Raw genomic sequence first — 56,510 nt, forward strand, 5'->3', positions numbered from 1 at the left:
TAGCGCCGGTTCGGGTCAGCATCTTCGACAAGTACAACCCGTTCACGCTCAAGGGTTCGGCCCCGTCCGGCTTGAGCGAGTTGATGTTCGAGTCTCTGCTCACCAGCACCTTTGACCAGCCCACGACCTCGTATGGCCTGCTCGCTGAAGACGTGTCCGTCGCCGAGGATGGCCTGTCGACCACCTTCAAGCTCAACCCTTTGGCCCGGTTCCACAATGGGGATCCGGTGCTGGCGCTGGATGTCAAAAGCTCCTTCGATCGCCTGATGAGCAAGGAGGCATCGCCCGTGTTCCAGTCCGCCTTTGGCGACATCAAGGATGTGACCGTGCTGGACCAGCGCACGGTGCGTTTCAACTTCAGGCGACGCAACGCCGAGTTGCCGCTGGTGGCCGGCTCAGTCCCCGTGTTCAGCCACAAATGGGGCATGGAAGGCGGCAAGCTGAAACCGTTTGATCAGGTGATCATGGACATGCCGATTGCCTCCGGCCCCTACCGCATCGGCCGCGTCAATTTCGGCAAGGACATCACCTACCAGCGTGATCCCAACTACTGGGCGCAGCAGCTCAATGTGCGCAAAGGCCAGTACAACTTCGACCGCATCACCTTCAAAATCTACAAGGACAACACCGCTCGCCTGGAGGCATTCAAGGCCGGTGAGTTCGAGTTCATCCAGTCCAACATCGCGCGCGAGTGGGCTCGGTCTTACACAGGCGCCAAGTTCAAGAGTGGCGAGTTCGTCAAGGTGGAGCTGCAGCACCGCAATGCCGGTGGCCTGCAATCGTGGTTGTTCAACACGCGCCTGCCCAAGTTCAAGGATGCCCGTGTGCGCGAGGCCATCGGCCTGGCCATGGACTACGAATGGATGAACCGGCAACTCTTCTACAACTCCTACACCCGGGTGCGGGGCTACTTTGTGGGCGGCGACTTCGAAGCCAAGGGCTTGCCGGGCGCCGATGAGCTGGCTTTGCTGGAACCTCTGCGCCGCCAGTTGCGGCCCCAGGTGTTCACCCAAGCCGTGCCGCAGCCGCCCACCACCACACCGCCCAACAGCCTGCGGGCCAATTTACTCAGGGCGCGCGCGTTGCTGGCCGACGCTGGCTGGACCTACCGTGACGGGGCCCTGCGCAACGCCAAGGGCGCGCCTTTTCAGATCGAAATTCTGGACGATACCGGGCAGGGTGCTTCCATGAGCCGCATCGTCACGCCCTTCATCCAGAATCTGGGCAAGCTGGGCATTGAGGCGCAATTCAAGCTCATCGATTTTTCGCTGTTCCAGAAGCGCCTGGACAGTTTCGATTTCGAGATGACCAGTTTGAACATGCCGGGCAGCCTGTCGCCTGGGGCGGAGTTGATCGATCGCTTTGGCAGCCAGGCCGCCACCACGCCAGGGTCCAACAACTTTGTGGGTATCAAGGATCCCGCCGTCGATGCCTTGCTCGACAAGGTGGTCACCGCCCGCGACCGGCAGCAGCAAGTGGCCGCCTTGCGCGCGCTCGACCGAGTCCTGCGCTTTGAGCACTACAACGTGCCCGCCTGGTACTCGGGCGTGCACCGCGTGGCCTACCGCGCACACCGATTTGCCCAGCCTGATGTCAAGCCCCTGTATTACAGGGCCGAGGATTGGGCCTTGTCCACCTGGTGGGCCCTGCAGGGGAAATGACGCATGTGGGCCTACATCCTCAAACGCTTGTTGCTCATCATCCCCACCTTGCTGGGCGTGCTGACCCTCACCTTCGCGGTGATCCAGTTCGTGCCGGGCGGGCCGGTCGAGCAGATGGTCTCGCAGCTTAAAAATCGGGGCGAGGGCGGTGAGAGCGCCATCTCCCAAGGTGCCGGTTACCGGGGGCGCCAGGGCGTGGACCCAGCCCAGGTCGAAGAGATCAAAAAGCTCTATGGCTTTGACAAGCCTGTTCATGAACGCTACCTGACCATGCTCGGGTCTTTCGCGCGCTTTGACCTGGGCAAGAGCTTTTTCCACCACAAGGACGTGTGGCAGTTGGTCAAGGAAAAGCTCCCCGTCTCGATCACCTTGGGTCTGTGGACCTTTGTGCTCAGCTACCTCATCTCGGTCCCTTTGGGCATCGCCAAGGCGGTGCGGGCCGGCAGCCGCTTCGACATGGTCACGAGCCTGATCGTGCTGGTGGGCTACGCCATCCCGGGGTTCGTGCTCGGCGTGGCACTGCTGGTGCTGTTTGGCGGCGGCAGCTTCCTGGCCTGGTTTCCCTTGCGCGGCCTGACCTCCTCGGGCTGGGAAGACCTCAGCCTGGCGGGCAAGGTGCTGGACTATCTTTGGCACATCGCCTTGCCGGTCACGGCCAGCGTGCTGGGCAGCTTCGCCGTCATCACCATGCTCACCAAGAATGCCTTTCTTGAAGAGATCCGCAAGCAGTACGTGTTGACCGCCCGGGCCAAAGGATTGAACGAGCGTCAGGTCTTGTGGAAACACGTGTTCCGCAACGCGCTCATCCCCATCATCACCGGCTTCCCGGCGGCGTTCATCACCTCATTCTTTGCCGGCTCACTGTTGATCGAAACGCTGTTTTCGCTTGATGGCCTGGGCCTGCTGGGCTATGAATCGGTGATCCGCCGCGACTACCCCGTGGTGCTGGGCACTTTGTACCTGTTCACGCTGATCGGCCTGGTCACCAAGCTCATCAGCGACCTTTGCTATGTGTGGGTCGACCCCCGCGTGAAGTTCGACTGATGGCCACCACCTCCGCAATCACCTCGGCGCCACCGGTGTCGCTGTCGCCGTCGCAGCGTGCCTGGCGGCGCTTCAAGCAGCATCGCCTGGGCTACTGGAGTTTCCTGATCTTCGCGGCCTTGCTCGTTCTGTGCCTGTTTGCCGACCTGCTTTCGAACGACAAGCCGCTGGTGGCCCGCTACAACGGTAAGTGGTATGTGCCGATCGTTCACAACGTCCCAGAGACCGAGTTCGGTGGCGATTTCGAAACCCCCACCGATTTCCTCGATCCTTTCATCGTGGCGCAGTTCAAGAAGACGCCAGGCAACTTCGCCATCTACCCGCTCAACCGCTACCACCACAACACGATCAACTACTTTGCGAAATCGCCCAACCCGTCCGAGCCATCCCGCGATAACTGGCTGGGCACCGACGACCGCGGCCGGGACATCGTGGCCCGCCTGCTTTATGGCTTTCGGGTCTCCATCGGATTTGCGCTGGCCTTGACGGCCATCGGCGTGGTGGTGGGCGTGGCGGCCGGCGCGGTTCAAGGCTTCTATGGCGGCAAGACCGACCTGGTCTTCCAGCGCTTCATCGAGATCTGGGGCTCGATGCCCGAGCTTTACCTGCTCATCATCTTCGCCGCCATGTTCAATCCCAGCCTGGGATTGCTGCTGGTGCTGCTCAGCCTGTTCGGCTGGATGGGGTTGTCCGACTACGTGCGGGCCGAGTTTCTGCGCAATCGGCAGCTGGACTACGTGCGTTCTGCGCGGGCCCTGGGCCTGAGCAACTGGCAGATCATCTGGCGGCATGTGTTGCCCAACAGCATGACGCCGGTGGTCACCTTTCTGCCATTCCGCATGAGCGCGGCCATCCTGGCGTTGACATCCCTGGATTTCCTCGGTCTGGGCGTGCCGCCTGACACCCCGAGCCTGGGGGAGTTGCTGGCCCAGGGCAAGAACAACCTCGATGCATGGTGGATCTCCTTGTCAACCTTCCTGGTGCTGGTGGTCACGCTGTTGCTGCTCACCTTCATGGGCGATGCCTTGCGTGATGCGCTGGATCCGCGCAAGGAGCTGGAGTCATGAGCGGCACCCCACCGATTTTATCGGTGCGCGACCTGCGCATCCGCTTTGGCAGCAAGACCGTGGTGCAAGGCGTCAGTTTTGAGTTGCGGCCTGGTGAAAAGCTGGCGCTGGTGGGCGAATCGGGTTCCGGCAAAACGATCACCGCGCTCAGCCTGCTGAAGCTGGTTCCTCAAGCGCATGTCGAAGGCTCCGCCGTGCTGGATGTGAGCCCCGAGGGCCCTCGCGAACTGCTGGGTCTTTCCGAGCATCAACTGCGAGGCGTGCGTGGCCGCGACGTGGCCGTGATCTTCCAGGAGCCCATGACGGCGCTCAACCCGCTCTTCACCATTGGCGACCAGATCGCTGAAGTGATCGAGCTGCACGAAGGCCTGTCTCGCAACCAGGCCTGGCAGCGCGCAGTGGCTTTGCTGGCCAGCACCGGCATCCCTGAGCCCGATCGCCGGGCCAGCGCTTATCCCCATCAACTGTCAGGTGGACAACGCCAGCGCGCCATGATCGCCATGGCGCTGGCCTGCCAGCCCAAGCTGTTGTTGGCCGACGAGCCCACCACGGCCTTGGACGTGACCTTGCGCCAACAGATCCTGGGCTTGCTCGATGGCTTGCAGCGCAGCCACCAGATGGCCGTGCTCATGATCACCCACGACCTCAACCTGGTGCGCAACTTCGCCGACCGCGTCGCCGTGATGGAAAAAGGGTTGCTGGTGGAGCAGGGCACGGTCGACGAAGTGTTCGGCAACCCGCAACATGCCTACACCCGCAAACTGCTCGACAGCCGGCCGCACCGCGAGGTGGTTGAGGCTGACCCCCGCGCGATGCAGCAACAGCCCGTGCTTCAAGCCAGGCAGCTGCGCGTGGGCTACCGCGTGCCCAAACCAGGATTCAAAGGCTGGTTCAGCCATGGCGAGTATGTGGCCCTCAAATCGGCCGACCTGAGCCTTGCCCCTGGCCAAACTTTGGGCGTGATCGGCGAGTCGGGCTCCGGCAAGTCCACCTTGGCCTTGGCCGCACTGGGCCTGCAACCGTTCCAGGGCAACTTGCAGGTCAAGGGCCAGACCTGGGCCTTGAACGCACGGGCCGACAAACCCTTGAGGCGCGCCATCCAGGTGGTGTTCCAGGATCCCTTTTCTTCACTGTCACCCCGCATGACCGTGGAAGACCTGGTCACCGAAGGCCTCGCCATCCACCATCCTGAGTTAAGCCAGGCGCAGCGCCGAACGCAGGCCCTGGCCACACTGGCCGATGTGGGCCTGACCGAAGATCAATTCCCCCAACTGCTTGAGCGCTATCCCCATGAGTTCTCAGGCGGCCAGCGCCAGCGCCTGGCTTTAGCCCGGGCCCTGGTGGTCGATCCCCAAGCCCTGGTGCTGGACGAACCCACCAGCGCGCTCGACGTCACCATCCAGAAGCAGATCCTCTCGCTGCTGCAGCGTCTTCAACGCGAACGTGGCTTGAGCTACCTGCTCATCACGCACGATGTCGAAGTGGTGGCGGCCATGGCCCACCACATCATCGTCATGAAGGACGGCGACATCGTGGAGTCCGGTCCCGCGCTGGAATTGCTGGCGTCGCCCCGCCACGAATACACCCGCACCCTGTTGGCCTCGGCCCCGGTGCGCGAGGTGGTCAAGGGCTGAGTGCGGACAGCATCTCGCGGCCCAGGGCTTCGGCCACCTCGATCCCATCCACGCCAGCGGACATGATGCCGCCCGCGTAGCCTGCGCCTTCGCCAGCGGGGTACAGGCCCTTGACATTCAGGCTCTGAAAGTCCTTGCCACGCGTGATCCTCAGCGGTGACGAGGTGCGTGTTTCCACCCCGGTTAACACCGCGTCGGGCATCGAAAAGCCTTTGATCTGCTTTTCGAAGGCGGGCAGGGCCTCGCGGATGGCGGCCAGGGCGTAATCCGGCAAGCTGCCCTTGCCCGGTTGGGCCAGGTCGGTCAGGTGCACACCGGGCTTGTACGAAGGCTGCACGCTGCCCAAGGCGGTGCTGGGCCGGCCCTTGATGAAATCGCCGACCAACTGGCCCGGTGCTTCGTAGTTGCCACCCCCTAGCTCGTAGGCGCGCGATTCCCAGAAACGTTGAAACGCCATGCCATCCAGTGGGCTCACAGGGCCTTCGGCCAGCCCATCCTGCCGATAGTCCTGCGGAGAGATGCCCACGACAATGCCCGCATTGGCGTTGCGCTCATTGCGCGAGTACTGGCTCATGCCATTGGTCACGACCCGGCCCGGCTCCGACGTGGCCGCCACCACCGTGCCCCCCGGGCACATGCAAAAGCTGTATACCGCGCGACCATTGCTGGCGTGGTGCACCAGCTTGTAATCGGCCGCGCCCAGGATCTCGTTGCCCGCGTTCGGGCCAAAGCGAGCGCGGTCGATCAGGCCTTGCGGGTGCTCGATGCGGTAGCCGATCGAAAAAGGCTTGGCCTCCATGTAGACGCCGCGTTCGTGCAGCATGGTGAAGGTATCGCGCGCACTGTGGCCCAGCGCCAGCACCACGTGGTCAGATCGCAACTCTTCGCCAGATGCCAGAGTGACGCCCCGGATGTGCCCGTCCTCGATCCGCACGTCGGTCACCCGCTGCTGGAAGCGGATCTCGCCACCCAGCGCTTCGATGTCAGCGCGCATTTTCTCGACCATGCTCACCAGGCGGAAAGTCCCGATGTGCGGCTTGCTGACGAAAAGGATCTCCTCAGGCGCGCCCGCCTTCACAAACTCCTGAAGCACCTTGCGCGTCAGGTGGCGGGGATCGCTGATCTGGCTCCACAGCTTGCCGTCTGAAAAGGTGCCCGCGCCCCCTTCGCCAAACTGCACGTTCGACTCTGGATTCAGCACGCTTTGGCGCCACAAGCCCCAGGTGTCCTTGGTCCGTTCGCGCACTTCCTTGCCACGCTCCAGCACGATCGGCCGCAGGCCCATCTGGGCCAGGATCAGTGCGGCGAAGATGCCACAAGGGCCGAAGCCGATCACCAAGGGGCGAGGTCGTTCACCCCCGAAAAAGTCCACCGGCGCATGCCCCACGAAGTGGTAGCTGGTGTCGGGGGTGGGCCGCACATGCGGATCGCCGCTGAATCGCGTCAGCACCGCTGCCTCGTTGGCCAGTGTGCAGTCCACCGTGTAAATCAACACCACGGCGGATTTTTTGCGTGCGTCGTAGCTGCGCTTGAACACGGTGAACGCCGTCAGGTCGGCGTCATTGATACCCAATCGGGCCACGATCGCCGGACGCAGTGCGTCGTCGGCGTGGTTCAGGGGCAGTCGCAGTTCGGTGAGTCGCAGCATGGTCGCAGTCGGTGGGCCAGGGCAATTGGCCAGAACCGCGCATTTTAGGGGTTGGCGTTACTCCGCGCCGTTGCCCATGCCGCTCATGGCATGGCTGAAGCCGCCGTCCACGTAGGTGATCTCGGCCGTCACGCCAGCCGCCAGGTCGGACATCATGAAGGCGGCCACATTGCCCACGTCCTCAATGGTCACATTGCGTCGGGACGGTGCGCTTTGCTCGACCACGTCCAGAATCTGGCGAAAGCCCTTGATCCCTGATGCGGCCAGGGTTTTGATGGGCCCGGCGGAAATGCCGTTGACCCGGATGCCTTTGGGGCTGAGGCTGGCGGCGGTATAGCGCACGCTGGCTTCCAGAGAAGCCTTGGCCAGGCCCATGGTGTTGTAATTGGGCACAATTCGTTCCGACCCCAAATAAGTCAGCGTCAGCAATGCGGCGGTGCTGTTCAGGTAGGGCAGGGCCGCCTTGGCCATGGCCGGGAAGCTGTAGCTGGAGATGTCGTGCGCAATGCGGAACGATTCACGCGACAGACCTTCCAGAAAGTCGCCGGCAATGGCCTCTTTGGGCGCAAAACCGATGGAATGCACGAATCCATCGAAGGTGGGCCAGGTTTTCGACAAATCGGCAAACATCGCGGTGATCTGTTCGTCGCTGGCCACGTCGCAGTCGAATATCAGACTGGAGCCAAACTCCTTGGCAAACTCGGTGGTGCGCTCCTTGAAGCGTTCGCCCACATAGCTGAAAGCCAGCTCGGCCCCCTCGCGGTGACAGGCCTTGGCAATGCCGTAGGCGATGGAGCGGTTGGACAACAGTCCGGTGATCAGCAGACGTTTGCCGGCGAGAAAGCCCATGGAGTCTCCAGTGTTAGTGCTAAACCAGCGCGGATTCTGTCATGCCATGAAGGCGGAGCGGTAATTTCGGGCACAACCCTTGCTGACGGGTCTGCGTGAGGCTAGAATACCGGCTTCGCTGATTACGTCAGGTGGGCGGATGAATCCAGCCCATTTTTTTCGCTTGTCATTTTTTGATCGGCTTTGATTCTGCCCAAAAAGCAGGGTTTCAGGGTCGGTCCCAGATTGCGTATTGAGAGTTGATGAGTTTGGTCAAAGCTGTTGAAAGCACCGTGACTGGTTTGGGTTACGAGTTGGTGGAATGCGAGCGCACCCCGCAGGGGTTGCTGCGCGTGTACATCGACCGCCTGCCTGATGGTGTGTACGACTTGCCGGGCGAATACGTCACGGTGGAAGACTGTGAAAAGGTCAACCGCCAGCTTCAATATGCGCTGGAAGTGGTCAATGTCGATTACAGCCGCCTGGAGGTTTCATCTCCAGGGCTGGACCGCCCATTGACGACGCCCGCGCATTTCGAACGCTTCGCAGGCGTCGAGGTCGAGGTATCTTTGAAGGTTCCTTTCCAGGGCCGCAAGAACTACCGGGGTGTCCTTGAAGCCGTCGAGGTGCCTGAAGGTGAAGCCGCTCCTGAGGGTGGATCCTGGCAATTGGTGTTCAAGGTGGGCGAAGGCAAGAACGCAGTAGAGCAAGCATTGGGTTTCACGCTCGATGAAGTCCGCGCCGCACGGCTTGTGCCGGTGGTGGATTTCAAAGGGCGAGGCCGCCGGGTGGCAACCCCGGAGGCTGGTGAAGTAGCCGTGGATGAGGCGCAAGATCTCGGAGGTCAGAAGAAATGAACCGCGAATTGTTGATGTTGGTCGATGCGATTTCGCGCGAAAAAAGCGTGGAACGCGACATCGTGTTTGGAGCTGTTGAATCGGCACTGGCCTCGGCCACCAAGAAGCTGTACAGCGGCGAGGTGGACATCCGTGTCGCCGTTGACCGCGAAGACGGCAACTACGAAACCTTCCGTCGTTGGCACGTTGTGCCCAACGAGGCTGGCCTGCAGCTGCCCGACGCAGAAATCCTGCTGTTCGAAGCCCAGGAGCAAATCCCTGACATCGAAGTCGATGATTACATCGAGGAATCGATCGAATCCATGCCGATTGGCCGCATTGGTGCTCAAGCTGCCAAGCAGGTCATTTTGCAAAAGATCCGCGACGCCGAGCGCGAGCAACTGCTGAACGACTTCCTGTCGCGCGGTGACAAGATCTTCGTGGGCACCGTCAAGCGCATGGACAAGGGCGACGTGATCGTCGAGTCTGGCCGCGTCGAAGGCCGCCTCAAGCGCAGCGAGATGATCCCCAAGGAAAACCTCCGCACCGCCGATCGCGTGCGCGCCTACATCCTGGGTGTCGATTCCGCCGTGCGTGGCCCGCAGATCATGCTGTCGCGCAGCGCCCCCGATTTCATGATTGAGCTGTTCCGCCAGGAAGTGCCCGAGATCGAGCAAGGCCTGCTTGAGATCAAGAGCTGCGCCCGTGACGCCGGTTCCCGCGCCAAGATCGCGGTGCTGTCTCACGACAAGCGCGTTGATCCCATCGGCACTTGCGTGGGCGTGCGTGGTTCGCGCGTCACCGCCGTGACCAACGAATTGGCCGGCGAACGCGTCGACATCGTCTTGTGGTCTGAAGATCCGGCCCAATTTGTGATTGGTGCGCTGGCCCCGGCCAACGTGCAATCCATTTTCGTGGACGAAGAAAAGCACGCCATGGACGTGGCCGTGGACGAGGAAAACCTCGCCATCGCCATCGGCCGCGGTGGTCAGAACGTGCGCCTGGCGTCCGAGCTGACGGGCTGGCGCATCAACATCATGACCAAGGAAGAATCGGCGCAAAAGCAAGCCGTTGAAACCGACGTCATCCGCAAGCTCTTCGTCGACAAACTCGACGTGGACGAGGAAGTGGCCGAGATCCTGATCGCCGAAGGCTTCACCAGCCTTGAAGAAGTGGCTTACGTGCCGCTGCAGGAAATGTTGGAAATCGAATCGTTTGACGAAGACACGGTCAATGAGTTGCGCACCCGCGCAAAAGACTCACTGCTGACCATGGAAATCGCCAAGGAAGAAGAAGTCGAGACTTTGTCGGAAAATCTCAAGGGTCTGGATGGCCTGACCTCTGAGTTGATCACCAAATTGGCTGAAGCCGGTATTCACACCCGTGACGACCTGGCCGATCTGGCCGTCGACGAGCTGACCGAGATCACGGAAGTGGGCGATGAACAAGCCCGTGCCTTGATCATGAAAGCTCGTGAACACTGGTTTGCCTGATCACCCGTCCACCCTCGACTTCTCATTTAGCAAGTACATCGCAAGGATTAACACATGGCCGTGACCACCGTCACACAACTCGCCGCGGAGCTCAATCGTCCGGCAGCAACCCTGCTGGAGCAGCTGCATTCAGCGGGCGTGCCGAAAGCTTCGCACGAAGACGTGGTCACGGAGGCCGACAAAGAGCGCCTGCTGGACCACCTTCGCCATGCCCACGGCTCTGCCGCAGCTGATCGCAAGAAGATCACGCTGACGCGCAAGTCGACCACTGAAATCAAGCAGGCGGATGCCTCGGGCAAGGCCCGCACGATCCAGGTTGAAGTGCGCAAGAAGCGCACCTTCGTCAAGCGTGATGAAGTCGGTGGTGGTGAAGAGGCCGCACCTGAGATCGACGAAGCTGATTTGCAGCGTCGCGAGGAAGAGGCTCGCCAGGAAGCCGAAGCCCTGCGCGTGCAGGAAGAAGCCCTGACCGAGCAGCGTCGCCAGCGCGAAGAGCAAGAACGCGTTCAACGCGAAGCCGCCGAGGCCGCCCAGGCCAAGGCCGCCGAAGATGCTGCACGCGCTGTGCAGGACTCCGCCCAGTTGACGACACAGCAAGAAGCTGTGGCCCGCCGTGCTGCGCAAGAAGCCGCCGCACGTGCCGAGTCCGCGGCACTGACGGCGTCTTCCAAGAGCCGCAACCCCCGCAAGACCGCGGCGGTGGTGGCCGAAGTGGCCGCCGCGCCCGTGGTGGCGCTGGCTGAAGGTGGTGATGGTGCCGATGGCGCTTCTGATGAAGCGAACGCGACAACCGCGTCGACCGCAGCGACGACCGCGCCTGCTGCGGCCTCTGCCGTTGCGCCTGCCGCGCCTACTGCGCCGGCCAAGCCTTCTGGCGTGCGCGTGGTCAAGGCCGCGACGATCGAAGCCGAAGAAAAGCAACGCATTGCCGACCTGGCCGGCCGCCGCAAGGCTGCTGAAGACGAAGCTGCCGCGATCCGGGCCATGATGTCGGCACCCCGCAAGGTGCTGACTGCTCCCAAGCCCGTCGAGCCACCCAAGGCTGATGCCAGCAAAGAAGGCATCAAGGGCACCATTCACAAGCCCAAGGGCGCCCCAGGTGCGCCCGCCGCGCCGGGTGCCGCGGGTGCTGCCAAGCCTGGCGACAAAAAGTCGGTCAAGTCCGAGAAGCTCTCGTCGAGCTGGGCGGATGACGCCAAGAAACGTGCCGCCGCCGGCAACAAGGGTCCTGCCGGGCGTTCGCCTGGTGGTGCCAGTGGCTGGCGTGCGCCGGGTGGCCGTGGTGGCCGCCGTGGTGACAACCGCAGCAGCGATCACCAATCCAACTTCGTGGCCCCGAGCGAACCACAAGTCATCGAGGTTCACGTGCCTGAAACCATCAGCGTGGCCGATCTGGCACACAAGATGTCGGTCAAGGCCTCCGAGGTCATCAAACACTTGATGAAGCTGGGTCAGATGGTCACCATCAACCAGCAGTTGGATCAGGAAACCGCCATGATCCTCGTCGAGGAACTGGGCCACACCGCGGTCGCTGCCAAGCTGGACGATCCGGACGCCTTCCTCGAAGAAGAACACGCCGCTCAAACCGGCGAGTTGCTGCCTCGTGCTCCTGTGGTCACCGTCATGGGTCACGTCGACCACGGCAAGACCTCGCTGCTGGACTACATCCGCACCAGCCGTGTTGCGGCCGGTGAGGCTGGCGGTATCACGCAGCACATCGGTGCGTACCACGTTGACACGCCTCGCGGCATGATCACCTTCCTGGACACCCCAGGTCACGAGGCCTTCACGGCCATGCGAGCCCGTGGTGCCAAGGCCACCGACATCGTCATCCTGGTGGTGGCGGCGGACGACGGCGTGATGCCGCAGACCAAGGAAGCCATCCACCACGCCAAAGCGGCTGGGGTGCCCATCGTGGTCGCGATCAACAAGATCGACAAGCCCGACACCAACCTTGAACGCGTCAAGCAAGAGCTGGTCGGCGAGCAAGTGGTGCCTGAAGAGTACGGTGGCGATTCGCCCTTCGTGCAAGTGTCGGCCAAGACCGGTCAGGGCATCGATGCCTTGCTGGAACAAGTGCTGCTGCAAGCTGAAGTGCTGGAACTCACCGCACCCAAGGAAGCCATGGCCAAGGGCCTGGTCATCGAAGCGCGCCTGGACAAGGGCCGTGGCCCTGTTGCGACCGTGCTGATTCAAACCGGTACGCTCAAGCGTGGTGACGTGGTTCTGGCCGGTGCCAGCTATGGCCGCGTTCGCGCCATGCTGGACGAGAACGGCAAACCCATCAACGAGGCTGGCCCGTCCATCCCTGTTGAAATCCAGGGCCTGACCGAAGTCCCGTCGGCTGGCGACGAATTCATGGTGCTGGGCGACGAACGCCGTGCCCGTGAAATCGCCACCTTCCGCCAAGGCCGTTACCGCGACGTCAAGCTGTCCAAGCAACAAGCCGCCAAGCTCGAGAACATGTTCGAGAACATGGGCCAGGGCGAAGTGCAAACGCTGCCGCTCATCATCAAGGCCGACGTCCAAGGTTCGCAAGAAGCCCTGGGCACGTCCCTGCTCAAGCTGTCGACGCCCGAGATCAAGGTGCAGATCGTTCATGCCGCCGTGGGTGGCATCAGCGAGTCCGACGTCAATCTGGCCATCGCCTCCAAGGCGGTGCTGATTGGCTTCAACACCCGTGCAGATGCTGGCGCTCGCAAGCTGGCCGAGCACAACGGCGTGGACATCCGCTACTACAACATCATTTACGACGCCGTGGATGAAGTGAAGGCGGCGATGTCGGGCATGTTGGCGCCCGAGTTGCGCGAAGAAGTCATCGGTTCGGCCGAGATCCGTCAGGTGTTCATCGCCTCGAAGATCGGCACGATCGCGGGTTGCATGGTCTTGTCCGGCGTGGTCCGCCGCAGTGCGCGTCTGCGTCTGCTGCGCGAAAACGTGGTCATCTACACCGGCGAACTCGACGGCCTCAAGCGCTTCAAGGACGACGTCAAGGAAGTCAAGGAGGGCTTCGAGTGCGGCCTCAACCTCAAGGGCTACAACGACATCAAGGAAGGCGATGTCCTGGAGTTCTTCGAAATCAAGGAAGTTGCTCGCACCTTGTAAGGCATTCACGTGCCTTCGGGCCCGACCCGCGACCCCGCCTTCACCCGGCGGGGTTCGTGCTTGAGGGCCTGTGCTTCAGGAGTTCACCATGCGCCATAAAAAATCAGCTCCCAACCGCAGCCACCGCGTCTCTGATCAGATTCAGCGCGATGTGGCCGAGCTCATCCGCGACCTGAAGGATCCGCGCATCGGCATGATCACGATCAACCATGTTGAAGTGACGCCCGACTACGCCCACGCCAAGGTGTTTTTCTCGGTGTTGACCGGTGATCCGCAGGCCTGCGAATTGGCCTTGAACGAAGCCGCCGGCTTTGTCCGAAATGGCCTGTTCAAGCGCCTGCAGATCCACACCGTGCCCACCTTGCACTTTCACTTCGATCGCACCACCGAGCGTGCCGCCGAGCTCAGCGCCTTGATCACCAAGGCTGTGAAAGACAAGGCCAAGGACGCTGAGCCGGATGCCCCTCCAGAAGGCAAAGAGGCCCAGCCCGAATGAACACCCGGCCGCCGCGTCAACCGCGCCGCGCTCTGCACGGCGTCATCCTGCTGGACAAGCCCTTGGGCCTGTCGAGCAATGACGCCTTGCAGAAAGTGCGCCGCCTGATGCGCGCCGAGAAAGCCGGCCACACCGGCACACTCGATCCTCTCGCCACTGGCTTGCTGCCCCTGTGCTTCGGCGCTGCCACCAAGTTTTCGCAGGTGTCCCTGGATGCGGACAAATGCTACCGCGCCACGCTCAAACTCGGCCAGACCACCACCACGGGTGATGGCGAAGGACAGATCTTGCAAGAACGTCCGGTGCAAGTCGATGACGCGGCCATTGCCCGCGCCTGCACCGCCATGACCGGCGAGATCGACCAGGTGCCCCCCATGCATTCAGCCCTCAAGCACGAAGGCCGGGCCCTGTACGAGTACGCCCGCGAAGGCATCGAGATCGAGCGCCCCTCGCGCCGCATCACCATTCACGCCATTGACATCGTTGGCTGGCAAGGTGACAGCCTGACGGTGGACGTGCGTTGCAGCAAAGGCACCTACATCCGCACCTTGGCCGAGTCGATCGGCGAGCACCTGGGCTGTGGCGCCCACCTGCAAGGCCTGCGCCGCACGGCCAGCGGTGGCACGACGCTCGATGGCGCCGTGACCCTCGAAGCACTGCAAGCCATGACCGAAGCCGAGCGCGACACCCACCTCCAAGCCGCCGATGTGCTGTTGTCCGATTGGCCCGCCGTGGTCCTGGACGAAAGCGAAGCCGGCCGCTTCCTCACCGGCCTGCGCCGCCGCGTGAAGCTGGACGATGCGCCCCAAGTTCGGGTCTACGGACCCAACCCCTCGGCCGCCAACGGCCAGTTGCCCCGGGTGCTGCTGGGCAGTGCCCACATCAAGGCCGGTGAATTGATCCCGACCCGTTTACTCAGCCCTGCCGAAGTGCAAGGGCTGTTGACCCCAGTTCTTTGATTTCAGACCAGTGAGCCTCGCATGAGCAAACAAATCCGCAATATCGCCATCATCGCCCACGTTGACCATGGCAAAACCACCATGGTTGACCAACTGCTGCGCCAGTCGGGCACCTTCGCCGACCACGAAAAAGTGGTCGACACCGTGATGGACAACAACGCCATCGAACGCGAGCGGGGCATCACCATCCTGGCCAAGAACTGCGCCGTGAGCTGGGAAGGCACGCACATCAACATCGTCGACACCCCGGGCCACGCCGACTTCGGTGGTGAAGTGGAACGCGCGCTGTCCATGGTCGACGGCGTGGTGCTGCTGATCGACGCGCAAGAAGGCCCGATGCCGCAAACGCGCTTCGTGACCAAGAAGGCGCTGGCCCTGGGCCTCAAGCCCATCGTCGTGGTCAACAAGGTCGACAAGCCCGGTGCGAAGCCCGATGCCGTGGTCAACGCCGCTTTCGACCTGTTCGACAAGCTGGGTGCCACCGACGAGCAACTGGACTTTCCCGTGGTGTATGCCTCTGGCATCAATGGGTGGACTTCGCTGACCGAAGGCGCGCCTGGTGAGAAGTGGGGCGAAGACATGTCGGCCCTGTTCAACACTGTGCTCAAGCACGTGCCGGCTCAATCGGGCGACCCCGCAGCCCCTCTGCAACTGCAGATTTCGGCGCTGGACTTCTCGACCTTCGTGGGCCGCATCGGCGTGGGCCGCATCAGCCAGGGCACGATCAAGCCCGGCCAGGACGTGCTCGTGATGGAAGGCCCTGAAGGCCGGTCCATCAAGGGCCGCATCAACCAGGTGCTGACTTTCCAAGGCCTGGACCGTGTGCAAGTGACCGAAGCCGGTCCTGGCAACATCGTGCTGATCAACGGCATCGAAGACATCAACATTGGCGTGACGGTGACCGACCGTGAGAACCCACAGCCTCTGCCGATGCTCAAGATCGACGAGCCTACCCTGACCATGAATTTCTGCGTGAACAACTCGCCTTTGGCCGGTCGTGAAGGCAAGTACGTGACCAGCCGCCAGATCTGGGACCGCCTGCAGAAAGAGCTGCAACACAACGTGGCCCTGCGCGTCAAGGAAACCGATGAAGACGGTGTCTTTGAAGTCATGGGCCGTGGCGAACTGCACCTGACCATCCTGCTGGAAAACATGCGCCGTGAAGGCTACGAGCTGGCTGTCTCCAAGCCCCGCGTGGTGTTTCAGGAGATCAACGGCGAGAAGTGCGAGCCGATGGAGCTGGTGACCGTTGACGTCGAAGAGATCCACCAGGGTGGCGTGATGCAGGCCCTGGGTCTGCGCAAGGGTGACATGGTCAACATGGAGCCCGATGGCCATGGGCGTGTGCGTCTGGAATACCGCATCCCGGCCCGTGGCCTGATTGGCTTCAGCAACGAGTTCATGAACTTGACCCGTGGCTCTGGCCTGATCGCCTCCTTGTTTGACGGCTACGAGCCGCACAAGGGCGAGATTGGTGGCCGCAAGAACGGCGTGCTGATCTCCATGGACGAAGGTGAAATCTTCACTTACGCCCTGGGCAAGCTGGACGACCGTGGCCGCATGTTCGTCAAGCCGAACGACCCCGTGTACGAAGGCATGATCGTTGGTATCCACAGCCGTGACAACGACTTGGTCGTGAACGCGACGCGCACCAAGCAGCTGACCAACTTCCGTGTGTCTGGCAAGGAAGACGCGATCAAGATCACGCCTCCGATCGACCTGACGCTGGAATACGGCGTTGACTTCATCGACGACGACGAGCTGGTTGAAATCACGCCCAAGTCGATCCGTGTGCGCAAGCGATTCCTCAAGGAAAGCGATCGCAAGCGCAACCGCAACGCTTGAGTTCGTTCCGCTCTTGATTTGACGCGTTGAGAGGTCGTTCACCATGATTGAAGTCCGCATGGTGGGTTCGGTGGGCGTGATCCGCTTGAACCGGCCCAAGGCGCTCAACGCGCTCAATCTGGAGATGGTCAGGGCGCTGACCGAGGTGCTGCGACGTTGGGAACATGATCCCGCCGTCGTGGGCATCGTGCTGCGTGGCTCGGCCCGCCCTGGCGAGGACGCGGCCAATTTCTGTGCGGGCGGTGATATCCGCTTCATGCACAGCGCGGCCTTGTCGGGCGATTTGCGGCTCGACGACTTCTTCACCGAAGAATACGCACTCGACCACCTGTTGCACCGCTTTCACAAGCCCATCGTGGCCTGGATGGAAGGCATCGTGATGGGTGGCGGCATGGGCTTGGCGCAAGGCGCCCGCCTTCGCGTGGTGACCGAGCGCGCCCACCTGGCCATGCCCGAAACGCGCATTGGCCTGTTCCCCGATGTGGCCGGCGGCTACTTTTTATCGCGCTGCCCTGGCAGGGTGGGCGAGTACCTGGGGGTGTGCGGCAAAGGCATTGCCGCGGCCGAGGCCTTGGCCTGGGGTTTGGCGGATGCATACGCGCCCGCCCGCGAATTGGATCCCTGGCTTGAGTCGCTGGCACAGAGGCCGCCCAGCACCGATGCCGGCTTTCTGCGCCGTGCCCGGGCCATGCTGAACCTGGTGGACCAGTCGGGCGTGAAGCCCTCCGTGCTGTTGGCCGAGCGTGAGCGCATTGACCGACATTTCGCGCACCACACCGTGGCCGAGATCTTGTCGTCGCTGGCCACCGATGACAGCGAATGGGCGCGTCAGACCATTCACCACATGTCGGGCAACTCGCCCTTGATGATGTGCGTGACCTTGGAGCAGATCCGCCGCGCACGCGCCATGAGTTTGTCGCAGGTGTTTCGCATGGAGCGCGACATGGTGCGTCATTGCTTTGGCCTGCGCCGAGGCCGCGAGAGCGAAACCGTGGAAGGCATCCGGGCGCTGGCCGTTGACAAGGACCAGCAGCCCATGTGGAATCCCGCCAATACCTCCGAAGTGACCGCAGAAATGGTGCAGGCTTTCTTTCAAAGCCCCTGGCCGCAGTGGCTGCACCCGCTGCGTGACTTGAGCTGAAAATGAATCGCGAAATGAGCCCGCAACACAGCCCATGGCGCCTGTCGGTGGCCCCGATGATGGACTGGACGGACCGGCATTGTCGCTACTTCCACCGCCAGCTCAGCCAACACGCCCGCCTGTACACCGAGATGGTGACCACGGGTGCGCTGCTGCACGGCAATGTGCCCCGCCATCTGGACTTCAACACGGAAGAGCACCCTGTGGCCCTGCAACTGGGCGGCAGCGAACCTGCCGACCTGGCCGCCTGTGCCAAGCTGGCCCAGCAATGGGGTTACGATGAGGTCAACCTCAACTGCGGTTGCCCCAGCGAGCGCGTGCAACGCGGCGCTTTTGGCGCTTGCCTGATGGCCGAAGCGCCTTTGGTGGCCGATGGCGTCAAGGCCATGCTGGATGCCACGGGTGGCAATGCACGCATGCCGATCACGGTCAAGCACCGCATTGGCATCGACCAGGGCGAGAGCTACGACTTCGTTCGCGATTTCGTGGGCACGATCGCCGACACTGGCTGCGAGGTGTTCATGGTGCACGCCCGCAATGCCTGGTTGAAGGGCCTGAGTCCTAAAGAGAACCGCGAGGTGCCGCCACTGCGTTACGAGTTCGTGCACCGGCTCAAGCGCGATTTTCCAAACCTGACGATTGTGCTCAATGGGGGCATCACCGACAACGCACAGATTGCCGAGCAACTCAAACCGGGTTCGGTTTACGAGGGGGTGACACTGGATGGTGTCATGGTCGGCCGTGCTGCATACCACCAGCCCTGGATGATGGCCAACTGGGATGCCCTGTTCTATGGCGACGAATCCTTGGGCACCGACCGGCGCCGTGAAGACCTGGAAGCGGCCATGGTGGCTTACTGCGAGCGTGAAATCGCGCGCACCCAGGGCATGGAAGGCTCGGCGGTGCGCTGGCCCGCAGTGATCCGGCACATTCTGGGCCTGTACAACGGCTTGCCCGGTGCGCGCCGTTGGCGTCAGGTTTGGTCAGACCATCAACTCAAGGCCTTGCCGCCTTCCGAGGTGATGCGCCTTGCTCATCAGCGCGCATGAAAAAAGGCACCCGAAGGTGCCTTTTTGTTGTGCGAGGTGGAAACCTCTGACCGAGTGATCGATCAGGCGGTTTCGCCAACCACGGCAACGGTCACGTCCACCACCACATCGGTGTGCAAAGCCACCGACACGCTGTGTTCGCCAACGATCTTCAAAGGACCATTGGGCATGCGCACCTGGGCCTTGGCGACCTCATAGCCAGCCTTCTTCAGGCCTTCGGCGATGTCGGCGTTGGTGACCGAACCGAACAGGCGGCCGTCAACGCCAGCCTTTTGGCTCACGGTCACGGTTTTGCCGCTCAGGCGATCGCCCAGGGCTTGGGCTGCTGCGTGCTTCTCGGCTTGGGCCTTTTCGATCTCGGCGCGGCGAGCTTCGAATTCGGCGATGGCCTTTTCAGTGGCACGGCGGGCACGGCCCGAAGGGATCAGGAAATTACGGGCGTAGCCGTCTTTGACCTTGACCACGTCACCCAGGCTGCCCAGGTTGACGACTTTTTCGAGGAGGATGATTTGCATGTCGAAAACTCCTTAGACCTTGTGCTGGTCGCTGTAAGGCAGCATGGCCAGGAAGCGAGCGCGCTTGATGGCGGTTGTCAGCTGGCGTTGATAGATCGCGCGCGTGCCGGTCAGGCGAGCGGGGATGATCTTGCCGTTTTCGGCGATGAAGTCGCGCAGGGTGTCGACATCCTTGTAGTCGATCTGCTCAACACCGGTGACGGTGAAGCGGCAGAAGCGCTTGCGGCGGAACAGCAACGATTGGGTGTTGCGTTTACCTTTGCGGTCTTTGGAGAACTTGCCGTTCTTGGAACGAGGAGCGGGCATTTGATGACCTCTTTAAACAGTGTCGTTGAGTTCGGTGATGTGCAGCAGCACGCCGCGTCCGTTGCGAGGAGCTCCCAGGAAACCAGCCAGCCCGAAGGGCACGCCAATCTCGAATCGGGTCAATTGCTCGGCAATCGATCCGATGGCCACCGCCTTGATGTCCATGGCCACCTTGCGGGGCTGCTGGGCTTCGACGACATCCGATTCATGTTTCAGAACCAGGTCGAGGGCGGGTAATCCGGCCGGGGTGTATCTCAGCGCTTTGCGTTCGATGATCTGGGCTGTCAACAGCACACGGTTCATGAGAACGCGGACGCGATGCCTTGCGGCATCAATCAGGCAGCAGCTTGTTGCTCTTGGTGACTGGCCTTGCGGGCTTCATCACGCTCAACTTGCTTCATCATGATGGACGGGCCGGCCGGAGCCTTGTCGTTCACCACGGTCAGGTGACGCAGCACGGCGTCATTGAACTTGAAGCCGGTTTCGAGTTCAACCAAGGTTTCCTTGGTGGTCTCGATGTTCAGGCACAGGTAGTGCGCCTTGGCCAGCTTGACGATCTGGTAAGCCAGTTGACGGCGGCCCCAGTCTTCAACGCGGTGCACCTGGCCGCCGGTGGAAGTGATCAGGGTCTTGTAGCGCTCCAGCATGGCCGGAACTTGTTCGCTTTGATCCGGGTGGATCAGCAGCACGATTTCATAGTGACGCATAAATGCTCCTTATGGATTCCCCGCCTGGCGCCTTTGAATGGGTCACCAGGAAGGATGGAAGCCGTCGCGAAGCGTCAAACCCGCAAACGGCAAGGGCTGCTCAAATGTCTAAAACACATCCAAGCAACAAATGGGTAGCCCAAGATTATAGTGCGGATATTGACTTTTGCCAATATCCGCGCTGCAGGCCTACTGAGGGCTTACTTCTTCTGTGCCAGGCGCTGCCAGGTTTCAACCACCGTGTCGGGGTTGAGTGACATCGACACGATGCCTTCCTCGGCCAGCCAGTCGGCAAAGTCGGGGTGGTCACTGGGGCCTTGTCCGCAAATGCCAATGTATTTGCCTTGAGCTCGGCAAGCCGCGATGGCGCGCGAAATCATGGCCTTGACGGCTGGATCGCGCTCATCGAAGTCTTGCGCCAGCACTTCCAGGCCGGAATCACGGTCCAGGCCCAGGGTGAGCTGGGTCAGGTCGTTCGAGCCGATGGACATGCCGTCGAAGAATTCCAGGAACTGGTCAGCCAAGATGGCGTTGCTGGGCACCTCGCACATCATGATGACCTTGAGGCCGTCCTTGCCGCCTTGCGATTCGCGCACCAGGCCGTGGTCGGCCAGCATGGTGGTGACCTTCTCGGCCTGCTTCAGGGTGCGCACGAAAGGCACCATAATTTCGACGTTGGTCAGGCCCATGTCGACGCGCACGCGCTTGAGGGCTTCGCATTCCATGGCAAAGGCCTCGCCGAACTCGGCGCTGATGTAGCGCGAGGCGCCACGGAAGCCCAGCATGGGGTTTTCTTCTTCAGGCTCGTAGCGCGAGCCGCCGATGAGCTTTTTGTACTCGTTGGACTTGAAATCGGACAGGCGCACGATGACGGGCTTGGGCCAGAAGGCGGCGGCGATGGTGGCGATGCCTTCGGCCAGCTTGTCGACGTAAAAGGCTCGTGGGCTGGCGTGGCCACGGGCAACGGACTCGACGGCCTTTTTCAGGTCGTTGTCGACATTGGGGTAGTCGAGGATGGCCTTGGGGTGCACGCCGATGTTGTTGTTGATGATGAATTCGAGCCGCGCCAGGCCCACGCCGCTGTTGGGCATCTGGGCGAAGTCAAAAGCCAGTTGCGGGTTGCCCACGTTCATCATGATCTTGATGCCGACGTGGGGCATTTCGCCGCGCGTGACTTCGGTGATCTCGGTTTCCAGCAGGCCGTCGTAGATGTGGCCAGTGTCGCCTTCGGAGCAGGCCACGGTGACCAGGGCGCCGTCCTTCAGTTTTTCGGTCGCGTTGCCGCAGCCAACCACGGCGGGGATGCCCAGTTCACGCGCGATGATGGCGGCGTGGCAGGTGCGCCCGCCCCGGTTGGTGACGATGGCGCTGGCGCGTTTCATGACTGGTTCCCAATTGGGATCGGTCATGTCGGTGACGAGCACGTCACCGGGTTGGACGGTGTCCATGTCGGCCAACGAGTGCACCACGCGCACGGGGCCAGTACCGATCTTCTGGCCAATGGCGCGGCCTTCGGCCAGCACGGTGCCGGTGCTCTTGAGCTTGTAGCGCTGCTCGGTCTTGCCTTGCTGCTGGCTCTTCACGGTCTCAGGCCGGGCCTGCAGGATGTAGATCTTGCCGTCGGTGCCGTCCTTGCCCCACTCGATGTCCATGGGGCGGCCGTAGTGCTGCTCGATGACGAGCGCGTACTTGCCCAGCTCGGTCACGTCTTCGTTGCTCAGGCTGTAGCGGTTGCGCAGTTCGTGCGTGGTGTCCACCGTGCGCACAAGCTTGCCGGAGGCTGCTTTTTCCTCGGGCGTGGCGAACTCCATCTTGATCAGCTTGGAGCCCAGGTTGCGGCGGATCACGGCCTGCTTGCCAGCTTTCAGCGCGGGCTTGTGCACGTAGAACTCGTCAGGGTTCACGGCGCCTTGCACCACGGTCTCGCCCAGGCCATAGCTGGAGGTGATGAAGACGACGTCTTCGAAGCCCGATTCGGTGTCGATGGTGAACATGACGCCAGCGGCACCCAGGTCAGAGCGCACCATGCGCTGCACACCGGCCGACAGGGCCACCACGTCGTGGGCGAAGCCCTTGTGCACGCGGTAGGAGATGGCGCGGTCGTTGTACAGCGAGGCGAACACTTCCTTCATCTTGTGCAGGATGTCTTCGATGCCGACGACGTTCAGGAAGGTCTCTTGCTGGCCGGCAAACGAGGCGTCGGGCAGGTCTTCGGCGGTGGCCGACGAGCGCACGGCGAAGGAGGCCTGCAGGTTGTCGCCAGCCAGCGTGACGAAGGCGTCGCGGATGGCTTTTTCCAGATCAGCCGGGAAAGGTTGTGCCTCGACCCAGCCGCGGATTTCGGCACCGGCTTCGGCCAGGGCCCGGACGTCTTCGGTGTCCAGGGCAGCCAGGCGTTGGCTGATGCGCTCGGTCAGGCCGTTGTGTTTGAGGAATTCACGGAAGGCGTGGGCCGTGGTGGCGAAGCCGGTGGGCACGCGAACGCCATCGGGCAGTTGCGAAATCATCTCGCCCAGGCTGGCGTTTTTGCCGCCAACGGACTCGACATCGGTCATGCGCAGTTGTTCAAAGGGCACGACCAGGGCGGTCGGCTCAAAGAGGGTAGACATAGACAAAGCTCCAAGATAAAAAAATGGGTCTGTGGCAAGTCCGCCCGGGGCCGTGTAATTGTATTTATGGGGCCCTTCAGGCGATCTGCGCACCAAGTTGATCGGATTGTAGGGGGCAGCCTATGATCCTGCCTTGTTCAAGCTCTTTCCCGGCGTTACCCATGTCTGACCGCAGCGTTTTTTTCGTGTCCGATGGCACCGGCATCACTGCCGAAACCCTGGGCAACTCCATCCTGGCCCAGTTCGCGGTCAAGCCGCGCCATGTGCGCCGGCCCTTCATCGACACGGTGGACAAGGCTTTTCAGGTGGTGAGAGAGATCAACGCCGCTGGTGAGCGCGAGGGCAAGCGCGCCGTGGTGTTCACCACTTTGGCCAATGACGATGTGCTCAACATCCTCAAGGCGTGCAACGGCAAGGTCTTTGACATGATCAAGACTTTTGTGGAGCCGCTCGAGGAAGAGTTCGGCCTGAAGTCCAACCACCGGGTGGGCCGCTTCAGCGACGCCAGCCAGGACCGCGAGTACAACGACCGCATCGACGCCATCAATTTCACGCTGGAGCATGACGACGGCCAGTCTGGGCGCAGCCTGGAGACGTCGGACGTGGTGCTGGTGGGTGTGAGCCGCAGCGGCAAGACGCCGACTTCTTTGTATTTGGCGATGCAACATGGCATCAAGGCGGCCAACGTGCCCTTGATCCCCGAGGATTTCGAGCGCGGCTTCTTGCCCGCCATGCTCAAGCCTCACAAGAAGAAGTGCTTCGGCCTGACCATCGACCCAGTGCGTTTGTCCCAAATCCGCAATGAACGCCGGCCCGGCAGCAAGTACGCCAGCCTGGAGAACTGCCGATTGGAGGTCAGCCAGGCCGAGGCCATGATGCGGCGCGAGGGCATTGCCTGGCTGTCGTCCACCCATAAATCGATCGAAGAGATCGCCACCACCATCCTGCGCGACCTGCGCCCTGACCGACTGATCTATTGATGCCTGAATTTGAAGAATCTCGGCCCTTCACCGAGAGCAATGCCTTGAAGCCTTTCATCAGCACCGACGAGGATTCGATGTCGATGCAGTTCGACATGAGTCTGATCCAGAGCCGCATGAGGCTGGATGACCCCATCGCGCTGGACCTGCAGTACACGCGGGCGATGATGGCGTTTTTGATGCTGAACCCCGAGCCGGCCAAGGTGCTGATGATCGGCCTGGGTGGTGGTTCGCTGGCCAAGTATTGCCATGTACACCTGCCGCAGGCCGACATCACCGTGGTGGAGATCAATCCCCACGTCATTGAGGTGCGGGATGCCTTCAAGGTGCCACCCGACAGCGATCGCTTCCGTGTGGTGTGCGACGACGGGGCGGCCTTTGTGGCGAAGACGAAGCAGGGCACCTATGACCTGATCATGGTGGATGGCTTCAACTATGAAGGCCAGCCCGAAACGCTGATCAGCCTGGATTTCTACAAGGCCTGCCGCAAGGCTTTGACCGCCTCGGGCATCCTGGTGGTCAACCTGTCGGACGTTGAGCCCGAATGCACCCGCCTGGTCGGGCGCATCTGGCAGATCTTTGGCGAGCCGGTGATGGCCTTGGACATCGAGTGTGGCGGCAACCGCATCGTGGTGGCCAGCACGGAAGAAGTGTTCCGCGCTTGTGCAGGCAGCTTTGGACGGCGTTGGGCCGAGCTGTCGGTGGCGCACAAGGAAACGCTGCGCTTCACCACGGCATCGATCGAGTATGAACTTGAGCCTTGGCAAGGCGCAAAAAAAGCGGCCAAGGTGGTCAAGCCCAAAAAGCGCGGTCGGTGATCCACCCCTGAGGGTCACACTCACCCTGTTTCGGGGGTGAGCAGGGTATGTGCGGGTCGCGTCGCGTTGCACGGTCTTCATAAAGTGTGTGGATTGAATCCACACCAAAGAGGACAGGCCATGTCGATCCATTCTTCTGCTGCCGCGCCGCGCGCTGCTTCCTTCAACGCTCGTTGGCTGGGTGCCGCCGTGCTGTCCCTGGTCGCGGGCCTGTCCCAGGCCCAGGTGCATGGCCCCAATCCCACGGTGGCATCGCTGGAAGCCGCCGCCGGGCCTTATGCGGTGGCCAATTCGGCGGTGAGTGCGCCCAGTGGCTACGGGGCGGGCACCGTTTTTTATCCCACGGTCCGCACCGAAGGCCAGTTTGGCCTGGTGGTGCTGGCGCCCGGTTTCCTGGCGGTGCAGGGCTACTACAAGTGGTTGGCGGAACGCGTGGCCTCGCATGGCTTCGTCGTGGTGACGGTCAACTTCAACAGTGTTTTCGACCAACCTGATGCACGCGCCACACAGATGGCCAAGGCGCTTCAGCAGGTGGTGGCCTTGAGCAAGACATCGACCTCGCCTTACTCGGGTGTGATCGACACGGCTCGTCAGGCGGCCATGGGCCATTCCATGGGCGGCGGCGGCGCCTTGGCCGCGGCGCGCGGCAACCCGGCGCTGAAGGCCACGGTGGCGCTGGCCCCGTGGCACGGCACCAAAGATTGGTCGATGCTCCAGGTGCCGACGCTGATCGTCTCGGACGAAAAAGACTTCATCGCCACCAACAGCGAGCACTCCAATCCCTTTTACGCCAGCTTCAATGCCGCGCTACCCAGCGCCAAGATCGAGCTGGCGGGCGCCGACCACTTGTGCGGCATCCAGATCAGCGCCGAGAAGTGCAAGACCGCGCTGGCCAAGTACTCGATCGCGTGGCTCAAGCGCTTTGTCGATGGCGATGCCCGCTACACGCCATTCGTGAAGAACAAAACCGCGGAGATGTCGGCTTTCGACACCCGCGGTCAGTACTGATCAGGCGTAATCGCTGACCGGCACGCAAGAGCAGAACAGGTTGCGGTCGCCGTAGACGTTGTCCACGCGGCCCACCGGCACCCAGTATTTTTGCTGGCGCAGACTGGCCACCGGGTAGGCGGCCTGCTCGCGGCTGTAGCCGTGCGTCCACTCGCCCTTGAGCAATGAAGCGGCCGTGTGCGGCGCATTCTTCAAGGGATTGTCGTCTTGCGGCCATTGGCCTTGCTCGACCTGTCGGATCTCTTCGCGGATGGCAATCATCGCGTCGCAGAAGCGGTCCAGCTCAAACTGCGATTCGCTCTCGGTGGGCTCGACCATCAAGGTGCCCGCCACGGGAAAGCTCAGTGTGGGCGCGTGGAAGCCATAGTCGATCAGGCGCTTGGCCACGTCCTCGGCGCTGACGCCGCTGCTGTCCTTCAGAGGGCGCAGGTCCAGGATGCACTCGTGGGCCACGCCGCCGCCCTTGATGGCCGCGTTGCCGCCGCTGAAGTGGATGTCGTAGTGGTCGGCCAGGCGGGCGGCCACGTAGTTGGCGTTGAGGATGGCGATCTCGGTGGCGTCCTTCAGGCCATCGGGGCCCATCATGCGCACGTACATCCAGCTGATGGGCAGCACCGCGGCGTTGCCCAAGGGCGCGGCGCTCACGGCACCCACTTGGCTGTCGGTGCCGATGCCGGCGGCGCGGTGGGCGGGCAGGTAGGGCACCAGGTCTTCGACCACGCAGACGGGGCCGACGCCGGGGCCGCCACCGCCGTGGGGGATGCAGAAGGTCTTGTGCAGGTTGAGGTGGCTCACGTCGCCGCCGAACTCGCCGGGCGCGGCCAGGCCGACCAGGGCGTTCATGTTGGCGCCGTCCACGTAGACGCGGCCGCCGTGCTGGTGCACCAGGGCGCACAGCTCTTTCACACGGGTCTCGAACACGCCGTAGGTGGAGGGGTAGGTGATCATCACGGCGGCCAGGTTGGCGCTGTGCTGCTCGCACTTGGCGCGCAGGTCGTCCAGGTCGACGTTGCCATCAGCATCGCACTTGGTGACGACCACCTTCATGCCGACCATTTGCGCGCTGGCGGGGTTGGTGCCGTGGGCGCTTTCAGGGATCAGGCAGATGTCGCGGTGGCCTTCGCCACGGGCATCGTGGTAGGCCTTGATGACCAAGAGGCCGGCGTATTCGCCTTGCGAGCCGGCGTTGGGCTGCAGGCTGATGCCCGCGTAGCCGGTGGCCTGGCACAGCCAGGCGCGCAGTTGCTCGTCGAGCAGCGCATAGCCCTTGAGCTGGTCTTGCGGGGCGAAGGGGTGGATGTTGGCGAACTCGGGCCAGGTGATGGGGATCATCTCGCTGGTGGCGTTCAGCTTCATGGTGCATGAACCCAGGGGGATCATGGTGCGGTCCAGGGCCAGGTCCTTGTCGGCGAGCGAACGCAGGTAGCGCAGCATCTCGGTCTCGGAGTGGTGCGTGTTGAAGACCGGGTGCGTCATGAAGCTGCTGGTGCGGCGCAATGCCTGCGGGATGGTCAATGCCACGCCCGATTCAAAAGCAGCGAACGAAGGCAGGGCCTTGCTGCCGGCGAACACGGCCCACAGGTCGATGATGTCGTCGCGCGTGGCAGTCTCGTCCAGCGAGATCGTCAGGCTGTCAACGCTGGCGATGCGCAGATTGATGCCAGCCTTTTGCGCGGCGGCGACCATGGCGTCGCGGTCGCCTTCAGCCAGCACTTGCACCGTGTCGAAATAGGTGGTGTGAACCACCGTGCGGCCCAACGCCTTCAAGCCTTCGGCCAGGATGGCGGTGTAGCTGGCCACGCGCAGGGCGATGCGCTTCAAGCCTTCGGGGCCGTGGTAAACCGCGTACATGCTGGCCACGACGGCCGGCAGCACCTGCGCCGTGCAGATGTTGGACGTGGCCTTTTCGCGGCGGATGTGCTGTTCGCGCGTTTGCAGGGCCAAGCGGTAGGCGGGGTTGCCGTGCGTGTCGACGCTGACGCCGACCAGGCGGCCAGGCATCGAGCGCTTGTAGTCGTCGCGCGTGGCCATGTAGGCGGCGTGCGGGCCGCCGTTGCCCATGGGCATGCCGAAGCGCTGCGTGTTGCCCACGGCGATGTCGGCGCCCAATTCACCGGGCGACACAAGCAGGGTCAAGGCCAGCAGGTCGGCGGCCACGATGGCCAGCGCGCCCTTGGCGTGCAGCGCATCGATCAGGGGCTTGAGGTCGCGCACCTGACCGTTCACGCCGGGGTACTGCATCAGCGCGGCGAAGCAATCGTTGCCGGTCAGGTGCTCGGCCAGTTTGGCGGCGTGCACCAGGTCGACCGTGATGCCCAGCGGCTTGGCGCGGGTCTGGATCACTTCCAGCGTTTGCGGCAGCACGTCGTGGCAGACCACGAAGCGCGTGCTCTTGGACTTGCCGGCACGGGCCGCCAAGGTCATGGCTTCAGCGGCCGAGGTGGCCTCGTCCAACATCGACGAGTTGGCAATCGCCATGCCGGTGAGGTCGCACACCATGGTCTGGAAGTTGACCAGCGCCTCCATGCGGCCCTGTGAGATCTCGGCCTGGTAAGGTGTGTAAGCCGTGTACCAGGCGGGGTTCTCGAGGATGTTGCGCAGGATCACGCCTGGTGTCAGCGTGCCGTGGTAGCCCTGGCCAATGAAGTTGCGCATCAGGCGGTTCTGGCTGGCGATGCGTTTCAGGTCGGCCAGCGCCTGCGCTTCGCTCAAGGCGGCTGGCAGTTCCATGGGCGCGGGGCGCTTGATGGAGGCGGGCACGATGCCGTCGATCAAAGCCTGCCGCGAGGCCACGCCCACCCTGCTCAGCATGTGCGCCTGCTCGGCATCCCGGGGGCCCAGGTGTCGGGCTTGGAACTCACGGGCGTTTTCCAGTTCAGCGAGGGTGGGGGTGTGGGTCAGCATGGTCGGGCTTGGCAATCAGGGGTACAGCAGGGCGGGGCGAAAAGGGGTCAGGCGTTCTTGACCAGGTCGTCGTAAGCGGTCTTGTCCAGCAAAGCGTCCAGTTCGGACGGGTTGGCCAGCTTGACCTTGAAGAACCAGCCGGCGCCCAGCGGGTCGGTGTTGGCCAGCGAAGGGTCGTCGCACAAGGCTTCGTTGACTTCGGTGATCTCGCCGGTCACGGGCATGTAGACGTCGGCGGCGGCCTTGACGGACTCGACCACCCCGGCCACGTCATGCGGCTTGAACGTGGCGCCGACGGCGGGCAGGTCCACGTAGACCACGTCGCCCAGGGCGTCTTGCGCGTGCACGGTGATGCCGACGGTGGCGGTGCCGTCAGCTTCGATCTGCAGCCATTCGTGTTCGGGGGTGTACTTGATGGTCATGGGGTTTCTCCTGTGCGGCTCAGCCGCGGTAGTAGCGATTGGGAACGAAGGGCAGGGTGGTCACGGTCATGGGCACGCGCTTGTCACGCACCAGGGCGAACACCGGCGTGCCGACGGCCGCGTGGGTGGATGACACGTAGGCCAGTGCGATCGGCTGGTTGATGCTGGGGCCGGGCGAACCGCTGGTGACAATGCCCAGGGGCGTGCCGTCCTCGGCGATGATTTGCGCACCTTCGCGCACGGGCACACGCTCGCTGCCGATCAGGCCGACGCGCTTGCGTTGCACGCCGTGCGCCAGTTGCTCGTCGATCACGCGGGCACCGGGGTAGCCGCCCGCGCGCGTGCCACCGGCTCGGCGCACCTTCTGGATGGCCCAGGTCAGCGCGCCTTCCACGGGTGATGTGTCGGTGTTGATGTCGTGGCCGTAGAGGCACAGGCCGGCTTCCAGGCGCAGGCTGTCGCGCGCGCCCAGGCCGATGGGTTTGACTTCGGGCTGGGCCAGCAGTGCACGGGCCAATGCTTCGGCCTGCGCGGCGGGCACCGAGATCTCGAAGCCGTCTTCACCGGTGTAGCCGGAGCGTGTGACGAAGCAATCGGCGCCATTCAACACGAAGTGGCCGCCAGTCATGAAGGTGAGCTTCTGCACGTCGGCGTTCAGACGCGCCAGGGCGGTCACGGCTTGCGGGCCTTGCAGCGCCAGCAGGGCCTGGTCGGGCAGGGGCTGCACGGTGCAGCGCTGGCCAATGTGCGCTTGCAGGTGGGCGATGTCCTGCACCTTGCAGGCGGCATTGACGATCACGAAGATGTCGTCTTCGCGGCGCGTGACCATCAGGTCGTCCAGGATGCCGCCGGTGTCGTTGGTGAACAGGGCATAGCGCTGCTTGAACACGGGCAGATCGACGATGTCGACGGGCACCAGGGTTTCAAGCGCCCTGTCGGCATCCGAGCCCTTCAGAAGCAACTGGCCCATGTGCGAAACATCGAACAAGCCGGCGGCGGCACGCGTGTGCTTGTGCTCGGTCATCAGGCCGGTGGGGTATTGCACCGGCATGTCGTAGCCCCCGAAGGGCACCATCTTGGCGCCGAGTTCGATGTGCAGGGCGTGGAGGGGCGTTTTGAGCAGGTCTGCAGACATGAGCGTGCCTGACCGCCAGGCCAGGAAGAGGGCATTGACATGGTTCCAGGGGACGCCATGCTTGTTAAGCAAAACGCCTTCCCGGTGCTGCCCTCGCTGTCCGCTTTACCTGAGAGATTGACCCATCGCCACGGCATGACCATGGCGGCGCGGGCTTGCCCCTTCGGTGGGTTGGCTCGAAGGCCAACCTCTCTCCAGTGAGGATCACCTTGCAAGCAAGGTGTTGCCAGTCCTTTTGCCTGAGCGTTCGGATGGCAAACCACCCTGCGCCTTCGGCGACCCGTTTTACCCGTGTTGACACGCGCAGCAGGGTTCTCTCCTAGCAGCGGGGATTGTATGCGAGGAAGTGCCGGGCGTGGTTCACTTGAAACACGTGAGCGAAGGGACTTTGGGGACTTGGCACGATGTTTGTGTGCAGGTGCTAAAACCTTGTTTCTGCCCTTCAACCACACCCAATAAATCCCACACGGCATGGTCACCAAGGCACCCGCGCGCAAGAGCGCCACCCCTCCCACCCCCGTCAAAACCACCGCCGCCAAACGCAATGCACCCCTGCTGCGCGACATCCGCCTGTTGGGCCGGATCCTGGGCGATGTGATCCGCGAGCAAGATGGGCGCGAGGCCTACGAACTGATCGAGCGGATCCGCCAGTTGGCCGTGGCCTACCGCGCCCGCCGCGACGACGTGGCCGGCAAAGACCTGGACCGCCTGCTCAAAAACCTGTCGGCCGACCAGAGTGTGTCGGTGATTCGCGCTTTCAGCTACTTTTCGCACCTGGCCAACATGGCCGAAGACCGCCACCAGGTGCGCCAGCGCGAGCACACCGCCAAGGTGGCCACACCCGGCTCGTTGGCGGCGTGCTTTCAACGTCTGGCCGACGAAGGCGTGCGCGCCGACGACATCGCCGCCTTGCTCAAGCGCGCCTACCTGTCGCCCGTGCTGACTGCCCACCCGACCGAGGTGCAGCGCAAGTCCATCCTCGATGCCGAGCGTGCCGTGGCCGAACTGATCGCCCGCCTGGACATGGCCGACGAGGAAGAGCGCCAGGAGATCGAGCCCGCCTTGCGCGCTCGCGTGACCCAGCTCTGGCAGACGCGCATGCTGCGTTTCACCAAGCTGACCGTCGCCGACGAGATTGAAAATGCGCTGAGCTATTACCAAAGCACTTTCCTGCGCGAGATCCCGCGCCTCTATGCGCAACTGGAGCGCGCTTTGCCGGGCCGAGAAGTGGCGTCCTTTCTGCGCATGGGCCAATGGATTGGGGGCGACCGCGATGGCAATCCCAATGTCAGTGCCCAGACACTGCAACTGGCCATGTCGCGCCAGGCCGAAGTAGCCTTGCGCCACTACCTCACCGAGGTGCACCAGTTGGGCGCCGAGCTGTCGATGTCAGGGCGCCTGGTGGGCATCACGCCGCACATGGCGGTGCTGACCGACCGTTCTCCTGACTTGAACCCGCACCGCGCGGATGAGCCCTACCGCCGGGCTCTCACCGGCGTCTATGCGCGCCTGGCCGCTACGCTGGAAGAGCTGACCGGCACCAAGGCCTTGCGCCACGCCGTCGCGCCCCAAAACCCCTACGCCAGCGCCGACGAGTTCCTGGCCGACCTGCGCACGGTGGACACCTCCTTGCGTACCCACCACGCCGCCGTGCTGGCCGATCTGCGCGTCAGGCCTTTGATCCGCGCGGTGCAGGTCTTCGGCTTCCATCTCGCCACGCTGGATTTGCGCCAAAGCTCGGACCAGCACGAACTGGTCATCGCCGAACTGCTGGCTACGGCCAAGGTCGAACCCCAATACGCCAAGCTGGATGAAGATGCCAAGCAAGCCTTGTTGCGCCAGTTGCTGTGCGAGGCGCGCCCCTTGCGAGTGCAAGGCGCCAACTACAGCGACCTGGCCAAGGGCGAGCTGGCCATCTTCGAAGCGGCCGCCACCGCCCGCCGCCGCTACGGCCCGCAGGCCCTGATCCACTACATCATCTCGCACACCGAAACCGTGAGCGACCTGCTGGAAGTGCTGCTGCTCCAAAAGGAATGCGGTCTGATGCGTGGCACCTTGGACGATGCCGATTCACAGGCCGAATTGATCGTCGTGCCCCTGTTCGAAACCATCGCCGACCTGCGTCACGCCACCGACATCATGCGCGGCTTCTACGCTGTCCCCGGCATCGCCGATCTCGTCAAGCGATCAGGCGGTGAGCAGGACATCATGCTGGGCTACAGCGACAGCAACAAGGATGGTGGCTTCTTCACCAGCAACTGGGAGCTGTACCGCGCCGAGATCTCTTTGGTTGCTTTGTTCAAGGACTTGCGCACCAGTCACGGCATCGGCCTGCGCCTGTTCCATGGCCGCGGCGGCACGGTGGGACGGGGCGGTGGCCCAACGCACCAGGCCATCCTGGCGCAACCGCCCGGCACCGTGAACGGCCAGATTCGCCTGACGGAACAGGGCGAGGTGATCGCCTCCAAATACGCGCATCCCGAAATCGGGCGGCGCAACCTGGAGACCCTGGTCTCGGCCATGCTGGAAGCCAGCTTGATCCAACCAAGCAAACCCGTGCCCAGCGCATTTTTGCAAACCGCCGATGCCATCTCGCAGGCCAGCATGGCGGCCTACCGCAAGCTGGTCTACGAAACCCCAGGCTTCACCGATTACTTCTTCGCCGCCACGCCCATCCGCGAGATCGCCGAGCTCAACATCGGTTCGCGCCCGGCCTCGCGCAAGTCCACCCGCCGCATCGAAGACTTGCGCGCGATTCCCTGGGGATTCTCTTGGGGACAATGCCGCGTGGCCTTGCCGGGTTGGTTCGGCATGGGCTCGGCCATCGAAGCTTTCCTGAGCGCGCCAGGCACGGAGCGCAAGGCTCAGCTGGCCTTGCTGCAGCGCATGCACAAGCAATGGCCTTTCTTCGGCACCTTGCTGTCGAACATGGACATGGTGCTGGCCAAGAGCGATCTGGCCATCGCCGAGCGTTACGTCGCCCTGGTCGAGGATAAAAAACTGGGCAAGAAGATCATGTCGGCGATCCGTGCCGAATGGGATCTGACCAACCAGGCCCTGAACCTGATCACCGGTGCCAAGGCTCGCCTGGCAGCCCAGCCCGAACTGGCGGATTTTTTGGCCTACCGCTTTCCGTATGTGGATCCGCTCAACCACTTGCAGGTGGAACTGATGCGCCGCCACCGCAAGGCACAAGACACGCGCGCCTCGGAGGTGGAAGGCGAGACTGTGGCCGAGCGTGTGCAGCGGGGCATTCACCTGTCGATCAACGGCGTGGCGGCCGGGCTGCGCAACACGGGCTGAGCTTGAAAAAAGCCCGGGTCTCACGGCCCGGGCTTCATTTCCATCACTTCATCAACAGGTTGGGCAACCACAGCGACAAGGGCGGCCAGTAGGTGACCAGCACCAGGAAGCCCAGCATCGTCAACAGCCATGGCCACACCGCGATGGTCAGCTCGGTGATGCCCATCTTGGTGACCCCAGATGCCACGTACAGGTTCAAGCCCACCGGTGGGTGGCACATGCCCACTTCCATGTTCACGATGATCAGGATGCCAAAGTGCACCGGGTCAATGCCCAGCTTCATGGCCACCGGGAACAGGATGGGCGCCATGATCAACACGATCGACGATGGCTCCATGAAGTTACCGGCCAGCAGCAGCAGGATGTTGACCACCGCCAGGAAGGCGATCGGGCCCAGGCCCATGGCGATCAGCCAGTCGGCCAGGTGCTGCGGGATGTTTTCATTGGCCAGCACGAACGAGAACAGAACCGCGTTGGTGATGATGTACAGCAGCATCGCGCTCATGTTGGCCGAGGCCAGCAACACCCGTGGCACGTCCTTCAGCTTCATGTCCTTGTAGATGAACACCGCGATGACGAAGGCATAGACGGCGGCCATGGCGGCGGCTTCGGTCGGTGTGAACAGGCCGGTGTAAATACCGCCCATCACCACCACGATCAGCAGCAATCCCCAGAAGGACTCGCGCAGGGCCTTGAGTCGTTGGGCCAGGCTGGCTTTGGGTTGCCGTGGGTAGTTGAACTTGCGGGCCCGCCACCAGGCCGTGAGGCCCAGGAAGAAGGCCAGCAAGATGCCTGGCACGACGCCGGCCATGAACAGGGCGCCGACCGATGTGTTGGTGGACACCGAGTACATCACCATCACGATGGAAGGCGGGATGAGGATGCCCAGTGCGCCAGACGTGGTGATGATCCCGGCGCCGAACCGGGGCGGGAACCCGGCTTTGGCCATCGCTGGCAGCAGGATCGAGCCAATGGCCACCACCGTGGCGGGCGATGAGCCCGACACCGCCGCGAACAAGGCGCAGGCCAGCACGCCGGCCAATCCCAAGCCACCATGCCAGTGCCCGACCATGGACGTGGCGAAATTGATCATGCGTTTGGCCACCCCCCCGTGCGTCAGGAAGTTGCCCGCCAGGATGAAGAACGGGATCGCCATGATCTCGAACTTCTCGATGCCGGTGAACAGCTTGAGGGCGACCGATTCCAGGGGCACTTGCGTGAACCCGAAAATGAAGCTGAGCACCGTCAGGCCCAGGGCGATGGAGATGGGCATGCCGGTGAGCATCAACATCACCAGCAGGCCAAGAATGATCAGGCCGTTCATGCGGAAGCTCCTTCGTCCAGGCCGTCCACGTGGCCATGGTCATGGTGAGGCAACTCACCGGTGTGTTGAAACGACCAGGCCACTTGCAGGAAGCGGAAGCACATCAATGACGAGCCCAGCGGAATGGCCATGTAGATGATCCAGGTGGGCCATTCCAGGTCGGGTGTGGTGGGGCCTTCGATCAGACCCTCCATGTTCAGACCGAATGCCTGATAGGCAGCGTGGTGCAGCCCGTTGTCCCAGACAAAGGTGGCACCCAGGGTAGCCACCACGCCGGTGAACAGGGCACCTGCCAGCAAACTGAACATCACGAAGAACTTGCGCTTGGGTGCTGACAGGCGGTTGATCATCACGTCGACCCCGACGTGGATGCCGGTGCGCACGCCATAAGCCGCGCCAAATTTGGCCATCCAGACGAAGAGGTAGATGCAGGCCTCTTGCGTCCAGGCCATGTTCAAGCTCAGCAGCCAATCCTGCACCCCAGGGATGTTGAAGGCAATGACGTAGCGGTGCACCACCGACGCGAAGATGATGAGGGTGGCGGCGGCCATGAAGGTCGATATCAGCCACTCCTCCAGGTGATCAAGCCATTTCATGGCGTTCTCCCTTTCGGTTCAGTCAGGTCATGAAAAAGCCCACACGGGGGTGGGCTCAGGAGGTGTCGTCCAAAGCTCAAAGCTTGCTTGGGTCGAAGCCGGTTTCCTTGTAAATGGCCCGCAGCGTTTCCTCGCCAATGCGCGAGGTCATCTGCTGGTGAACGGGCACCAAGGCTTTCTTCAGGGCCAGGCGCTCGGCCGGAGTCGGCGTGTAGATCTCGGTCTTGCCTGCGGCCTTGACCTTGGCCAAGGCTTCCTGGTTGTCGGCAAAGGCGTGGTCATTGGCCACCTTGGTCGCTTCGGTGATGGCCTGGGTCAGTTGGCCCCGGATATCGGTGGGCAGTCCGTCCCAGAACTTCTTGTTCACGACCACGGCATAACCCAGGTAACCGTGGTTGGTGACGCTGAGGTGTTTTTGCACTTCGTACATCTTCTGCGTGTAAAGGTTGGACGGTGGGTTCTCCGTGCCGTCGACCACGCCGGTCTGCAAGGCCTGGTAAGTCTCGGAGAAAGCGAGCACTTGGGGCAGGGCGCCCAAGGCGCGCATTTCAGCGTCCAGCACTTTGGAGGACTGGATCCGCATCTTGGTGCCCTTGTAGTCGGCGACGGCCTTCAAAGGCTTGTTGGCCGAGAACACCTTGAAGCCGTTGTCCCAGTAGGCCAGGCCAGTGATGCCCCGGGTTTCCAGCTTGGCCAGCAGGCCCTTGCCCACGGGGCCTTCGGTCACGCGGTGCAGGTCGGCGTAGTCGTCAAAGATGAAGGGCAGGTCAAAAACCTCGAACTCTTTCACACCCAGTGGCGCGAACTTGGACAGCGAAGGCGCCAGCATCTGCACGGATCCCAGTTGCAGGGCTTCCAGCTCTTCCTTGTCCTTGTACAACTGGCTGTTGGGGTAAACCTCTACCTTGACGCGGCCCTTGGTCAGCTCTTCCGCGCGCTTGGCGAAAAAAGTGGCGGCTTTGCCCTTGGGCGTGTCCATGGCCACCACGTGGCTGAACTTGATCACGATGGGGGCCTGCGCGAAGGCGCTGGGCACCAAGGCGATGGCGGCAGCGGCGGCCAGGAAGTGGCGGCGCAAGATCTTTCCGGCGAAGGACTGGGTCATGTTGGTCTCCTCAGGTATGGGGGCAAGTGGATTGTTCTCCCCTGCGTCGGCATGGGAAATTGTGGAGTTCCACATTCGTGCGTGCCGGATGGGCAGTACTTCCGGATGGCGGCATAGACTTCTGCTCATGAGCCCTCCCATTAGTGCGCCACCCCGTCCCACGCTGGCCGTGCCTCCAAGACCGCGGTGGCGCGTGTGGGGCTCTGTCGTGTCGGTGGTGCCGCACTTGTGGGCCTGGCCATTGGTGCTGTCGCTGCTGTTCGCGGGCGGCGTGATGGGGTGGCTGCGCTCGGTCGAACGAGCCGATCTGGACAGCCAGCGTGCTGAAATGATCTCTGATGCCTTGTCCTTGGAAGCCCAGGTCAGCAACCGACTGGACGCTGAAGCCAGCCGCCTTCGGACCTTGGCCGACGTGATCAATGGCCACAATGGCAAGGCCTTGTCCGCCGCGGGCTTTGCCCAGCACGCCCTGGTGTTGGATGGTTTGCGCCGTTTCTGGATCAGCGTGACCTGGCTGGACGCCAATGGCCGCATCGTGGTCCAGGTGCCCGATGACAGCATGCCCGCCCATTCGTCGGCGCGAAGCGGGGTTGAGGAGCGCGGGCTGGCTGGCCATTTGTCGGCGCCATTGCAAGACGGCAGCGGCAATCCCGCCGGCTTGCTGGTGGCGCGTTATCTGCCAGCCGAGGTCTTGCGCCAGAAGGTGCCTTGGTGGCTGGCACGCAAGTACGACATCCGCCTGGTCGATGAGCTGGGGGAGGTGATCGCCTCCACGATTGACGGCCCGCGCCTGGCCCGCCAGGCCTGGTACCGTGTGCCGGCGGGGCCATCTTTGCCGCAGGCTTTTCTGGAACTGTCGGCGCGCGAGACCATCAAGCCGTGGTGGCGGACCTTGCCCGTGGTCTTGATGACCGGCTTTGTCTTGCTGATCGGCGGTGCGAGCTGGATGCTGCGCCGCCAGATGCAAGGCGTGTCGCGCGCTGAGGAAGCCTGGCGCACCGAAGCCGCCTGGCGCACCGCCATGGAAAATTCTCTGGCCGTGGGCATCCGCGCACGCGATCTGGATGGGCGCCTGGTCTATGTCAACAAGACCATGGCCGACATGCTGGGCTACCAACCCGAGGAGCTGATCGGATCGATGCCCCCCATGCCTTACTGGCCCAGCAACGAGCTGGAGCAGGCCATGCAGCGGCATTTGCGCAACATGGCTGGCCAGGCCCCGCGTGAAGGCTATGAGTCACGCTGGCAATGCCGCGATGGGCAAATCCTGGAAGTGGTGGTGCTGGAGGCGCCCTTGGTGGACGCCAAGGGCCAGCACATCGGCTGGATGGCCTCGATCCTGAACGTGACCGAGCGCAAGCGCCTGGAAGAGCGTGAGCGCAAGCAGGCGGACACCATGGCCCACCACTCGCGCCTGACGATGCTGGGCGAAGTGGCTTCGACCCTGGCACACGAGTTGAACCAGCCTCTGTCGGCCATCGCCAGCTACAACGCGGGCGTGCTGAACGCGCTCAGCCGCGAGCCGGGCAGCGATCCGGCCTTGCTGATCGCCTTGAAGCGAATGGGTGAGCAGGCCTCGCACGCAGGCCGCATCGTCAAGCGCATACGCGAGTTCCTGACCCGGCGCGAGCCGCAGCGTGAGCCTTGCAACATCAACCAGGTGGTGGCCTCGGCCGTGGCCCTGCTCAGCCGCGAGATATCGCGCCACGGCATCACCGTGACGACCGAGCTGGACGCCAGCCTGCCGATGGTGATGGCGGACCCCATCCTCATTGAGCAGGTGGCCGCCAACCTGGTGCGCAATGCATGCGACGAGCTGGCCCATTCCGAGCAACCTCGTCGTGTTCACGTGCAGACTTTGCTGGGCGCGGGCGGGCGGTTCGCCAAGGTGGTGGTCACCGACAGCGGGCCAGGGCTGGGCGGCCGCAGCATCGATCAGCTGTGCCAGCCGTTTTATTCGACCAAATCCGATGGCATGGGCATGGGGCTGGCCATTTGCCGTTCAATCATCGAATTGCACTATGGTGGGCTGGATGCCGAAGAGGCCTCTGGTGGCGGCGCCAGCTTGTCGTTCACCGTGCCATGCCTGCGCCCTGAAGACCTGGAGGAGACCGCGTGATGAGACCCGATCAAGGCATTGTGTACCTGGTGGATGACGACACCGTGGTGCGAGACGCGTTGGCTTTCTTGCTCGGATCCCGGGGCCTGCTGGTATTCAGCTTCGACGGTGGGCCGGCGGTGTTGGCTTACTTGGCAGCCAGCCCACGGCCCATCCGAGGGGTGTTTCTGGTTGATGTGCGCATGGAGCCCATGTCGGGCCTGGTGCTGCACGAAGAGCTCCTCAGCCAAGGCATCCGCAACCCCTTGCTGTTCCTCAGCGGGCACGGCGACATCCCCATGGTGGTCGAATCGCTCAAGAAGGGTGCCTTCGATTTTCTGGAGAAGCCCTACGCCGACAACGCCTTGGTGGACCGCATCGAGCAAGCCCTGACCATCGAGCGCGCCATGCTGCTGGACGACGCCAGGCAGGCCGAAGGGCATGCGCGTCTGGCCAGTCTGAGTGAGCGCGAGCGCGAGGTCATGCCCCGGGTGGCGGCCGGCAAGCTCAACAAGGTCATCGCCGATGAGCTGCACATCGCGGTGCGCACGGTCGAGGTCCACCGGGCGCGGGTTTTCTCGAAATTGGGGGTGCGCACAGCGGCGGAGTTGGCCACTTGGTTGTCTAATTTCGGGGGTATTGACGCATCTGCGAAAATACAGAGATAAGGAACGGGATTTTCCCGAAGACGCTGATGAATTCGCCGCAAGACTCCAGCCACCCACAGGCCCCTGAATCGCAACAGGTGTCCCTGGTGGCCCAAGCCCGTGTGCCCACCGAGCACGGCACCTTCACCATGAAATTGTTCAAGGAACAGCCTTCTGGCCTTGAGCACGTTGCCCTGGTCATGGGCGAAATGGGGGGCACGACACTGGTCCGCGTTCACAGCGAATGCATGACCGGCGATGTGTTTGGCTCACTGCGCTGCGACTGCGGCCCGCAACTGCACTTTGCGCTTGATGAAATCGGCAAGCAAGGCAGTGGCGTGGTGCTCTACCTGCGCCAGGAAGGGCGTGGCATCGGCCTGATCAACAAGCTCAAGGCTTACGCTCTGCAGGATGAAGGGCTGGACACGGTCGAGGCCAATTTGCGGCTGGGCTTCCCGGCCGACTTGCGCAATTTTGAGGTCGCCGCGCAGATGCTGTCCCAGCTTGGCGTGGATGCCGTGCGCCTGATGACCAACAATCCGCGCAAGGTGGCCACACTTGAAAAGCATGGCGTCAAGGTGGTGGAGCGGGTGCCGGTGCGCAGCCTGTCGCAGTCAGAGAACCACCACTACCTGGCCACCAAGGCCCTCAAGCTGGGCCACCACATGGATTGGTTGCCAGAGTACATCCCGCCCAAATCCGACGACGAGGCTCCGCCGTCCTCAAAGCTTGGGTAGGTCCAGCGCCTGGGGCTCGTGCCCCCGGCTAACCAGCCAGTCGCGCAAAGCCAGGCCGGTGCTGGATGGCCAGTAGCGCGCCTTGGCGGGCGCAATGCGTTTGTAGTCCACCAGTTCATCGCCCAGGGTGATCACACCCGTGGCGGGCACGTGGTACGCGATGATGATCTGGTTCTGACGCGGGAAGGCGTAGTGGCCGATGAAGTGGGTGCCTTGCGCCTGCAGGCCCAGCTCCTCCATCACCTCGCGCTCGATGGCCTCTTCGGGGCTCGGATCGGTTTTCTCCAAAAACCCCGTGATCAGGGCGTAGAAGGGCACCGGCCAGGCCTTGTTGCGGGCCAGGATGATCTCGCCTTCGTGCTCAACCACGGCCGCCACCACGGGCACCGGGTTGTCCCAGTGGACATAGGTGCAACCGGGGCCCAGGCAGGAGAGCCGCATGACGGTGTCCAGCTCGCGCTCTTGCAAAGGTTGGGCGCATTGAGGGCAGAACTTGAAAGCCATGTTTTGTGGGCCTGACTAAGTGGGTGAATGAGTGGCCACCAAGGTAGCCATGTCCGCGGCCGAGCCGGTGTGGCCTTGTTCCGTCAGCCCGGCGATCACGCTGGCGCGGTTGCTGGCAGGCTGGTTCTGGCTCACCTTCCATTTGCCTTGCAGCCGCGTGATCGGGATCTCGATGCCCACGATGGCTTGCAGCAATCGGTCGGTGAACTCGCGGGGGGCATCCTCCACCGCCCAGGGCTGCGGCCGCGAAGCCTCGTGCTGCCTGGTCATGGATTCGAGTTGCGCCCGCACCCACTGCGGATCGTCTTTCACCACCAAGGGGCCGTGGGCATGCACTACAGCGTAGTTCCAGGTGGGCACAACCTTACCGCCATCGGGCTTGGTCGCGTACCAGGAGGGCGTGATGTAGGCGTCCGGCCCTTGAAAGATGACCAGCACTTCGGCCAAGGCGTGAGTGTTTTGCCAGACCGGGTTGGCGCGCGCCACATGCCCCACCAGCTTGCCAAAGGCCGAGCCATCGGCTTGCAAGTGCAGCGGAATGTGGTTGGCCGTCAATCCATCACTCGACAAGGTCACCAGGGTGGCCAGAGGGTGGGCGTGCATCAGGCCTTGCAGAACTTCCGGCCGCGACTCGTCAAAGTGCGAGGGTGAGTACAAAGGTGCACCTCAGGCCTGGGCGGCAATCAACTGCTGGTCCTTGGCGGCGGCGCGCGCGGCAGCCGGACGGGAGGTGACTCGCTCGATGTAAGCCTGGAGCACTGGCGTCTGGGGCACCAGCTGGAACATGGTGGTCCAGCGCAGGGCATTGGCCCAGAGCACGTCGGCGGCGCTGAATTGCTCACCCAGGATATACGGACCCCGGGCCAGTTGGTCCGTCACGGTTTTGAGCATCGTGTCGAAGTCGCCATAGGGGCAGGTCGAGGGCGGCGCAGGCGCATGCTTTTGAGCGCGGTCAACCACGGCGGGCTCGAAACTGGCGCCGTAAAACGCCAGCCAGCGCAGAAATGGCCCCCGCAGTGGCGAGCCGATCGGTGGTGCCAGCCCGGCCTCGGGGTAAAGCTCTGCCAGGTACTGGTAGACAGCGGCCTGCTCGGTGACCACCGCGTCGCCATGCTTGATGGCCGGCACCTTGCCCATCGGGTTGATGGCCAGGTAGGCCGCCTGGCGCTGCTCGCCCGCCTTGAGGTTGAGCACGAAGGTCTCGTAATCGGCGTTCAGTTCCTCCAGCAGCACCAGCACGCCGGCTGAGCGCGAGTTGGGGGAATGGTAGAAGGTGACATGCTTGTCCGTGCTCATGAAGGCCTCCATTCTTTGGGGTGTCAGCCATTCTGCACGAGCAGCAAAGCCAGCGCGATGATGGCTGGCAAAGCCTGCACGAAGAAGATCTTGCGGCTGACCGTCGCGGCGCCGAACACGCCCGCCACGATCACGCAGCCCAGGAAAAAGACCTTGATGTCGTGCCCGGCGGCGCCCAGCCACAGGCCCCACACCAACCCAGCCGCCAGAAAACCGTTGTACAGGCCCTGGTTGGCCGCCAGTGTCTTGGAGGCCGTGGCGAAATCCGGTTTCAGGCCAAAGGCCTTGCGCCCTAGTGGCTTGTCCCAGAAAAACATCTCGAGCACCAGGAAATAAAGGTGCAGCAAGGCGACCAAAGCGGTCAAAACAGTGGCGGCTGTGGCAATCATGGGGTCTCCTTGTGAGGTCTCTCGCAGTCATTGTCGTTGCTGAAAGCCCAATTTCCCCGACAATCCACCCCCATGACGTCTGAATTGCTCACCCCCACCACACCCGCCCCATCCGCGGCCGCGCCCAAGATTGGTTTTGTCAGCCTTGGCTGCCCGAAAGCGCTCACCGACTCCGAACTGATCCTGACCCAGCTGGCCGCCGAGGGTTACCGCACCTCGAAAACCTTCGATGGCGCCGATCTGGTGATCGTGAACACCTGCGGCTTCATTGACGACGCCGTGCGCGAAAGCCTGGACACCATCGGCGAGGCGCTGGCCGACAACGGCCGCGTCATCGTGACCGGTTGCCTGGGCGCCAAGGCCGGCGCCGATGGTGGCAATCTGGTCCGCCAGATGCACCCCAGTGTGCTGGCCGTGACCGGCCCCCACGCCACGCAAGAGGTGATGGACGCGGTGCACCTGCACGTGCCCAAGCCGCATGATCCCTTCCTGGACCTGGTGCCCGAGTCGCGTGGCATCGCCGGCATCAAGCTCACGCCCAAGCACTACGCTTATCTGAAGATCAGTGAAGGCTGCAATCACCGCTGTAGCTTCTGCATCATCCCCAGCATGCGCGGCGACCTGGTTTCGCGCCCGATTGGCGATGTGCTCAGTGAGGCCCGCGCGCTGTTCGAATCCGGCGTGAAAGAGCTGCTGGTCATCAGCCAGGACACCAGCGCCTATGGCGTGGACGTGAAATACCGCACCGGTTTCTGGGATGGCAAACCCGTCAAGACCCGCATGTACGACCTGGCCGAGCAATTGGCCACCTTGGCGCAAGAGCACGGCGCCTGGGTGCGCATGCACTACGTCTACCCTTATCCCCATGTGGACGAGATCCTGCCCATGATGGCGCAAGGCCTGATCCTGCCTTACCTGGATGTGCCTTTCCAGCACGCGCATCCCGATGTGCTCAAGCGCATGAAGCGCCCGGCCAATGGCGAGAAGAACCTTGAGCGTTTGTTGCGCTGGCGCGAGATCTGCCCCGAGATCGTGGTGCGCAGCACCTTCATCGCCGGCTTCCCTGGTGAGACGGAAGATGAGTTTGAATACCTGCTCGACTTCTTGCGCGAAGCCGAGATCGACCGTGCAGGTTGTTTTGCCTATTCACCCATCGAGGGCGCGCCTGCCAATGCGCTGCCCGGCGCCTTGCCCGACGAAGTGCGCGAAGAGCGCCGCGCCCGTTTCATGGCCGTGGCCGAGCAGGTGTCGATCGCCAAGCTGCAACGCCGCGTGGGTGCGACCATGCAGGTGCTGGTCGACAGCGCGCCCGCACTGGGCCGCAAGGGTGGGGTGGGGCGCTCGTACGCTGACGCACCTGAGATCGATGGCACCGTGCGCTTGTTGCCACCTGAAAAGGCCAGCAAGACCTTGAAGGTGGGTGAGTTCACCAAGGCGCGCATCGTGGCGGTGGAAGGGCATGATCTGATTGCCTTGCCGATTTGATGGAATGATGGTGATCTCACTTAGGATCGCCTGATGAGCAACAAGCGCCCCCCACGCCGCAGTACCCAACTGATTCACCACGCCTACAAGCCGCCTGCCGGCTTCAAATCCGTGGTGCCCGGCATCCACAAGGCCTCCACCGTCATCTTTGACAACACGGTGGCCCTGCGGGCTCGCCAGTGGAAAGACAAAACCGGCTACACGTATGGGCTGCACGGCACACCCAGCACTTTCACGCTGGAAGAGCGCCTGGCCACTTTGGAAGGGGGCCTGCAAACCCTGTTGGCTCCCAGCGGCCTGGCTGCGCTCGCCTTGGTCGACATGGCCTTGCTGCGCGCTGGCGACGAGGTGCTGATCCCCGACAACGCCTACGGCCCCAACAAAGACCTGGCACGCGGCGAGCTGGCCCAATGGGGCATCACCCACCAGTTCTACGACCCTTTGCGCGCTGACCAACTGGCCGCGCTCATCACCCCCAAAACCAAATTGATCTGGCTGGAAGCTGCCGGCTCCGTGACCCTGGAGTTCCCCGATCTGATTGGTTTGCTGCGCGTGGCGCGCCAGCACCCCCACGTGATCGTTGCGCTGGACAACACCTGGGGGGCCGGCTTGGCGTTTGACGCGTTTGCCTTCGAGCAGGGGGATGGCCAGGCCCGGGGTGTCGACATCTCTGTGCATGCCCTGACCAAATACCCTTCGGGCGGCGCCGACGTGCTGATGGGCTCGATCACCACGCGCGACGAGGCCTTGCACATCAAACTGAAAATGACGCACATGCGGATGGGTTTGGGCGTGGGTGGTAACGACGTCGAGGCCATTTTGCGTGGCCTGCCGACCTTGCCCTTGCGCTATGCCGCGCACGATGCCGCCACCCGGCAGATTGCGCTGTGGTGGCAGTCTCGGCCTGAAGTCTCGCAGGTGCTGCACCCGGCCTTGCCTGAATCGCCGGGCCATGCCCATTGGGCCCAGACCTGCAACGCGGCGGCCGGGCTGGTGTCCGTGGTGTTCGATGAACGCTACAGCCCGGCCCAGGTCGATGCCTTCATCGATGCCTTGATTTTGTTCAAGATCGGCTATTCATGGGGCGGGCCGGTGAGCCTGGCCGTGCCTTACCACCTGCCCAGCATGCGCACCGGGGCTGATGTGCCTCAGGGCACCCTGGTGCGCCTGGCCATCGGCCTGGAAGACCCGCAGGATTTGATCGACGACCTGGCGCAGGCACTGGTGGTGCTGCAGGCCAACTGAGCAGGGGCGTTCAGCTTTCCAGCTTGAACACATCCACCACTTCGGCCAATTGCGCCGCCTGCCGCTTCAGGCTTTCGGCAGCGGCGGCGCTTTCCTCCACCAGGGCAGCGTTCTGCTGAGTCACCTGGTCGAGTTGGGTCACCGAATGGCCCACCTGGTTGATGCCGATGGATTGTTCCGCTGTCGCATTTGAGATCTCGGACAGCAGATCGTTCACGCGCTTCACTTGCGCCACGATGTCTTCCATGCTCTTGCCCGCCGCATTGACTTGTTGGGCGCCCGTGTCAACTTTCTCGACGCTGGCGCCAATCAAGGCCTTGATCTCCTTGGCGGCGTTGGCCGACCTCTGCGCCAGTGTGCGAACCTCGCTGGCCACCACCGCGAAACCGCGCCCCTGATCGCCCGCGCGGGCCGCCTCAACCGCGGCGTTCAAGGCCAGGATGTTGGTCTGGAAAGCGATGCCATCGATCACCCCAATGATGTCCACAATCTTCTTGGACGAGTCCGCGATTGCATGCATGGTGCCTACCACCTGGCTGACCACGTCTCCGCCCTTGATGGCGGCCAGGGACGCCGCGTTCGACAACTGATTGGCCTGCTGTGCCATCTCTGCGTTGTTCTTCACGGTGCTGCTGAGCTGGTCCATTGAGGCCGCGGTCTGCTGCAAATTGCTGGCTTGTTCTTCGGTGCGTTGGCTCAGGTCGGCATTGCCCATGGCGATTTGGGCAGAGCCTGTCGCGATCGAGTTCGACGCATTGCGAACCTGCCCCACGATCCGGGCCAGGTTGCCCTGCATGACACCCAGCGATGCCAGCACGCTGCCCGGGTGCGCCTGTGCCGTGCCATCGATGGCGCCCAGGTCGCCAGCAGCCACGCGGTGAGCGGCTTCTCCCAGCGCGGCAGGTTCAGCGCCCAGGGCCCGTGTCAATCCGCGTGTGATCAGCACGCCGGCCAGGCCCGCAGCCGCAAAGGCCACCAAGCAAGCCACGGCCAGCAAATTGCGCTGCGTGGTGTAAGCATCTGCCGCCTCAACCGTGAGTTGCCGCGCGCGCGCTTCGGTGGATTTCAAATACGCGTCCGAGGCTTTGACCAAAGCCGCCAGCAAGGGCCGGCACTCGTCGTTCATCTTGGCGATGGCTTCATCCTTCTGGCCGTTCAAGGCCAAGTTCACGATTGCCAATGCCACCGGGCCATACGCGCCTTCGATGCGGTCGATTTCAGCAATCATGCCCCGGGCCTCTTCAGACACGTCGGGCGCTTTGGCCATCTCGTCGAGCTTGCCCAGCAGGGTCTTCACTTCCTCGTGAGATTGCAGGACGAGGGCTTTTTCAGTGGCCAGGTCATCCGGTTTGCTGACCAGCACCAGGTTGCGCGCCGCGATGGCACGCGAATCAACGGCGGCGCGGGCATGCGCCGCGAGATTGGAGCGCGCGTTGATGCCGTTGACGTACTGTGTGAATCGTTGGTTCGAATCGCTGAGTGCCTTGAGCGACAGCCCGGCCACGATGAGAACTAGTACCGCAAGTCCGCCGAAAGCGACCGTCAGCTTGGCGCGAACGGTCATCGGGCTGGTTTTCATGGAAATCATCCTTCGCTTAAAAGTATGCGAAGGTTAATGATTTCGGACGCTCTTAGGTGCGTTCCTAAGACAGTGAATGGTGCGCTATTTCACGCGATCATTGGATTTATTCGCGACCGCTGCGCCAACAACTCAGGGTCTGTTACAAGGGCAGGTTAGGTCGACGATGCTTGAGAATCATTCCTTGCCGCCCGACGAAACCTTGTGCCGCATCATCCGGCCCTTTTCCCGCTCCCATTCGCGGTCCTTGATGGTGTTGCGCTTGTCGTGCTCGGCCTTGCCCTTGGCCAGGGCGATCTCGGCTTTCACATAGCTGCCCTTGAAGTGCAGGTTCAGCGGCACGAGGGTGTAGCCCTTTTGCTCCGTCTTGCCCACCAGGCGCCGGATTTCCGAGCGGTGCATCAACAGCTTCTTGGTGCGGTCGGCCTCGGGCTTGACGTGCGTTGATGCCGAGCGCAGTGCATTGATGCGCAGGCCGATCAGGTGCAACTCGCCATTGCGGATCATGATGTGGCCGTCAGTCAACTGCACCTGGCCCGCGCGGATCGCCTTGACTTCCCAGCCTTCCAGGACCACACCCGCCTCGAAACGTTCTTCGATGTGGTAATTGAACAGGGCTTTTCTATTTTCGGCAATCGTCATGGTCAGAAGGATACAGCGTCCTTAAAATGGCGGCATTCTATGAAGCAAGTCAACAAGTCCGTCCTGCTCTGGTACTCGCCCGGCGAAATGTACGCGCTGGTCACTGCCGTCGAGGATTACGCCCAATTCCTGCCCTGGTGTGAGCGCGCTGAAGTGATCCAGCAGCACGACGATGGCGTCACTGCGCGGCTTCACATCGCATTTGCCGGTATCCGGCAGGCGTTCACCACGCGCAACACCAACATCGATGCCAGCGAAGTGCGCATGCATCTGGTGGATGGGCCTTTTTCCAAGCTCGAGGGCACCTGGAAGTTCACGCCATTGCACAAGCCCGGCTTGCCTCCCCCGGTGCCGGGGCAGACCCCGGCTGAACCCAGTGCCTGCAAGGTCGAGTTCTCGCTCAGCTATGCTTTTTCCAGCCGGCCGCTCGCCCTGGTGATCAGCCCGGTGTTCGACCGCATCGCCAACACGTTTGTCGATGCTTTTGTCAAACGGGCCGAGCAGGTCTATGGGCCTCGGTGAACAAACCACAACCCCGGTGATTCACATCGAGGTGGTGTTCAGCCCAGCGCCCCGTCAAATCGAGATGAGCACCTTGGCCTTGCCTTTGGGCAGTTGCGTCAAGGATGCTTTGCTGGCCGCCCACCTGTTGGGCCAGGCGCAACACCTGAGCGTGGGCATTTGGGGGCGCAAGGCGACCTTGGCCCATGTTCTGCAAGACAGGGATAGGGTGGAGGTGTACCGCGGCCTGATCGTCGATCCGAAAGAGGCTCGGCGCGTGCGCTACCGTGCCCATGGCGAAAAAACGACCAGAGGTGTCAAGCGGCCGAACAAGCGGCCGTTGAGCAACTCGTCAGGCTAGCAGCGCGAGGCGGCCTGCCTCACTTGCAATTGCTGGCAATGGCTTCCTGGGTGCGGCGCTGCTCTTCGGCGCGGCCCTTGTCGTCCAGGATCTCGCGCTCACCCTTGCTGTTGGTCCGGGCGATGCGGATGCCGTCGTTCAAGGTGCGCTGGTAGTTGCGGGCTTGGGTGCAGTTGTCTGCGCGCGACTTGGCGTTCTTTTCTTCTTCGGCTTTGCGCTGGGCTTCTTTTTCTTCTTCGGCCTTGCGGCGCTTCACGTCCAGCTCGGACTCGGGCGCCTTGGCCGCCACCGCGGGCTTGGCGGCCGATGCTGCTGCGTCCACCTCGGAGGCGGGCTTGGCCAACTGCACTGTCCTTGAGGCCGCGGGCCTTTGAAGGATGTTGCCCTCGGGGGTGCCGGCCGGAGGAGGGCGGTCGCTGTACTGTGTCGCGCCCGAGGCGTCTTTCCACTTCCACTGGGTGCCGGCCTGGGCAGGCGTGACCACCAGCGCCACACTGGCCAGAGTCAGGGACAGGAGCAAGGCGGAATGAGGGCGGGTGCTTTTCATGACGCGGAGTTTAGTCCGGCTTGGCGCTCGCAATGGCCGCGAAAACGCCCATTCGTCACGGTAAATCCCCGCTTCGACAGCCTACCTCCACTGCGCGTATAATCCGCTTTTGCGTCTGGAGCCTGTTCATGCGCCTGCTTGGTAAAGCACTCACATTCGACGATGTGCTGCTGGTGCCCGCGTTCTCACAAGTGTTACCCCGTGACACATCGCTGGCCACCCGTCTGTCCCGAAACATCACCCTGAATCTGCCCTTGGTGTCTGCCGCCATGGACACGGTCACAGAGGCCCGCCTGGCGATCGCGATCGCCCAGGAAGGCGGTATCGGGATCATCCACAAAAACCTCACGCCTCAGCAACAAGCTGCGGAAGTCTCACGCGTCAAGCGTTATGAGTCTGGCGTGTTGCGTGACCCGATCACGATCTCATCCGGCGTTCGCGTCCGTGATGTGATCGCGCTGTCACAGCAACATGGCATCTCGGGCTTCCCGGTGGTTGATGAAGGCCGCGTCGTGGGCATCGTCACGGGGCGCGACCTGCGCTTCGAGACCCGCCTTGACGTGCCGGTGCGCGAGATCATGACCCCGCGCGAGCGTCTGATCACCATCAAGGACGGCGCTTCGAAAGAAGAAGCCAAGGCCCTGATGCACCAGCACAAGCTGGAGCGCGTGGTCATTGTCAACGAGGCGTTCGAGCTCAAGGGCTTGTTTACCGTCAAGGACATCACCAAGCAGACCAACTTCCCCAACGCGGCGCGTGATTCACACGGCAAGCTGCGCGTGGGCGCCGCGGTTGGCGTGGGCGAGGGCACCGAAGAGCGCGTTGAGCTGCTGGTGCGTGCTGGCGTCGACGCCTTGGTGGTCGACACGGCCCACGGCCACAGTGCCGGCGTGATCGAGCGCGTGCGCTGGGTCAAGAAAAACTACCCACAGGTGGATGTCATCGGCGGCAACATCGCCACCGGCGCAGCTGCCTTGGCCCTGGTCGAAGCGGGCGCTGATGGCGTCAAGGTCGGCATCGGCCCAGGCTCCATCTGCACCACGCGGATCATCGCGGGGGTGGGCGTACCGCAAATCATGGCCATTGACAGTGTGGCCACGGCCTTGCAAGGCACCGGTGTGCCCTTGATCGGCGACGGCGGCATCCGCTATTCGGGCGACATCGCCAAGGCCATCGCAGCCGGTGCCAGCACCGTCATGATGGGCGGCATGTTCGCGGGCACGGAAGAAGCGCCCGGCGAAGTGATCCTGTACCAGGGCCGCAGCTACAAGAGCTACCGCGGCATGGGCTCGATTGGCGCCATGAAGGCCGGTTCGGCCGACCGCTATTTCCAGGAAAACGACGAAACCACCAACCCCAACGCGGACAAGCTGGTCCCCGAGGGCATTGAAGGCCGCGTGCCGTTCAAGGGCTCGATGATCAGCATCGTCACGCAGATGGCGGGTGGCTTGCGCGCCTCCATGGGCTACTGCGGTTGCGCCACCATCGAAGACATGCGCAACAAGGCCGAGTTCGTCGAGATCACGGCCGCGGGCATTCGCGAGAGTCACGTCCACGACGTGCAGATCACGAAGGAAGCGCCCAACTACCGCATGGAGTGATGGGCGCCCAAGGCCGCAGGGCGGCCATGCCCTTCATCATGGTGACGGTGCTGCTCGACATGATGTCGATCGGCATCATTGCCCCCGTGTTGCCCAAGCTCATCGGGTCCTTCATGGACTCGGGGGCCAGCACCTCGGTGGCCTATGGTGCGGCGCAGGCGGCCTTCGCCATTGCCCAGTTCTTCAGTGCGCCAGTGCTGGGGGCGCTGTCCGACCGCTATGGTCGGCGGCCCATCCTGCTGCTGGGCTTGCTGGGCATGGGCATCAACTTTTTTGTCACGGCCCTCGCCTCCGAGTTCTGGATGCTGCTGGCCGTGCGGGTGATGGGCGGTGCCGTGTGCGCCAACATCGCCGTGGCCAACGCCTATGTGGCCGACATCACGGTGCCCGAAGAGCGGGCCAAGAACTACGGCATGTTGGGCGCCATGTTCGGGCTGGGTTTCATCCTGGGGCCGGTGCTGGGCGGTGTGCTGGGCAATCAAGATCTGCACTGGCCGTTTTTGTTGGCCGGCAGCTTGTCGTTGCTCAACTGCCTCTACGGTTACTTCGTGCTGCCCGAGTCGTTGCCGCTGGACAAGCGCCGCTCATTCGAGCTCTCCAAGGCCAACCCATTCACCGCCTTGGCCCGTTTGCGCGACCTGAAGGGCGTCGAGACGCTGATGTGGATCATGGGCTTGTCGATCCTGGCGCAGTTCTGCCTGCACACCTCCTGGTTCCTGTACACCGAGTTCAAGTTCGGCTGGACGCCGATGGACAACGGCCTGTCGCTGTTGGCCGTGGGCGGCATGGCGGTGCTGGTGCAGGGCGGCCTGATGCGGGTGGTGCAAAAGTACATCCCGCTGCACAAGCTGGTCGTCTTGGGGCTGGTCTCGTCCACCATCGCGTTCGCCGGGTACGGCTTGGTGCCGCTGGGGTGGATGCTCTTCGTGATCGTGGCGGCCAATGTGTTTGGCTACATGGTTCAACCGGGCTTGCAAAGCCTGGTGTCCAACGCCGTTGACCCCACCCGGCAGGGTGAAAGCATGGGTGCGGTGTCGTCCATCAACAGCGTGGCGGCGGTGCTTGGGCCCCTGCTTGGCACGCCGCTGCTGGCGTTGGTATCCCACTATCCCCATGGCGACTGGCGCGTGGGGGCACCGTTCTACCTGTGTGCGGCCATCCAGGGCGTTGCGGCCGTCATCGGCCTGCGCTACTTCAGCCGCAATCACCGTGTGCCAGCCAGCCCCGCGACCGTGGTCTGATTGATTTCTCGAGATTTTCATCATGCATGACAAAGTTCTGATCCTTGACTTCGGCTCTCAAGTCACCCAGCTCATCGCGCGCCGCGTTCGCGAAGCCCACGTGTATTGCGAGATCCACCCCAATGATGTGTCGGATGAGTTCATCCGCGGCTTTGCGCCCAAGGCCATCATCCTGTCGGGCAGCCACGCCAGCACCTACGAAGACCACCAACTGCGCGCACCCCAAGCCGTGTGGGATTTGGGCGTGCCTGTGCTCGGCATCTGCTACGGCATGCAGACGATGGCCGTGCAATTGGGCGGCAAGGTGGAGTGGAGCGACCACCGCGAGTTCGGCTATGCCGAAGTCCGCGCCCTGGGCCATACCAAGCTGCTGGAGGGCATTGAAGACTTCAGCACTACCGAAGGCCACGGCATGCTCAAGGTGTGGATGAGCCACGGTGACAAGGTCACGGCCTTGCCCGAAGGCTTCACCCTGATGGCCTCGACCCCCAGCTGCCCCATCGCCGGCATGGCCAACGAAGCCAAGCGCTACTACGCCGTGCAGTTCCACCCCGAGGTGACGCACACGGTGCAGGGCCACGCGATGCTGACGCGTTTCGTGCGCGACATCGCTGGCTGCAAGGGTGACTGGATCATGGGCGATTACATCGCCGAAGCCGTGGCCAAGATCCGCGAGCAGGTCGGCGATGAAGAAGTCATCCTGGGCTTGAGCGGTGGTGTCGATTCCAGCGTGGCCGCCGCCTTGATCCACCGCGCCATTGGCGACCAATTGACCTGTGTGTTCGTGGACCACGGTTTGCTGCGTCTGAACGAAGGCAAGGCGGTGATGGAGATGTTCGCCGGCCGCCTGCATGCCAAGGTGGTTCATGTGGAGGCCACTGACCAGTTCATGGGCCACCTGAAAGGCGTGACCGACCCGGAAGCCAAGCGCAAGATCATCGGCCGCGAGTTCGTCGAGGTCTTCACGGCCGAGGCCGCCAAGCTCAAGGGCGAAGGCAACAAGGGCGCCAAGTGGCTGGCCCAGGGCACCATCTACCCGGATGTGGTCGAGTCAGGCGGCACGGCTAGCAAGAAGGCCACCATCAAGAGCCACCACAACGTGGGCGGCTTGCCCGAGAAGCTGGGCTTGAAGCTGCTGGAACCGCTGCGCGAGTTGTTCAAGGACGAGGTGCGCGCGCTGGGCGTGGCGCTGGGCCTGCCGGCCGACATGGTCTACCGCCATCCTTTCCCGGGACCTGGCCTGGGCGTTCGCATCCTGGGCGAGGTGCGCAAGGACTTCGCCGATCTTCTGCGCCGCGCTGACCACATCTTCATCGAAGAACTGCGCAACGCGATCGACCCGGCCACGGGCAAGACCTGGTACGAGTTGACCAGCCAGGCCTTCACCGTGTTCCTGCCGGTGAAGAGCGTGGGGGTGATGGGTGACGGCCGCACTTATGACTATGTGGTGGCGCTGCGTGCGGTGCAGACCAGCGACTTCATGACGGCTGATTGGGCGGAGTTGCCGTACAGCCTGTTGAAGAAGGTGTCGGGGCGCATCATCAATGAGGTGCGGGGTATCAACCGCGTGACTTATGACGTGTCGAGCAAGCCGCCTGCTACGATCGAGTGGGAATGATTTGAGAGCGCATCACGGCGTCTCAGAACATCCCAAAAGTTCATTTAAGCCCTTGATCTTCAAGGGCTTTTTTGTTTTTGACGTCCCATGAGGTTTCATGACATCCCGAGGTTTTTTGTCAATGATCTTTGATTGCTTACCGTCTTGATGCTCTGACAGTATTGCCGGGTGGGCCATCGTGGCGTTGGATGCCGGGACTCGCTCGCTTGACGCAGCGCAACCGGTCTTCACTCGGGCGGCCTACCATTCGTTGGATGGCATGGGAACGCGAGAGACATGACGTGGTCAAGCTCACGGTGAACGGACGGTCGGTCGAGTTGAAGGATGGCGCGAGCTTGCTCGATGCGGCCAGTGCCGCTGGCGTCCATATTGACACGCTTTGCTATCACCCGTGCTTGCCGGCGCGCGCCGTATGCCGCATGTGCCTGGTCGATGTCGAGGGACAAGGCCGCCCGCTGCCTGCATGCGTGACACCGACCAAAGATGGGGACGTTGTCGAGACAGACACCCAGTCCCTACAAGACGCCCGGACCATGAATGGGCAGTGGCCGTTGGCCCGCCATCCGAATGACTGCATGCGCTGTGAAGTCAATGGGTCTTGCCGTTTGCAGAATCTGGTCAACGAGAATCAATGGGCGGAGAGCTGGCCCCGCATCCCGTTGGGGCCAGCCGCGTGCCCTGCCCATGTGCTGAGCGATCACGCTTCACCCAGCATTTGGCGTGACGTTTCCAAATGCATCGAATGCGGCGCCGATCTCACCATCATGGAAGAGGGTGCCGAGCTCTTGGCGCGGCTCAAGGAAGGCCGGCGCCTGCCAATCTTCACATCATGTTGTCCGGGCTGGGTCAACTGGGTGGAGATCAACCGGCCGGACATCTTGCCCCACCTCAGCACGACCAAATCGCCCCAGCAGATGCATGGGGCCCTGACGAAGCGGGGACGCTTCGCGCACAAGCTTGGCGCCCAGTTCGCGCAAGGCCTCGCGGAGCCGTATGTCGTCAGCGTGATGCCCTGCACCGCCAAGAAGGACGAGGCGGTTCGTCCAGGCATGTCGGGAGACCTGGATCATGTGCTGACAACGCGAGAATTGGCCAGGATGATCCGGGCTCGAGGGATGGGCGGCTGCCTGGGTGGTGGCGGAGAGCCAAAGTCAATGGATCCGAAGATCCTGGAAGAGCGCATGCACGCCATCTACGCCATCGATCAACGCGCGCCACACCGTCGTTCACATGAGAACGAAGAGGTTCAGAAGTTGTACGCCGATGAACTCTCGGAACCAAGTTCTCTCGCCGCGTTGGCATTGCTCCATACGAGCTTTGCCGCGAGGGGTTCGCGGCGATTGCTGCTGATGCGGCTGCTGGACGCGGTTGACAGACGGGATGCGGAAGGCGTGGCCAGCTTGTTTCATCCGGACGCCTTGTGGTCGACGGGTTCTTCTTTCGGTGACGAGGCGCTGGTTGCAACGCGGCTGCCACCGCGAGGGTATGGTCCCCTCTATGCGCGCCACCGGATGGCGTCCGCCGCGGATGCGGACGATCTCACTGTCATCACGCCACAGGGCGAGCGCTGCGCATTTGAGATGGAGGTCGGCACCGTGGTTCAGGACGGCCGCACGACCAGTGTGATCCGGAGCCTGGCGCGGCAAGGCCGAGACCATGGCTGATCTCAATGGCATGCTGAATCAGGTCTTCCTAACGGCTGGTTTTGGCCTTGGACTTCTGCTTGGGTGCCGGGGGGGCGGTCAGGTGGGCGCCAAAGCCGCCCATGCCCTGAACCTGGCCAATCAGCCGCTGGGCGATCTGGCCGCAAACCAGGTCGCAAAGCTGGTAAGTGCGGGGGTCTGCGATTTGGTAGTAGACGCTGGTGCCTCTGGACTCGCGGGACACCAGCCCCAATTTCGCCAGCAAGGCCAGGTGTTTGGACACATTGGCCTGGCTGCAGCCCAGCAGCGAGGTGAGTTCACCCACGTTCAACGGGCCATCGCGCAAGGCGTTGAGCAATTTCAGGCGCAAGGGCTCCGACAGGGCGCGGAAGTAGTCCGCGACATGCTCCAGCGCTTGATCGTCCAAGGCTTCCATTTTTGTTCCAACCCGTTCCGTGCAACTGGTGGAAATCATAATCTCATCCTTGGTTGCGTTAATAGCTACATAGCTATATTATGATCAAATGATCAAGCAGGCAAGGAGCACGCAGTCATGAAGGCATCCCAAAACCGAACGCTCTCGCCAAGGGCCAGATTGGCCTGTCTGGCGGGGGGGCTGATGTGCGCCATGGGGGTGTCAACCTGGGCGGCTGCTCCCGGACCAGGGCTTGCGCTGAAAACGGTCACCGTGCAATCGGTGGTGGGACAGGGCGCTTATTCGGCCGAGGCCACGGTAGAAGCCGTGCGGGACACCCGGCTGTCCAGCCAGGTTGCCGGCCGCATCGTTGAACTGCCGGTCAAGGCGGGCGACCACGTCCAGGCGGGTCAGGTGTTGGTGCGCCTGGATCAGAGCGTTGCTGCTCAGCAGGTCAAGGGTAGCCAGGCCCAACTTGCTCAGGCTCAAGCCATGCTGGTGGCGGCCAAGGGCGACTACGAACGTGCGCAGCATCTCTACAAGAAGGAATACCTCAGCAAAGCCGCCCTGGACCACGCCGAGGCCCAATACAAGGCGGTTGAGGCGCAGGCCCGGGCCTTGAGTGCCCAGGCATCGGGCGCCTCGGTACAAGCGGCCTATTACACGGTTCGCGCACCCTATGCGGGATGGGTATCTCAGGTCAACGTGAGCGTGGGCGACATGGCCTCACCAGGTGTGCCCTTGCTGGCCCTGTTCGATCCGGCGGCCTTGCGGCTGACGGTGCAGGTGCCCGAATCGGTGGCTTCGCGGCTCGATGTGCTCAAGCCCGCCAGGATCGACCTGCCCAACGAGGCGGGTGGCGCGCGTCAGCAGGCGGGTGTGCGCACGACGGTGTTGCCGGCGCTGGACGCGGGCACCCACAGCGCCACCGTCAGAGTTGACATGGCAGCGCAATCGCTTCAGGTCGTGCCTGGTCAGTTCGCGAGGGTGAGTTTGCCGCTCAGGACCTCGGCTGAAGGTGGTGCAGGCGCGGGCAAGCTGATGGTGCCGAGCGCGTCCGTGGTGGAGCGAGGCGAATTGACCGGGGTCTACATCGTGACGGACAAGGGCGAGGCCCGGCTGCGCCAGGTCCGCATGGGCCGCTCGTCAGGCGGGCAAACCGAAGTGCTCTCGGGCTTGCAGGCGGGCGAGAAGGTGGCTGTCGATCCAGTGGCCGCGGCGCAGGCCGCTTCCCGCTGAGCTTGGCACTGAACGGGACATCGCCATGACCCACCCGAATCCCGATCCCGTCAACGGCACGCCAGCGCGAATGGGCGTGTCGGGCCGCATCGCCGCTTTCTTCCTGACGGCGCGCATCACGCCCTTGCTGGCGTTGGTGGCCTTGCTGCTGGGGCTGTTTGCCGTGATGGTGACGCCGCGCGAA

General features: G+C 62.8%; 50 protein-coding genes and 2 riboswitches (2 of these 52 cut by a window edge). Of the genes, 29 read left to right on the forward strand and 21 right to left on the reverse strand.

Annotation, left to right across the window (positions count from 1 at the left end):
• The 4 genes in view from LQ232_RS22005 to LQ232_RS22020 are tightly spaced (at most 3 nt apart) and all read left to right on the forward strand, a layout consistent with a single transcriptional unit that may run on beyond the window.
• Positions 1-1,661: the 3' portion of an extracellular solute-binding protein gene (locus LQ232_RS22005; protein ID WP_230182537.1), read on the forward strand. 160 nt of this gene lie to the left of the window's left edge; the window shows 1,661 of its 1,821 coding nt (coding positions 161-1,821); its start codon lies off the left edge, out of view; it ends in the stop codon at positions 1,659-1,661.
• 3 nt (positions 1,662-1,664) lie between these two features.
• Positions 1,665-2,705 (forward strand): microcin C ABC transporter permease YejB, encoded by a 1,041-nt coding sequence (locus tag LQ232_RS22010; protein ID WP_230182538.1) that lies wholly within the window; start codon positions 1,665-1,667, stop codon positions 2,703-2,705.
• A complete protein-coding gene (locus tag LQ232_RS22015) occupies positions 2,705-3,772 on the forward strand; it encodes an ABC transporter permease (protein ID WP_230182539.1) in 1,068 nt (355 codons plus the stop codon). The genes LQ232_RS22010 and LQ232_RS22015 overlap by 1 nt, the downstream gene beginning before the upstream one ends.
• Positions 3,769-5,406 carry an ABC transporter ATP-binding protein gene (locus LQ232_RS22020; RefSeq protein ID WP_230182540.1) on the forward strand — a complete coding sequence of 546 codons (1,638 nt, stop codon included), beginning with the start codon at positions 3,769-3,771 and terminating at the stop codon, positions 5,404-5,406. The genes LQ232_RS22015 and LQ232_RS22020 overlap by 4 nt, the downstream gene beginning before the upstream one ends.
• On the opposite strand, the gene LQ232_RS22025 is transcribed toward LQ232_RS22020, so the two are convergent.
• Together LQ232_RS22025 and fabI are read right to left on the reverse strand one after the other, a co-directional pair.
• The gene (locus tag LQ232_RS22025; RefSeq protein ID WP_230182541.1) at positions 5,396-7,054 is read right to left on the reverse strand and encodes an NAD(P)/FAD-dependent oxidoreductase; all 1,659 of its coding nucleotides are present in this window, start codon (positions 7,052-7,054) and stop codon (positions 5,396-5,398) included. The two genes, LQ232_RS22020 and LQ232_RS22025, sit on opposite strands and share 11 nt — an antisense overlap.
• 57 nt (positions 7,055-7,111) lie before the next feature.
• Positions 7,112-7,903, reverse strand: coding sequence for an enoyl-ACP reductase FabI (gene fabI / locus LQ232_RS22030; RefSeq protein WP_230182542.1), 792 nt, complete (start codon positions 7,901-7,903; stop codon positions 7,112-7,114).
• A gap of 242 nt (positions 7,904-8,145) precedes the next feature.
• Between fabI and rimP the strand changes: the two genes are divergently transcribed.
• From rimP to dusA, 8 genes are all read left to right on the forward strand, one after another.
• Entirely contained in the window at positions 8,146-8,739 is a 594-nt protein-coding gene (gene rimP / locus LQ232_RS22035) for a ribosome maturation factor RimP (protein ID WP_230182543.1), read from the forward strand.
• On the forward strand, positions 8,736-10,211 hold the full coding sequence (gene nusA, locus LQ232_RS22040; protein ID WP_230182544.1) for a transcription termination factor NusA: 1,476 nt from the start codon (positions 8,736-8,738) through the stop codon (positions 10,209-10,211). The genes rimP and nusA overlap by 4 nt, the downstream gene beginning before the upstream one ends.
• A gap of 54 nt (positions 10,212-10,265) precedes the next feature.
• Positions 10,266-13,316, forward strand: a complete 3,051-nt coding sequence (gene infB, locus LQ232_RS22045; protein WP_230182545.1) for a translation initiation factor IF-2 — start codon at positions 10,266-10,268, stop codon at positions 13,314-13,316.
• Positions 13,317-13,404: 88 nt separating this feature from the next.
• Positions 13,405-13,812 (forward strand): 30S ribosome-binding factor RbfA, encoded by a 408-nt coding sequence (gene rbfA, locus LQ232_RS22050; RefSeq protein ID WP_230182546.1) that lies wholly within the window; start codon positions 13,405-13,407, stop codon positions 13,810-13,812.
• Positions 13,809-14,771, forward strand: coding sequence for a tRNA pseudouridine(55) synthase TruB (gene truB / locus LQ232_RS22055; RefSeq protein ID WP_230182547.1), 963 nt, complete (start codon positions 13,809-13,811; stop codon positions 14,769-14,771). The genes rbfA and truB overlap by 4 nt, the downstream gene beginning before the upstream one ends.
• A 21-nt stretch (positions 14,772-14,792) precedes the next feature.
• Positions 14,793-16,616, forward strand: coding sequence for a translational GTPase TypA (typA, locus tag LQ232_RS22060; protein WP_230182548.1), 1,824 nt, complete (start codon positions 14,793-14,795; stop codon positions 16,614-16,616).
• Positions 16,617-16,659: 43 nt separating this feature from the next.
• On the forward strand, positions 16,660-17,757 hold the full coding sequence (locus LQ232_RS22065; protein ID WP_230182549.1) for an enoyl-CoA hydratase/isomerase family protein: 1,098 nt from the start codon (positions 16,660-16,662) through the stop codon (positions 17,755-17,757).
• 14 nt (positions 17,758-17,771) lie between these two features.
• Positions 17,772-18,806, forward strand: coding sequence for a tRNA dihydrouridine(20/20a) synthase DusA (gene dusA / locus LQ232_RS22070; protein ID WP_230182550.1), 1,035 nt, complete (start codon positions 17,772-17,774; stop codon positions 18,804-18,806).
• Positions 18,807-18,868: 62 nt separating this feature from the next.
• Here the strand turns inward: dusA and rplI are convergent, their stop codons facing one another.
• The 5 genes from rplI to ppsA form a co-directional block, all read right to left on the reverse strand.
• Complete coding sequence (gene rplI / locus LQ232_RS22075; protein ID WP_230182551.1) at positions 18,869-19,321, reverse strand: 50S ribosomal protein L9; 453 nt, start codon at positions 19,319-19,321, stop codon at positions 18,869-18,871.
• A gap of 12 nt (positions 19,322-19,333) precedes the next feature.
• Entirely contained in the window at positions 19,334-19,627 is a 294-nt protein-coding gene (gene rpsR / locus LQ232_RS22080; RefSeq protein ID WP_230182552.1) for a 30S ribosomal protein S18, read from the reverse strand.
• Between the two features lie 12 nt (positions 19,628-19,639).
• A complete protein-coding gene (priB, locus tag LQ232_RS22085) occupies positions 19,640-19,930 on the reverse strand; it encodes a primosomal replication protein N (protein ID WP_230182553.1) in 291 nt (96 codons plus the stop codon).
• Positions 19,931-19,962: 32 nt separating this feature from the next.
• Positions 19,963-20,334 carry a 30S ribosomal protein S6 gene (gene rpsF / locus LQ232_RS22090; RefSeq protein ID WP_230182554.1) on the reverse strand — a complete coding sequence of 124 codons (372 nt, stop codon included), beginning with the start codon at positions 20,332-20,334 and terminating at the stop codon, positions 19,963-19,965.
• 200 nt (positions 20,335-20,534) lie between these two features.
• Complete coding sequence (ppsA, locus tag LQ232_RS22095; RefSeq protein WP_230182555.1) at positions 20,535-22,943, reverse strand: phosphoenolpyruvate synthase; 2,409 nt, start codon at positions 22,941-22,943, stop codon at positions 20,535-20,537.
• Between the two features lie 161 nt (positions 22,944-23,104).
• Between ppsA and LQ232_RS22100 the strand changes: the two genes are divergently transcribed.
• The 3 genes from LQ232_RS22100 (at position 23,105) to LQ232_RS22110 (ending at position 25,749) form a co-directional block, all read left to right on the forward strand.
• Complete coding sequence (locus LQ232_RS22100; protein ID WP_230182556.1) at positions 23,105-23,923, forward strand: pyruvate, water dikinase regulatory protein; 819 nt, start codon at positions 23,105-23,107, stop codon at positions 23,921-23,923.
• Entirely contained in the window at positions 23,923-24,741 is an 819-nt protein-coding gene (locus LQ232_RS22105) for a fused MFS/spermidine synthase (RefSeq protein ID WP_230182557.1), read from the forward strand. Before LQ232_RS22100 ends, LQ232_RS22105 begins: the two co-directional genes overlap by 1 nt.
• A 120-nt stretch (positions 24,742-24,861) precedes the next feature.
• Complete coding sequence (locus LQ232_RS22110) at positions 24,862-25,749, forward strand: alpha/beta hydrolase (RefSeq protein WP_230182558.1); 888 nt, start codon at positions 24,862-24,864, stop codon at positions 25,747-25,749.
• On the opposite strand, the gene gcvP is transcribed toward LQ232_RS22110, so the two are convergent.
• The 3 genes from gcvP to gcvT are packed head-to-tail and all read right to left on the reverse strand — an operon-like array spanning position 25,750 to position 30,210.
• A complete protein-coding gene (gcvP, locus tag LQ232_RS22115; RefSeq protein WP_230182559.1) occupies positions 25,750-28,653 on the reverse strand; it encodes an aminomethyl-transferring glycine dehydrogenase in 2,904 nt (967 codons plus the stop codon).
• Positions 28,654-28,700: 47 nt separating this feature from the next.
• Complete coding sequence (gene gcvH / locus LQ232_RS22120) at positions 28,701-29,075, reverse strand: glycine cleavage system protein GcvH (RefSeq protein ID WP_230182560.1); 375 nt, start codon at positions 29,073-29,075, stop codon at positions 28,701-28,703.
• A gap of 19 nt (positions 29,076-29,094) precedes the next feature.
• Positions 29,095-30,210, reverse strand: a complete 1,116-nt coding sequence (gene gcvT, locus LQ232_RS22125; protein ID WP_230182561.1) for a glycine cleavage system aminomethyltransferase GcvT — start codon at positions 30,208-30,210, stop codon at positions 29,095-29,097.
• An 86-nt stretch (positions 30,211-30,296) separates the two neighbouring features.
• Positions 30,297-30,418: riboswitch (glycine riboswitch) on the reverse strand.
• A gap of 9 nt (positions 30,419-30,427) precedes the next feature.
• Positions 30,428-30,542: riboswitch (glycine riboswitch) on the reverse strand.
• Between the two features lie 139 nt (positions 30,543-30,681).
• Between gcvT and ppc the strand changes: the two genes are divergently transcribed.
• Complete coding sequence (ppc, locus tag LQ232_RS22130; protein ID WP_230182562.1) at positions 30,682-33,513, forward strand: phosphoenolpyruvate carboxylase; 2,832 nt, start codon at positions 30,682-30,684, stop codon at positions 33,511-33,513.
• Between the two features lie 43 nt (positions 33,514-33,556).
• On the opposite strand, the gene LQ232_RS22135 is transcribed toward ppc, so the two are convergent.
• From LQ232_RS22135 to LQ232_RS22145, 3 genes are all read right to left on the reverse strand, one after another.
• Positions 33,557-34,837 (reverse strand): TRAP transporter large permease, encoded by a 1,281-nt coding sequence (locus tag LQ232_RS22135; protein ID WP_230182563.1) that lies wholly within the window; start codon positions 34,835-34,837, stop codon positions 33,557-33,559.
• A complete protein-coding gene (locus tag LQ232_RS22140; protein WP_230182564.1) occupies positions 34,834-35,433 on the reverse strand; it encodes a TRAP transporter small permease in 600 nt (199 codons plus the stop codon). The genes LQ232_RS22135 and LQ232_RS22140 overlap by 4 nt, the downstream gene beginning before the upstream one ends.
• Before the next feature lie 76 nt (positions 35,434-35,509).
• Positions 35,510-36,538: a TRAP transporter substrate-binding protein gene (locus tag LQ232_RS22145; RefSeq protein ID WP_230182565.1), complete on the reverse strand. Its 1,029-nt coding sequence runs from the start codon at positions 36,536-36,538 to the stop codon at positions 35,510-35,512.
• Positions 36,539-36,665: 127 nt separating this feature from the next.
• Here LQ232_RS22145 and LQ232_RS22150 point away from each other — a divergent pair, with 127 nt between their 5' ends.
• The 3 genes from LQ232_RS22150 to ribA are packed head-to-tail and all read left to right on the forward strand — an operon-like array spanning position 36,666 to position 40,020.
• Positions 36,666-38,657: a sensor histidine kinase gene (locus tag LQ232_RS22150; RefSeq protein ID WP_230182566.1), complete on the forward strand. Its 1,992-nt coding sequence runs from the start codon at positions 36,666-36,668 to the stop codon at positions 38,655-38,657.
• Positions 38,657-39,304: a response regulator transcription factor gene (locus tag LQ232_RS22155; protein ID WP_230182567.1), complete on the forward strand. Its 648-nt coding sequence runs from the start codon at positions 38,657-38,659 to the stop codon at positions 39,302-39,304. The genes LQ232_RS22150 and LQ232_RS22155 overlap by 1 nt, the downstream gene beginning before the upstream one ends.
• A gap of 26 nt (positions 39,305-39,330) precedes the next feature.
• Positions 39,331-40,020 (forward strand): GTP cyclohydrolase II, encoded by a 690-nt coding sequence (gene ribA, locus LQ232_RS22160; RefSeq protein ID WP_230182568.1) that lies wholly within the window; start codon positions 39,331-39,333, stop codon positions 40,018-40,020.
• On the opposite strand, the gene LQ232_RS22165 is transcribed toward ribA, so the two are convergent.
• The 4 genes from LQ232_RS22165 to LQ232_RS22180 are packed head-to-tail and all read right to left on the reverse strand — an operon-like array spanning position 40,006 to position 42,209.
• Entirely contained in the window at positions 40,006-40,524 is a 519-nt protein-coding gene (locus LQ232_RS22165) for an NUDIX domain-containing protein (protein ID WP_230182569.1), read from the reverse strand. The two genes, ribA and LQ232_RS22165, sit on opposite strands and share 15 nt — an antisense overlap.
• A 15-nt stretch (positions 40,525-40,539) precedes the next feature.
• Positions 40,540-41,181 carry an FMN-binding negative transcriptional regulator gene (locus LQ232_RS22170; RefSeq protein ID WP_256450111.1) on the reverse strand — a complete coding sequence of 214 codons (642 nt, stop codon included), beginning with the start codon at positions 41,179-41,181 and terminating at the stop codon, positions 40,540-40,542.
• Between the two features lie 9 nt (positions 41,182-41,190).
• Entirely contained in the window at positions 41,191-41,820 is a 630-nt protein-coding gene (locus LQ232_RS22175) for a glutathione S-transferase family protein (protein WP_230182571.1), read from the reverse strand.
• A 23-nt stretch (positions 41,821-41,843) separates the two neighbouring features.
• Positions 41,844-42,209, reverse strand: a complete 366-nt coding sequence (locus LQ232_RS22180; protein ID WP_230182572.1) for a DUF1304 domain-containing protein — start codon at positions 42,207-42,209, stop codon at positions 41,844-41,846.
• Between the two features lie 72 nt (positions 42,210-42,281).
• Between LQ232_RS22180 and rimO the strand changes: the two genes are divergently transcribed.
• Positions 42,282-43,694, forward strand: a complete 1,413-nt coding sequence (gene rimO, locus LQ232_RS22185) for a 30S ribosomal protein S12 methylthiotransferase RimO (RefSeq protein ID WP_230182573.1) — start codon at positions 42,282-42,284, stop codon at positions 43,692-43,694.
• A 33-nt stretch (positions 43,695-43,727) separates the two neighbouring features.
• Positions 43,728-44,939 carry a PLP-dependent transferase gene (locus LQ232_RS22190; protein WP_230182574.1) on the forward strand — a complete coding sequence of 404 codons (1,212 nt, stop codon included), beginning with the start codon at positions 43,728-43,730 and terminating at the stop codon, positions 44,937-44,939.
• Between the two features lie 10 nt (positions 44,940-44,949).
• Here LQ232_RS22190 and LQ232_RS22195 read toward each other — a convergent pair whose 3' ends face one another.
• Both LQ232_RS22195 and smpB read right to left on the reverse strand, forming a co-directional pair.
• On the reverse strand, positions 44,950-46,518 hold the full coding sequence (locus tag LQ232_RS22195; protein WP_230182575.1) for a methyl-accepting chemotaxis protein: 1,569 nt from the start codon (positions 46,516-46,518) through the stop codon (positions 44,950-44,952).
• 177 nt (positions 46,519-46,695) lie between these two features.
• Positions 46,696-47,160: an SsrA-binding protein SmpB gene (smpB, locus tag LQ232_RS22200; protein ID WP_230182576.1), complete on the reverse strand. Its 465-nt coding sequence runs from the start codon at positions 47,158-47,160 to the stop codon at positions 46,696-46,698.
• Positions 47,161-47,199: 39 nt separating this feature from the next.
• Between smpB and LQ232_RS22205 the strand changes: the two genes are divergently transcribed.
• A complete protein-coding gene (locus tag LQ232_RS22205) occupies positions 47,200-47,682 on the forward strand; it encodes a type II toxin-antitoxin system RatA family toxin (protein ID WP_230182577.1) in 483 nt (160 codons plus the stop codon).
• 16 nt (positions 47,683-47,698) lie between these two features.
• Positions 47,699-48,022 carry an RnfH family protein gene (locus LQ232_RS22210; protein ID WP_230182578.1) on the forward strand — a complete coding sequence of 108 codons (324 nt, stop codon included), beginning with the start codon at positions 47,699-47,701 and terminating at the stop codon, positions 48,020-48,022.
• A gap of 19 nt (positions 48,023-48,041) precedes the next feature.
• Here LQ232_RS22210 and LQ232_RS22215 read toward each other — a convergent pair whose 3' ends face one another.
• Positions 48,042-48,569 carry a DUF4124 domain-containing protein gene (locus tag LQ232_RS22215; protein WP_230182579.1) on the reverse strand — a complete coding sequence of 176 codons (528 nt, stop codon included), beginning with the start codon at positions 48,567-48,569 and terminating at the stop codon, positions 48,042-48,044.
• Positions 48,570-48,697: 128 nt separating this feature from the next.
• Here LQ232_RS22215 and guaB point away from each other — a divergent pair, with 128 nt between their 5' ends.
• The 4 genes from guaB to LQ232_RS22235 all read left to right on the forward strand — a co-directional run bounded on the left by guaB (position 48,698) and on the right by LQ232_RS22235 (position 54,693).
• Positions 48,698-50,170 carry an IMP dehydrogenase gene (gene guaB, locus LQ232_RS22220; protein ID WP_230182580.1) on the forward strand — a complete coding sequence of 491 codons (1,473 nt, stop codon included), beginning with the start codon at positions 48,698-48,700 and terminating at the stop codon, positions 50,168-50,170.
• Positions 50,171-50,196: 26 nt separating this feature from the next.
• The gene (locus LQ232_RS22225; RefSeq protein ID WP_230182581.1) at positions 50,197-51,411 is read left to right on the forward strand and encodes an MFS transporter; all 1,215 of its coding nucleotides are present in this window, start codon (positions 50,197-50,199) and stop codon (positions 51,409-51,411) included.
• Positions 51,412-51,433: 22 nt separating this feature from the next.
• On the forward strand, positions 51,434-53,029 hold the full coding sequence (guaA, locus tag LQ232_RS22230) for a glutamine-hydrolyzing GMP synthase (protein WP_230182582.1): 1,596 nt from the start codon (positions 51,434-51,436) through the stop codon (positions 53,027-53,029).
• 281 nt (positions 53,030-53,310) lie between these two features.
• Positions 53,311-54,693, forward strand: coding sequence for a [Fe-Fe] hydrogenase large subunit C-terminal domain-containing protein (locus tag LQ232_RS22235; protein ID WP_230182583.1), 1,383 nt, complete (start codon positions 53,311-53,313; stop codon positions 54,691-54,693).
• A 28-nt stretch (positions 54,694-54,721) separates the two neighbouring features.
• Here the strand turns inward: LQ232_RS22235 and LQ232_RS22240 are convergent, their stop codons facing one another.
• The gene (locus LQ232_RS22240; protein WP_230182584.1) at positions 54,722-55,108 is read right to left on the reverse strand and encodes a helix-turn-helix transcriptional regulator; all 387 of its coding nucleotides are present in this window, start codon (positions 55,106-55,108) and stop codon (positions 54,722-54,724) included.
• A gap of 117 nt (positions 55,109-55,225) precedes the next feature.
• On the opposite strand from LQ232_RS22240, the gene LQ232_RS22245 reads away from it, so the two are divergent.
• Positions 55,226-56,326, forward strand: coding sequence for an efflux RND transporter periplasmic adaptor subunit (locus LQ232_RS22245; RefSeq protein ID WP_230182585.1), 1,101 nt, complete (start codon positions 55,226-55,228; stop codon positions 56,324-56,326).
• A 25-nt stretch (positions 56,327-56,351) separates the two neighbouring features.
• On the forward strand, positions 56,352-56,510 hold the 5' end (the start) of the coding sequence (locus tag LQ232_RS22250) for an efflux RND transporter permease subunit (protein ID WP_230182586.1). The gene runs 3,126 nt beyond the window's last position; only the first 159 of its 3,285 coding nucleotides appear in the window; it begins with the start codon at positions 56,352-56,354; the stop codon falls past the right edge of the window.

Origin of the sequence: Aquabacterium sp. CECT 9606, assembly GCF_918741295.1 — a bacterium.
In the GTDB taxonomy this organism is placed as follows: domain Bacteria; phylum Pseudomonadota; class Gammaproteobacteria; order Burkholderiales; family Burkholderiaceae_C; genus Aquabacterium.

Bases quoted from the DNA above. Each gene is read 5' to 3' on its own strand.
- LQ232_RS22225 (WP_230182581.1), top strand. From the start codon at position 50,197: ATGCCCTTCATCATGGTGACGGTGCTGCTCGACATGATGTCGATCGGC.
- rimP (WP_230182543.1), top strand. From the start codon at position 8,146: ATGAGTTTGGTCAAAGCTGTTGAAAGCACCGTGACTGGTTTGGGTTAC.
- LQ232_RS22215 (WP_230182579.1), bottom strand. From the start codon at position 48,569: ATGAAAAGCACCCGCCCTCATTCCGCCTTGCTCCTGTCCCTGACTCTG.
- LQ232_RS22135 (WP_230182563.1), bottom strand. From the start codon at position 34,837: ATGAACGGCCTGATCATTCTTGGCCTGCTGGTGATGTTGATGCTCACC.
- LQ232_RS22140 (WP_230182564.1), bottom strand. From the start codon at position 35,433: ATGAAATGGCTTGATCACCTGGAGGAGTGGCTGATATCGACCTTCATG.
- LQ232_RS22155 (WP_230182567.1), top strand. From the start codon at position 38,657: ATGAGACCCGATCAAGGCATTGTGTACCTGGTGGATGACGACACCGTG.
- LQ232_RS22145 (WP_230182565.1), bottom strand. From the start codon at position 36,538: ATGACCCAGTCCTTCGCCGGAAAGATCTTGCGCCGCCACTTCCTGGCC.
- truB (WP_230182547.1), top strand. From the start codon at position 13,809: ATGAACACCCGGCCGCCGCGTCAACCGCGCCGCGCTCTGCACGGCGTC.
- LQ232_RS22165 (WP_230182569.1), bottom strand. From the start codon at position 40,524: ATGGCTTTCAAGTTCTGCCCTCAATGCGCCCAACCTTTGCAAGAGCGC.
- rpsF (WP_230182554.1), bottom strand. From the start codon at position 20,334: ATGCGTCACTATGAAATCGTGCTGCTGATCCACCCGGATCAAAGCGAA.
- LQ232_RS22195 (WP_230182575.1), bottom strand. From the start codon at position 46,518: ATGAAAACCAGCCCGATGACCGTTCGCGCCAAGCTGACGGTCGCTTTC.
- rpsR (WP_230182552.1), bottom strand. From the start codon at position 19,627: ATGCCCGCTCCTCGTTCCAAGAACGGCAAGTTCTCCAAAGACCGCAAA.
- LQ232_RS22190 (WP_230182574.1), top strand. From the start codon at position 43,728: ATGAGCAACAAGCGCCCCCCACGCCGCAGTACCCAACTGATTCACCAC.
- LQ232_RS22025 (WP_230182541.1), bottom strand. From the start codon at position 7,054: ATGCTGCGACTCACCGAACTGCGACTGCCCCTGAACCACGCCGACGAC.
- LQ232_RS22150 (WP_230182566.1), top strand. From the start codon at position 36,666: ATGAGCCCTCCCATTAGTGCGCCACCCCGTCCCACGCTGGCCGTGCCT.
- rplI (WP_230182551.1), bottom strand. From the start codon at position 19,321: ATGCAAATCATCCTCCTCGAAAAAGTCGTCAACCTGGGCAGCCTGGGT.
- LQ232_RS22240 (WP_230182584.1), bottom strand. From the start codon at position 55,108: ATGGAAGCCTTGGACGATCAAGCGCTGGAGCATGTCGCGGACTACTTC.
- LQ232_RS22010 (WP_230182538.1), top strand. From the start codon at position 1,665: ATGTGGGCCTACATCCTCAAACGCTTGTTGCTCATCATCCCCACCTTG.
- ppc (WP_230182562.1), top strand. From the start codon at position 30,682: ATGGTCACCAAGGCACCCGCGCGCAAGAGCGCCACCCCTCCCACCCCC.
- LQ232_RS22245 (WP_230182585.1), top strand. From the start codon at position 55,226: ATGAAGGCATCCCAAAACCGAACGCTCTCGCCAAGGGCCAGATTGGCC.
- dusA (WP_230182550.1), top strand. From the start codon at position 17,772: ATGAGCCCGCAACACAGCCCATGGCGCCTGTCGGTGGCCCCGATGATG.
- gcvT (WP_230182561.1), bottom strand. From the start codon at position 30,210: ATGTCTGCAGACCTGCTCAAAACGCCCCTCCACGCCCTGCACATCGAA.
- gcvH (WP_230182560.1), bottom strand. From the start codon at position 29,075: ATGACCATCAAGTACACCCCCGAACACGAATGGCTGCAGATCGAAGCT.
- LQ232_RS22065 (WP_230182549.1), top strand. From the start codon at position 16,660: ATGATTGAAGTCCGCATGGTGGGTTCGGTGGGCGTGATCCGCTTGAAC.
- typA (WP_230182548.1), top strand. From the start codon at position 14,793: ATGAGCAAACAAATCCGCAATATCGCCATCATCGCCCACGTTGACCAT.
- ribA (WP_230182568.1), top strand. From the start codon at position 39,331: ATGAATTCGCCGCAAGACTCCAGCCACCCACAGGCCCCTGAATCGCAA.
- nusA (WP_230182544.1), top strand. From the start codon at position 8,736: ATGAACCGCGAATTGTTGATGTTGGTCGATGCGATTTCGCGCGAAAAA.
- infB (WP_230182545.1), top strand. From the start codon at position 10,266: ATGGCCGTGACCACCGTCACACAACTCGCCGCGGAGCTCAATCGTCCG.
- fabI (WP_230182542.1), bottom strand. From the start codon at position 7,903: ATGGGCTTTCTCGCCGGCAAACGTCTGCTGATCACCGGACTGTTGTCC.
- gcvP (WP_230182559.1), bottom strand. From the start codon at position 28,653: ATGCTGACCCACACCCCCACCCTCGCTGAACTGGAAAACGCCCGTGAG.
- guaA (WP_230182582.1), top strand. From the start codon at position 51,434: ATGCATGACAAAGTTCTGATCCTTGACTTCGGCTCTCAAGTCACCCAG.
- LQ232_RS22100 (WP_230182556.1), top strand. From the start codon at position 23,105: ATGTCTGACCGCAGCGTTTTTTTCGTGTCCGATGGCACCGGCATCACT.
- LQ232_RS22180 (WP_230182572.1), bottom strand. From the start codon at position 42,209: ATGATTGCCACAGCCGCCACTGTTTTGACCGCTTTGGTCGCCTTGCTG.
- rimO (WP_230182573.1), top strand. From the start codon at position 42,282: ATGACGTCTGAATTGCTCACCCCCACCACACCCGCCCCATCCGCGGCC.
- priB (WP_230182553.1), bottom strand. From the start codon at position 19,930: ATGAACCGTGTGCTGTTGACAGCCCAGATCATCGAACGCAAAGCGCTG.
- LQ232_RS22110 (WP_230182558.1), top strand. From the start codon at position 24,862: ATGTCGATCCATTCTTCTGCTGCCGCGCCGCGCGCTGCTTCCTTCAAC.
- rbfA (WP_230182546.1), top strand. From the start codon at position 13,405: ATGCGCCATAAAAAATCAGCTCCCAACCGCAGCCACCGCGTCTCTGAT.
- LQ232_RS22015 (WP_230182539.1), top strand. From the start codon at position 2,705: ATGGCCACCACCTCCGCAATCACCTCGGCGCCACCGGTGTCGCTGTCG.
- guaB (WP_230182580.1), top strand. From the start codon at position 48,698: ATGCGCCTGCTTGGTAAAGCACTCACATTCGACGATGTGCTGCTGGTG.
- LQ232_RS22175 (WP_230182571.1), bottom strand. From the start codon at position 41,820: ATGAGCACGGACAAGCATGTCACCTTCTACCATTCCCCCAACTCGCGC.
- ppsA (WP_230182555.1), bottom strand. From the start codon at position 22,943: ATGTCTACCCTCTTTGAGCCGACCGCCCTGGTCGTGCCCTTTGAACAA.
- smpB (WP_230182576.1), bottom strand. From the start codon at position 47,160: ATGACGATTGCCGAAAATAGAAAAGCCCTGTTCAATTACCACATCGAA.
- LQ232_RS22105 (WP_230182557.1), top strand. From the start codon at position 23,923: ATGCCTGAATTTGAAGAATCTCGGCCCTTCACCGAGAGCAATGCCTTG.
- LQ232_RS22020 (WP_230182540.1), top strand. From the start codon at position 3,769: ATGAGCGGCACCCCACCGATTTTATCGGTGCGCGACCTGCGCATCCGC.
- LQ232_RS22205 (WP_230182577.1), top strand. From the start codon at position 47,200: ATGAAGCAAGTCAACAAGTCCGTCCTGCTCTGGTACTCGCCCGGCGAA.